Source organism: Vibrio sp. VGrn 2, from assembly GCF_009361695.1.
In the GTDB taxonomy this organism is placed as follows: Bacteria; Pseudomonadota; Gammaproteobacteria; order Enterobacterales; family Vibrionaceae; genus Vibrio; species Vibrio diabolicus.
This window is the reverse complement of sequence record NZ_RBWD01000023.1, coordinates 1-49,778: the sequence shown is the minus strand read 5'-3', so window position 1 is coordinate 49,778 and position 49,778 is coordinate 1. Positions and strand designations below refer to the sequence as shown.

Here is a 49,778-nt window from a genome sequence, read left to right as displayed (position 1 = left end):
ATGCGACACTAGCTCAGTTGGTAGAGCGCAACCTTGCCAAGGTTGAGGTCACGAGTTCGAACCTCGTGTGTCGCTCCAGTTTCATAGTTCTCACGGTACTTAACGGTGACACAATACGGACGCGGGGTGGAGCAGCTTGGTAGCTCGTCGGGCTCATAACCCGAAGGTCGTCGGTTCAAATCCGGCCCCCGCAACCAAATTCCATTAATAGCGACTGCTGTTAATATGCGACACTAGCTCAGTTGGTAGAGCGCAACCTTGCCAAGGTTGAGGTCACGAGTTCGAACCTCGTGTGTCGCTCCAATATATAGCCCTCATCGTGCTTAACGGTGACGAAATGCGACACTAGCTCAGTTGGTAGAGCGCAACCTTGCCAAGGTTGAGGTCACGAGTTCGAACCTCGTGTGTCGCTCCAGTTTCTTTTTTATAAATGAAAGCAAAGCCTTCATCATCAACAAAGATGAAGCACTCGGACGCGGGGTGGAGCAGCTTGGTAGCTCGTCGGGCTCATAACCCGAAGGTCGTCGGTTCAAATCCGGCCCCCGCAACCAAATACAAGACGATAGATTGAATGCTTATTTATTAGCACAATCCTAAATCGTCGACGGATGCGCCGCTTGATTCAATTCCTGCTTCTCGCAACCAATCACATCGCTCTTTTCATAATGCTGCGAAGCATGAATCCCCAAAAACTAAATTTTATCCGCATCATATGATCTCGGACGATTTCGTTTGTGTTTAAAACACGATATGAATCGGCTGGCGTACAAGCATGATGAGGTTCTGCATGTTTTATCTACTTTAATTAACAGAGTTATCCACATATGTCGTTCTGTGGATAAGTTAGTTGATAAAGTGTTTTTAGCTTGACTTTTTGCGATGGAGAAGAAAGATCTTTTCGCTGAAGGAAAGTCGAAATAATAGCGAAATATTGATTAAGTCTTTGTTAATTAAGAGAAAAATAAGTTTTTTGTCGGATCGGATACGTTAAAATACGATCATTAACTGGTATTTTTTTGATCCTAGTCATTTCTCCAAGCTGTGTTTAACTTTTTTCTGCTAGCTTGTTTTTCTTGAATCTCAAATTTTTTTCCACATTACAAAATTGAGAACAAGGTCATGAATTGAACATGTAAAAGTGCTTTCAATCTCTTGCATATAGACTACGCACTATGCGTCTCTTGGTAGCCCCTTCTCGACGATTCTTATTAAGCGCTGCTTTTTCGTCTCTGTAGATGCTTTATTCTCAATGGGGAGTTGATTCAGTTGCTCGGCCAAAGCCCATTTGATGTGTTCATCAAGTAATTTATTTTCACCTTGTCGACTTTCTAACGCATCAATGACTCGTTGACTGTATTCTGCATTACCAAGTGCGACAGCAATATTACGCAGCCACTGTATATGACCAATGCGACGAATAGCGGAGCCTTCCATATTTTTTAGAAAAGTCGCTTCATCCCAGTTAAACATGTCAACGAGATCCGGGTTTTTGAAACTATCGCGACGATGGAAATCACTCTGCTCCGTTATGTCGGCGTAGCGATTCCATGGGCAAACCAATTGGCAGTCATCACAGCCATAAATGCGGTTACCCATTGGCTTGCGAAACTCTTCAGGGATCACGCCATCGAACTCGATGGTGAGGTAAGAGATGCAGCGTCTAGCATCGACAACTTTGTCTTCAACGATGGCTTGTGTTGGGCATGAGGTAATGCATGCTTTGCATTTACCGCACTGATCAACGCTTGGCTCGTCAACGGGAAGTGGCAAGTCGATAAGTAACTCGCCTAAAAAGAACCACGAGCCACAGTCCTGATCTAAAATCAGGGAATGTTTCCCTGTCCAGCCTAAGCCTGCTTTTTGGGCGAGTGGTCGCTCCAATATTGGTGCGGAGTCGACGAAAGGTCGGTAACCATACTGACCAACTTCTTGTTCAATAAGTTTGCCAAGTTTATTCAGTTGTTTTCTGACGAGCTTGTGATAATCACGCCCTAATGCATAGCGACTAATATAGGCATGATTTTTATTTGCTAGGTTCGAAGCGAATTGTGCTTCTGGTGGTAGGTAGTCCATCCGAACGCTGATCACACGAACGGTTCCCGGGAGTAGCTCATTGGGTCTAGCTCGCATCATACCGTGACGAGCCATCCAGTCCATTGAGCCGTGATAGCCTGCATCGAGCCATTTTTTCAGTGCGGCTTCATGCTCACTCAGATCAACGTCGCAGATCCCAACTTTTTGGAAGCCGAGCTCTTTTCCCCAAATTTTGATTTGTTGTGCGAGTTGTTCGTAGTTCATGCTAACCACCGGAATAAAAGGGGGGCGGATCTTAACGGATCTCTGGCTTTGGTGCTACCCAGTTAGGGACGTTTTTGATGCTGTGAATACTGCTTATTGAAGTCATTTGCATATATTCTAAATCTAGGTCGATACTAAGGTGATTAAGATACCGTTCCTTGGATACTTTTTTCGCACATATGACATTTGAAAGCTTGTCTCTCAAAACCAACACGGTTTACTATTCCTGTTCTTTTGATTTTTATATAGTCAACGATCATTAGTTAGAGAAGCATCAATGAGCACGAAACAATTCAATTTAAAAGATGAGCACGAAACGGTTGCACTCGGTACCGCTCTGGCTCACCTTTGTTCGCAACAAACCACAATTTATCTGCATGGTGATTTGGGTGCAGGTAAAACAACCTTTAGTCGTGGTTTTGTCCGTGCTCTTGGCCATCAAGGTAACGTGAAAAGCCCAACTTATACTCTAGTCGAACCGTATCAGTTGGATCAGTGGCAAGTGTACCATTTCGATCTTTATCGTCTTGCGGATCCTGAAGAGCTTGAGTTCATGGGGATTCGAGATTACTTCACAGATGATGCAATTTGCTTGGTTGAATGGCCTGAAAAAGGGCATGGTTTGTTGCCACAACCGGATCTTGATGTGAACATTCGCTACCAAGGTGAGCAGCGTGTAGCCGAACTAACAGCTAATAATGATTATGGTGTGCAGTTACTCAGTCGATTGGAGCTATGTTGAGTTTTTCAAATTTTAGAGTAGTGGCGACGTTTGTCGCCACTTTTCTCCTTCTCATCCCCAATTTAGCATTTGCTAACGTCGTTAAGAGTTTTCGAGTTTGGCCTTCTCCTGATGAAACGCGTGTTGTCATCGATTTAGGCTCGGAAGCTGACTATTCCTATTTCTCTTTATCCGGACCGGATCGTCTTGTCGTGGATTTAAAAAGCACGACCATGCAGGCCAAACTGCCTGTTACTGTTACGGACAGCCCGGTTTTAAAGCTAGTTCGAAAAAGCTCTCCGCCAGAGAAGGGCACCTATCGTTTGGTGTTTGAACTGAAAAAGAGCGTTCAAGCGGAATTGTTTAAATTAAGCCCAACACCTGGCGGGCAATATGGTCACCGTTTGGTGATTGACCTGCCGCACGGTAAGAAAGCATCGACTTCAGCCTCTAAACCGGGCAAGCCAGCGGCGACCAGTAAAGACATGAGCTCAGTACAACGAGCTCAAGAAGTCTTGATCGTTATCGACCCTGGTCACGGTGGTGAAGATCCTGGCTCTATTGGCCCTTCACGCCGTAAGTATGAAAAAGATGCAGTATTAAGTATTTCACGAAAAATCGCCGCTCAGCTTGATGCTACGCCTGGGATTAAAACGCGTATGACACGTACCGGAGATTACTTTGTGAATCTAAACCGTCGTGTGGCTATTGCCCGTGAAAATGATGCGCACTTACTGATTTCCATTCACGCTGATGCGTTTACCTCACCGAAGCCTCGCGGAGGTTCGGTTTTCGTACTGAATACCCGTCGTGCAAATACTGAAATTGCTCGCTGGGTTGAGAACCATGAGAAACAATCTGAAATATTAGGTGGTTCGGGTAATGCGTTCTTCACTAAAACCAAAGATCGTAACGTGAACCAAACTTTGTTGGACTTGCAGTTTAGTCATTCACAAAAAGAAGGGTATAAGCTAGCAACAGAAATTCTTGGTGAGATGGGGCGTGTTGCGCACCTGCATAACACTAAACCGATTAATACTAGCCTTGCTGTTTTACGCTCTCCTCAGATTCCGTCTGTATTAGTGGAAACGGGCTTTATTTCTAACCCAACAGAAGAGCGGTTGCTGTTTCAACGAGCGCACCAAGATAAGTTAGCTCAGGCGATCACCAAGGCGGTCGTTAAGTACTTAAAAGATAATCCACCAGAGGGTACGGTATTCTCGCCTTCAGCGAAGCCAATGGTGCATACCGTAAAACGTGGCGAGTCGTTATCGGTGATTGCGAATAAATATGGGCTTAGCTCTAAAGCGCTGATGTCGGCAAACAACTTGAAGTCGACTGGGTTGGCAATTGGTCAGAAGCTCAAAATCCCTTCTGCTGGCACGATTAAAGTGCCAAGTAAACCGATTACTGTTGAGACAGAAACCATTATTCACAAGGTTAAGTCAGGTGAGTTCTTAGGTAAGATCGCGAGTCACTATAAAGTGAAGGTTTCAGATATCCGCCGTGAGAACAACCTGAAGTCAGATACCTTGTGGGTAGGACAAAAGTTGAAGATAACAGTCGCTGTCAAAGATAAGCCGATCCGTAAGCACAAAGTTTCTCGAGGTGAATACCTTGGTAAAATAGCGTCCAAATACGGCGTCAGCGTTTCGAGCATACGTAAAGCGAACAACTTACGCTCTGATCAGCTGGCGGTTGGGCAAGTTCTTATCATTCCAAACAAGTAGGTGAGCTTTTAACTCATTATGACGATTAAAATTTTGCCAGCTAGACTTGCAAACCAAATCGCAGCAGGGGAAGTGGTCGAAAGACCAGCCTCTGTGATTAAAGAACTGGTTGAAAATAGTCTTGATTCTGGCGCAACTCGAATCGATATCGATATCGAGAAAGGAGGCGCAAAGCTGATTCGTGTTCGTGATAACGGCAAAGGTATCGCGAAAGATGAACTCGGCTTAGCGCTCAGTCGTCATGCTACATCTAAGATACATACCTTGGATGATCTCGAAGCCATCATGAGTCTAGGTTTTCGTGGTGAAGCGTTAGCCAGTATTAGCTCAGTCTCGCGTTTGACGCTCACATCGCGTCCTGCGGCGCAAGAAGAAGCCTGGAGTGCCTACTCCGAAGGGCGTGATATGCAGGTGAAGCTTAAGCCAGCAGCGCACCCGATTGGCACGTCTGTTGAGGTGTTGGACTTATTTTTTAATACTCCAGCGCGTCGCAAGTTTCTTCGTACGGAGAAAACAGAATTTGCTCATATTGATGAGTTATTGAAACGCATTGCGTTAAGTCGCTTTGATGTTACCATCAATGTGCGTCATAACGGCAAGATCATCCGTCAATATCGCGCGGCGAAAAATCAGCTTCAAACCGAAAAACGTATTGCAGCTGTCTGCGGTAACGCGTTTGTTCGACACATGCTCAGAATAGAGCTTGAGCATCAAGGGTTAAAGCTACATGGGTGGATTACCACACCAGAGGGAGCCAGGCAGCAAAGCGATTTACAATATTGCTATGTGAATGGCCGAATGATGCGTGACAAATTAATCAATCACGCGATTCGTCAAAGCTATGAAATGAGCTTAAAGCCAGATCAGTTTGCTGCGTATGTGCTCTTTATTGAGCTAGATCCGCACCAAGTAGATGTGAATGTTCACCCTGCTAAGCATGAAGTGCGCTTTCACCAAGCTCGCTTAGTGCATGATTTCATCTATCAAGCTTTGGCGGATGCACTTGCGCAAAGCGCCGTGATTGATAAACCACAGGTTAATGAATCCGCATTTCATCGTGTGGAACCGACTGAGTCCGAAGAGGTTGAGCATTCGCCTGAGCCTGAAAAATTGCAAAGGCCGACACCTTCACCAGTTCCAGAGCGTGTTTATCAAGCGATAGAGAGTACACCGGCTTATCCTGGACGCAGTGATTATGAAGTTAAACCTCGCGATCGCAGTCCTAGGGATACTTCCGTGCGAGAAGCTCGCGTTGCGGACTCGTTCAAGCGTACTGATTGGGTGGAATCCAAACCAGCACCAAAGCCGAATCACAATAAAGAGCGCCATGTTGAGCCAGCACCAAGCAAGCAAGAAGTGCGCGCTTATCACGAGTTGTTGAAAACGCCAGAGTTTGAGTCTCAACCCGTAACGCCGATAGAGCCCCAAAAGGCAACTTCGAATGCATCACTTCCATCGATTAATGCATTAGGCAAAGCGCTAGTGATGGTCGATGAGCAATTTGTTTTGATGAGCAGTGACAGTGGGGCGGCGTTAGTCTCGTTACCTAGAGCGGAATTTTATCGTGTAAAAGGGCAGCTCACTCCAAGCGATGGCGCGCTTAAAGCACAACCTCTACTCGTTCCTCTATCTATTAAGTTAGAGGCCGAGTTAGTGAAGCTGGCTCAAGATTATCAACAAGATTTGGCGTTACTTGGCATTCAATTGAAAGCGAGAAATGAGCAAGCCTTAATGGTGATGGGCGTTCCCGCGCCGCTACGTCAACAAAACTTACAAAATCTAGTACCAGATCTGTTATCTTACGCGCAATCTTGTGTGAAGGAAGGTATAGCAACGGCTCAGATGCTGTCTGAGTTGATAGATTGGCTCGCATTGCAGGTCACGACAGTGAAGAGTCATTATACTTTTTCTGAAGCAATTCAAATTATTGCGGAACTTGAACAGCTAAGAGATGGTCAATTGCCATTAGAGGATACAAAATTCGTATCCGCTGTTGATTTCTCTGCCACGATAGCCAAATTAAAACCATGACAGATAAACTACCTTTGGCGCTATTTTTAATGGGGCCAACAGCATCAGGCAAAACTGAGTTGGCGATTCGTCTTCGTCAAAAGTTCCCGGTTGAGATCATCAGTGTTGATTCTGCTTTGATCTATAAAGGGATGGATATCGGTACGGCGAAACCGGATGAAAAAGAGTTAAGTTTAGCGCCTCATCGCTTGATTGATATTTTGGATCCGAGCGAATCTTACTCTGTAGCCGACTTTCGTCGTGATGCATTGAAAGCGATGGATGATATTGTTGCAGAAGGAAAAATTCCACTCTTAGTGGGTGGGACAATGCTGTACTATAAGGCGCTACTTGAAGGTTTATCCCCACTTCCTGCTGCAAATCCTGAAATTCGTCAGCAAATTGAACAAGAAGCATTGACTAAAGGTTGGTCAGTGTTGCACGATGAACTCAAAGAGGTTGATCCTGTGTCAGCTGCGAGAATCCATCCCAATGATCCCCAACGTTTATCTCGGGCATTGGAAGTTTTTCGTATTTCAGGTAAAACTTTGACTGAATTGACTCAAACGAAAGGTGAAAGCCTGCCATACCGAGTCAAGCAGTTTGCAATAGCTCCCAAGGATAGGGCAGAACTTCACCGTCGAATTGAACTTCGTTTCGAAAAGATGATGGAAGCGGGCTTTGAAGAAGAAATGAAAGCGCTACATTCGCGAAAAGATCTTCACCCCGATCTTCCTTCCATACGATGCGTCGGTTACCGACAGATGTGGGAGTATTTAGATGGGGAGTGTACACGTGACGAAGCAGTATTTCGTGGCGTATGCGCGACTCGTCAATTGGCCAAGCGTCAAATCACCTGGTTACGCAGCTGGGATGACTTAACTTGGTTGGATAGCGAGAACATTGAACAGGCATTAGAAACGATGTCGGAAGCAATAGCATCTGATTGACATAGCTGTGTATAATGTGATCGTTTTTGCGTGAACGCACTCTCAAAGGATCTGTTGTTGGCGGTTTTTATACTATGCTGCTAATTACTTAGAGTGCATTTTTGATTCGTTTAGCTCAGATGCAAAAGCAGTATCTTTTGCATTGCACCACTAGCTAAATAATTACAACTACAAATTAAATAAGGAAAATAAAATGGCTAAGGGGCAATCTCTACAAGACCCATTTCTAAACGCGCTACGTCGTGAGCGTATCCCGGTATCTATCTACCTTGTGAATGGTATTAAACTACAAGGTCAGATCGAATCGTTCGATCAATTTGTGATCCTGCTGAAGAATACTGTTAACCAAATGGTGTACAAGCACGCGATCTCAACAGTTGTGCCGGCTCGTCCAGTGAGCCATCACAGCGGTGAACGTCCACAAGGTGAGCGTCCACAAGAGAAATCAGAAGATTAATTCTTCATCGAGTATTTTTAAAATAAGGAGTTGATTGCTTGTTTGACCGTTATGAATCCGGTGAGCGAGCCGTACTTGTTCATATCAACTTCACGCAAGAAGGTGAATGGGAAGATCTGGCTGAGTTCGAAATGCTGGTTTCTTCTGCTGGGGTAGAGGCTCTACAAGTGGTAACTGGTAGTCGTCAATCCCCACACCCGAAATACTATGTCGGAGAGGGTAAGGCCCAAGAGATTGCTACTGCGGTACAGTCGACAGGTGCCGAAATTGTGATTTTTAATCACGCCCTCTCTCCTGCCCAAGAACGTAACCTCGAAGCACTGTGCCAATGTCGAGTTCTCGACCGCACTGGTCTTATTCTCGATATCTTTGCTCAACGAGCTCGAACACACGAAGGTAAGCTACAGGTAGAGCTGGCTCAACTTCGTCATATCTCTACTCGTTTGATTCGTGGTTGGACGCACCTTGAAAGGCAGAAAGGGGGGATTGGTTTACGTGGCCCGGGTGAAACCCAGCTGGAAACCGACCGTCGCTTATTGCGTGACAGAATCAAAGCCATCCTGCGACGCTTAGACAAAGTAGCGAAGCAGCGTGAACAAGGGCGCCGCGCCCGAAATCGAGCTGAAATCCCAACGGTTTCACTCGTGGGTTACACCAACGCGGGTAAGTCGACACTCTTCAACCGTATTACAGAAGCTGGCGTGTATGCCGCTGATCAACTATTTGCTACTTTGGACCCGACTTTACGTAAGATAGAGTTAGCAGATGTTGGGCCTGCCATTTTGGCTGACACGGTTGGTTTTATTCGACATTTGCCTCACGACTTGGTTGCGGCCTTCAAGGCAACCTTGCAGGAAACGCAAGAAGCTGACATTTTGTTACATGTTGTTGATGCCAGTGATGAGCGTTTTCGTGAGAATATTCAAGCTGTTCATGAAGTACTAGAAGAGATCGACGCACATGAAGTGCCGACTCTGGTTGTCATGAACAAAATCGACAATCTAGATTCGCAGAAACCACGTATAGAACGAGACGAGGAAGGCGTACCTCGCGCAGTTTGGGTTTCAGCAATGGATGGGTTGGGCATTGATGTCCTGTTTGAGGCACTGACGGAACGTCTGGCGTCACAAATGGTCGAGCATCAGTTGCGAATTCCTCCACAGTATCAAGGACGATTCCGTAGTACCTTCTTCCAAATGAAGTGTATTCAACGTGAGGAATATGACCAGGATGGTAACTTGTTGATCGATATTCGAATGCAGCAAGTAGATTGGTCTAGACTTGAAAAAAGAGAAGGGGCAGTTTTGACTGGCTTTATAGTCACTTAAAGGACTGCTACAGTATAACGTCATATCAAATGATGGAGCTTTCTAATGGCGTGGAATGAGCCTGGAAATAACAACGGCAACAATGGCCGCGATAATGACCCTTGGGGTAATAATAATCGTGGTGGCCAGCGTCCTGGTGGCCGAGATCAAGGTCCGCCAGATTTAGATGAAGTGTTCAATAAACTGAGTCAAAAACTGGGTGGCAAGTTTGGTAAAAAAGGCGGCGGTGGTTCTCCAATCGGCGGCGGTGGTGGTAGTGCAATTGGCTTTGGCGTGATTGCTCTTATTGCTGTTGCAGTTTGGTTCTTCGCTGGTTTTTACACCATCGGTGAAGCAGAGCGTGGTGTTGTGCTGCGTTTAGGTAAATACGATCGTATCGTAGACCCAGGCCTTAACTGGCGCCCTCGTTTTATTGATGAATACGAAGCGGTAAACGTACAAGCGATTCGTTCACTACGTGCATCTGGTCTAATGCTGACTAAAGATGAAAACGTCGTAACAGTCGCGATGGATGTTCAGTACCGAGTGACTGACCCGTACAAATACTTGTACCGTGTAACCAATGCGGACGATAGCTTGCGTCAAGCAACGGATTCTGCACTACGTGCAGTAATTGGTGATTCATTGATGGATAGCATTCTAACCAGTGGTCGTCAGCAAATTCGTCAAACTACGCAAGAAACACTGAACCAAATCATTGATAGCTATGATATGGGTCTGGTACTTGTTGACGTAAACTTCCAGTCTGCGCGTCCACCAGAGCAAGTGAAAGATGCGTTTGATGATGCAATCGCAGCTCGTGAGGATGAAGAGCGTTTCATCCGTGAAGCAGAAGCATACAAGAACGAAATCTTGCCGAAGGCAACGGGTCGTGCTGAACGTTTGAAGAAAGAAGCACAAGGTTACAATGAGCGTGTCACTAACGAGGCTCTTGGTCAGGTAGCACAGTTCGAAAAACTACTACCAGAATACCAAGCGGCACCAGGTGTAACGCGTGACCGTCTGTACATTGACGCAATGGAAGAGGTGTACTCAAGCACTTCGAAAGTGTTGATTGACTCGGAATCAAGCGGCAATCTTCTGTACCTTCCAATCGATAAGTTGGCGGGCCAAGAAGGTCAGGCAGACACAAAACGTAAATCGAAGTCATCTTCAACCTACGATCAAATTCAACTGGAGTCTGAGCGTACACAAGAAGACACTTCGAACACGCAGTCTCGTTCAACAGGTTCACGTCAAGGGAGATACTAAGAATGCGTAAGTTAATGATCCCTGTATTGGTAATCGCACTGGCATTAATGTTGATGTCTTTGTTTGTGATTCCTGAAGGTGAGCGCGGTATCGTGGTTCGATTTGGTCGTGTTCTTAAAGACAACAACGACATCACTCGAATTTACGAGCCTGGTTTGCATTTCAAGATGCCTCTGTTTGACCGTGTGAAACAACTTGATGCACGTATCCAAACGATGGATGGCCGTGCAGACCGTTTCGTAACGTCTGAGAAAAAAGACGTTATTATTGATACCTACGTGAAGTGGCGTATTGAAGACTTTGGTCGTTACTACCTAGCGACAGGCGGTGGTAATTCGCTAACGGCGGAGGCACTACTTGAGCGTAAAGTAACGGATGTGCTTCGTTCTGAAATCGGTGCTCGTGAAATCAAACAGATTGTATCTGGTCCACGTAACGATGATGTACTACCAGAAGATGCAAGTGCAGATGTTGTCGCAACTGAAGCTGCACGTGAAGCGCTTGAGATTGATGGTGAACGTGACCTAATTATGTCTGAAGTATTGAAAGACACGCGTGAAAGCGCGATGAAAGACTTAGGTGTTCGTGTTGTTGATTTCCGCATGAAGAAAATCAACCTGCCTGATGAAATCAGTGAGTCTATCTACCGTCGTATGCGTGCAGAGCGTGAGTCTGTAGCTCGTAAGCACCGTTCTCAAGGTCGTGAGAAAGCGGAAGTTATTCGTGCTCAAGCTGAGCTAGAAGTGGCAACCATTCTAGCTGAAGCTGATAAGACTGCTCGTGTAACACGAGGTGAAGCGGATGCTGAAGCTGCGAAGATTTATGCTGAAGCATACAACAAAGACCCTGAATTCTTTAGCTTCCTACGTTCGCTACGTGCGTATGAGAAGTCCTTCAGCTCTAAGAGCGATATCCTGGTACTTGATCCGAAGAGTGAGTTCTTCCAATACATGAACCAGTCGAAGGGCGGCATGGAGAAATAATCTCAGCGTCAAATGAAACAAAAGGCTCCTTAGGGAGCCTTTTTTGTATCTGATGCTAAGTGCTAGCTCATCATTATGGCGATTACGGCTCCAGCAACTACTAGGCAGCCACCGATGCGTCGTAGCTGATTGTTGGGCTGTTCACTTAATTGAGCCATCATATTCCGCCAACCGTTTGGAGCAATGAGTGGTCCAATGCCTTCCACGATCAAGACGAGCCCAATCGCCAACCATATGGATTCAGACATACCGCTTTCCAGTCGAATAAAGAAAACTAAATACTATCAGTGATATGCTGATTTCAAAATGAGCAAAGCAGCAAGATGACATTCTGGTAGCAACTCTGTGAACAAAAAATGACTGCAAGAAGCGTGATTCGGTGCTAGAATCCATTTTTAACTAGCAATCAGACTTGGAAAGATGGGAAATAACGTAGTCGTTCTAGGCACCCAATGGGGTGACGAAGGTAAAGGTAAAATCGTAGACCTTTTAACTGAAGATGCAAAATACGTGGTACGCTACCAAGGCGGTCACAACGCAGGTCATACTCTCGTAATTGACGGTGAAAAAACCGTTCTTCACTTAATTCCATCAGGTATCCTTCGCGATAACGTAAAATGTGTTATCGGTAACGGTGTTGTACTATCACCTGAAGCTCTACTTAAAGAAATGAAACCTCTTGAAGAGCGCGGTATTCCAGTACGCGAGCGTCTTTTCATTTCTGAAGCATGTCCGCTAATTCTTCCTTACCACGTTGCAATGGACCAAGCTCGCGAAATCGCTCGCGGTAAAAAAGCTATCGGTACAACAGGTCGTGGTATCGGTCCAGCATACGAAGATAAAGTTGCTCGTCGCGGTCTACGCGTTGGCGACCTATTCGATATGGAATCGTTCGCTGAGAAGCTAAAAGAAGTCATGGAGTTCCATAACTTCCAACTCGTTAACTTCTACAAAGCTGAACCAGTAAGCTACGAAGCTGTGCTTGAAGAAGCAAAAGGCTACGCAGAGCTACTTACTTCAATGGTTATCGACGTAACTGACGAACTAGACGCAGCACGTAAGCGCGGCGATAAGATCATGTTCGAAGGTGCACAAGGTACGCTACTTGATATCGACCACGGTACTTACCCATACGTAACGTCTTCTAACACGACTGCTGGTGGTGTTGCTGCAGGTTCAGGTTTTGGTCCTCGTCACATCGGTTACATCTTGGGTATCGCGAAAGCGTACTGTACTCGCGTTGGTGCAGGTCCATTCCCGACTGAACTATACGACGGTCTAGATAAGCAAGATCCAATTGGTAAGCATTTAGGTGAAGTTGGCCACGAGTTCGGTGCGACAACTGGTCGTCTACGTCGTACTGGTTGGTTCGATGCTGTTGCTATGCGTCGTGCAATCCAAATCAACTCTGTATCTGGTTTCTGTCTAACTAAATTAGACGTACTAGATGGTCTAGAAGAGCTAAAAATCTGTACTGGTTACAAGATGGAAGATGGCTCTGTGCTAGAAGTTTCTCCGATGGCTGCTGAAGCATTCGAAAAAGCAACGCCAATCTACGAAACAATGCCAGGTTGGTCTGAGAACACATTCGGTGCTAAAGCGCTAGAAGATCTACCACAAGCGGCTCTTAACTACATCAAACGTATTGAAGAGCTAACAGGTGTGCCTGTAGATATCATTTCAACAGGTCCTGACCGTAACGAAACTATCATTAAGGTTCATCCATTCGAAGCTTAATTGATAGTCGTTAAAGATTGCAAAAGCCGACCTTCTGGTCGGCTTTTTTGTATCTGAACAAAAAACGGCAGTGATTCTCATATGGCAAATTTTTGCCGCTGAGTCTAAGTCAGAGGCAAAAATTGTCTAAAGCTTAACTGGCTTTTGCCGATAAGGTTATCAAGCAGAGGAGATCCTTCATCGATCTTTGGTTTCTTAGATACCTTAAAGAGTACGTTTATGAAGTTACGAACAGTGGCTGCTTCACTGTTATTGACCTTGGTAGCTACCACAGCGAAAGCCAATGTTGCTGATGTGGGGGCGCCAGTTCCTATCTACACCGAAGCAGAGCTGATAAAGCTTATTGAGCAAAATAAGCACTTACAACGTGTGCGCGCTGATAACTGCCAGCTGGTGGAGGATATCGTTGCTCGTGCGACTCGAATTAACTTGCCCGCTTATGAATTTCTGTACGGCGACATGTTGGCGTGGGGTGTGTGTGTCGAGCAAGATGTCGAACTGGGCCTTTACTACATCGAAAATGCAGCACATCAGGGATTACCTGCCGCGCTAGAGCAGATTGGCCGATACTATTCGCGTGGCACTTTAGTGCAGCAAGATAAAGAACGAGCAATTCCTTACTTGCGAGAAGCCGCCTCAATGGGAAACCTAAATGCGCGTATTCATTTAGCCGAATTGCTCCTGCGTGATTACGGCAGCCCACTTGATTACGAAGATGCGTATCGTTGGTTATATAACTCTGTCACAGCAGATAAGCGGCAGCATAAGCGTATCACTGTATTGAGAAATGGCCTTGAGCAGCGCATGCCACAAAACGTTATTGCTCGAGCCAAACGGCGAGACACCTTTTGGTAACCTCCTATCAAGGCAAACAACTTCATACAACAAAGCCCACATAATGTGGGCTTTGTTGTTTTCCCGAAGAGTAATCTTGAGCGATTAAACGACTTTGTGTGGACCGAAGCATTCGTAATGGAATTGCTCTTGTGGTACGCCAAGTTCTAATAGTTGTTTCGCTACGTGCTGCATGAACCCGACAGGGCCACAGAAGTACACCTGCACGTTATCTTGCTTTAATGCGGCTTCAATTTCATACAGATTGACAAAACCCGTGAAGTGGAAGTCTTCACCTAGTTTGTCTTCTGCCGTTGGGTGGTTATACCAAACGAGCGCGTTCATGTTTTCTTTCGCCGCGACTAGTTGGTTCACGTGTTGCTTGAAAGCATGCTGTTGACCATTTTCTGTTGCATGAACCCAAGTTACAGGTGCTTGATGTGCTGAGAGACTTTCTAGCATGGACAGCGTTGGCGTCAGTCCTACACCTGCAGAAATTAGAACAACGGGTGTTTGTGGTTCGGCATCCATAAAGAAATCACCGGCAGGGGCGGCAAGCTGCACTTTTTCGCCAATGTTCAGGCTATCGTGCAGGAAGTTCGATACTTTTCCGCCTTCTTCGCGTTTTACCGAGATACGGTAAGTGTTCTCTTGAACCGCAGAGGATAGGCTGTATTGGCGAATTTCTTGGTTTTCTAACTGGTCACTGTTGATATAGATGCCAAGATATTGTCCCGGTTTATACGGTGCCACTTTTTGGCCATCGGTTGGCTTGAACACAAAGCTGCAAATGTGTTCGCTCTCTATTTGTTTATCAACTAACTCAAATTCGCGTAGACCGCGCCAGCCGCCTTCCAAAGCTTCATTTTGTTGGTAAATTTGTTCTTCGCGCTGAATAAATACATTCGCAAGTACGCCGTAAGCCTCAGCCCAAGCATCCAACACTTCCTGACCTGGATTAAAAAGCTCATCGATTGTCGCAAGTAAATGTTTACCAACGATTTGGTACTGATCTTCTGTGATCAAAAAGCTCGTGTGTTTATGCGCAATTTTTTCTACTGCGCCAAGTAGGGCTGGCAAATTTTCAATATTGGCAGCATAGGCGCAGATGGCGTTGAATAGCGCTTCACGCTGATCGCCGTTGCGCTGGTTACTCATATTAAAAATATCTTTCAACTCTGGGTTATGAGTAAACATACGTTCGTAAAAGTGCGCGGTCAGTTTTGGTCCCGTTTCGGCGATAAGTGGTGCGGTCGCTTTGACGATCTCGATGGTTTGATTGCTGAGCATAAGGGCTTCCTACTTTAAGTTGTATTTATAATGCATGTTTAAAGTTGTATCTCAAATGTATCTTTCGATCAAGAAAAGATTTACACTTTTATCGATAGCTCAAGTTTGGCGTTTTAGTGTCACCAGCGAGTTATTGAGTCGCACTTTGGGAGAGAATATGCAGTTAACGAGTTTTACTGATTATGCGTTGAGAACCTTAATTTTCTTGGCTTCGTTGCCGGAAGATGAGTTAACTAATATCACTGAAGTGACGGATTTATTTGGTGTGTCACGTAACCATATGGTCAAAGTTATCAACCGTTTAGGGCAACTAGGTTATGTCCACACCGTGCGTGGAAAAAACGGTGGTATTCGGCTGATGAAACCTGCTTCTGAAATCACAGTAGGTGGTGTCGTGCGAGATTTAGAGCCGTTAGATTTGGTCAATTGCGGCGTAGATTTTTGCCATATTACCCCTGCCTGTCGCCTCAAAGATAAATTGGCAAAAGCAAAAAGTGCCTTCTTGGCGGAGCTGGATGATTGCACGATCGAATCCTTGCTGAGCGACAATTCTGAGTTGTTGATCTTACTGGCTCGTCCTTAACTCATTTGCACGTCTAGAGTCGATCTCGATCATTCTTTTTTCAAAGCAATTCTGTAGCTTATCGAGAGACTCAGATATACTAGCCATATACCTTCCTTGCTAGATAGGCGTGCCTATGTCAGACAATATTCCAAACGATCCTTTTGCAGATCGTGAATCCAAAAATTACGAAAATCCAATTCCAAGCCGAGAGTTTATCATCGAGTTTCTAGAGCAAGCGGGCGTTCCAATGAATCGCAATGACTTGTTTGAGGCACTAAAGCTTGAGGGCGAAGAGCAATACGAAGGGTTGCGTCGTCGGCTACGTGCGATGGAGCGAGATGGTCAACTGGTGTTTACCCGCCGTCAGTGCTACGCATTGCCTGAAAAACTTGAAATGGTGAAAGGTTACGTGATTGGTCATCGTGATGGCCACGGTTGGGTGCGTCCAGAAGGCAGCGTCGGCAAGGATGATGATATTCTGTTACCGCACCATCAAATGAAGAACATCATCCACGGTGACTTTGTTTTAGTGCAACCTACAGACAACAGCAAGCGCGGTCGTCGTGAAGGGCGCTTGGTTCGAGTGTTAGAGGAGCGTAATGATCAAATCGTCGGTCGTTTCTTCCTCGAATATGGTTATTCCTATGTTGTCCCTGATGACTCGCGTATCAGCCAAGATATTCTGATCCCAAATGAGCACAAAGCGGGTGCACGCATGGGTAACGTGGTCGTGATTGAAATTACTGATCGTGGCTCACGCTCACGTGGCATGATGGGTAAAGTGGTTGAAGTCCTTGGTGAAAATATGGCACCAGGTATGGAAACGCAAATTGCGATTCGTACACACCAAATTCCTCACGAGTGGCCAGAGGCCGTCGATAAACAAATCGAAAACTTAGGCGAAGAAGTACCAGAAGAAGCCAAAGTTGGTCGTGTGGATTTACGTGAGTTACCACTTGTGACCATTGACGGCGAAGACGCACGAGACTTTGATGATGCTGTTTACTGTGAGAAGAACAAAGAAGGTGGTTGGCGTTTATGGGTAGCGATTGCTGACGTCAGTTACTACGTTCGTCCTGACTCTGCGCTGGATAAAGAAGCCATCAACCGTGGTAACTCGGTGTACTTCCCATCGCAAGTAGTGCCAATGCTACCGGAAGTGCTATCAAATGGTTTGTGTTCACTTAACCCACAAGTTGATCGCTTGTGTATGGTGTGCGAAATGACCATCTCAGAGACGGGTAAACTATCGGGCTACAAGCACTACGAGGCGGTGATGAACTCGCACGCTCGTCTCACATATAGCAAAGTGAGCGCGATTCTAGAAGGGGATGAAGAACTACGTGAGCGCTACCAGCCGCTTGTTTCTCATCTAGAAGAGCTGCATAAGATGTACAAAGTGCTGAAAGAAGCACGAGATCAACGCGGTGCAATCGAATTTGAAACCGTTGAAACCAAATTTATCTTCAATGCGGAACGTAAAATCGAAAGCATTGAGCCAGTGATTCGTAATGACGCGCACAAGATCATCGAAGAATGTATGATTTTAGCCAACATTGCTTCGGCATCGCTGGTAGAAAAAGCGAAAGAGCCTGCGCTCTATCGTATCCACGAATCTCCAGGTGAATTACGCCTGCAAGGTTTCCGTGACTTCTTAAGTGAACTTGGTCTTGAGCTAAAAGGTGGTCTAGAGCCTTCACCAACGGACTATGCTGATCTCGCACGTCAAATCTCTGGGCGTCAAGATCAAGAGTTGATTCAAACCATGCTGCTGCGCTCAATGAAGCAAGCGGTATACAACGCAGATAACGCGGGGCACTTTGGATTGGCACTGAAACGCTATGCGCACTTTACGTCGCCAATTCGTCGTTACCCTGACCTGTTACTTCACCGTGCAATCAAGTATCTGATTGCGAAAGAAGAAGGTCGTAATCAAGATCGCTGGACACCAACGGGTGGCTACCATTACTCGTTCGATGATATGGACTTTTACGGTGAACAATGTTCGATGACAGAGCGCCGTGCGGACGATGCAACACGTGATGTTGCGGATTGGTTGAAGTGTGAATACATGCAAGATCACGTCGGTGACGAACTAGACGGCGTGATTGCTAATGTCACTAGCTTTGGCTTCTTTGTACGTTTAACGGATTTGCACATCGATGGTTTGGTGCATATTTCTACCCTTGCGAACGACTACTATCAATTTGACCCGATTGGTCAACGACTTATTGGTGAAAGTTTCGGTAACATCTATCGCTTAGGTGATGCAGTAAAAGTAAAAGTACTGGCTGTTAACCTCGATGATAAGCAAATTGACTTTGAATTGGTCGAAACAAGTCGTAAGCTACGCGGTGAAGGTAAGACTGCGAAGAAACGCGCAGCGGAAGCAAAACGCAAAGCGAAAGATAAAAAACGCGCTGCGACTCGCTCTTCATCGAAAGAAGGTGGCGCGCCTCGCGCAGTTCCTGCGATAGAGCCAACTAAGCGTCCAGAAGAAACGGGCGCAGTGAGTAAGCGCAATGGCCCCAAACGTGATGACGCCGAAGGCAAAAAGAAGCCTAAAGTGAAAAAAGCACGTAAAAAAAAGCCACACAGTAAGCCGAAGAAAACCAAGCGCCCTAAAAAAGAAGCGTAGTAGGCTGAAGCGCCAGCTCAGTTCAAACTCGGCTGGCGCAGGCAATACGACCCGAACAACAGGTTAAACAATGAGTAACGAATTTATCTACGGCATTCACGCAGTGAAAGCGGTATTGGAGCGCGAACCAGAGCGTTTTATCGAGGCATACGTTTTAAAAGGTCGTCAAGATGATCGCCTAATGCCAATCCTAAATGATCTTCAGGTTTGTGGTGTCTCTATTCAACAAATGACGCGTAAAACTCTGGATGATAAAGCGCGTGGTGCAAATCACCAAGGTATCATTGCTCGCGTAAAACCAGCAAAACAACTGAACGAGAACGACATTGATGACATCTTAGCGCAGCATGAATCACCGCTACTGTTAGTGCTGGATGGTGTGACGGACCCGCACAACCTTGGTGCGTGTTTGCGTAACGCAGATGCGGCAGGCGCTGCGGCGATCATCGTACCGAAAGATCGTTCTGCACCAATGAATGCAACGGTAAGTAAAGTAGCATGTGGCGCTGCAGAGGTTGTACCTTTGATTCGTGTAACCAACCTTGCACGTACAATGCGTACGCTACAGGAAAAAGGGATTTGGTTTGTGGGTACGGCTGGTGAAGCTACGCACGACATTTATCAAGCTAAGCTTACTGGTCCTCTTGCTATCGTGATGGGTGCTGAAGGTGATGGTATGCGTCGTCTTACTCGCGAAACCTGCGATGATTTAATTAAGATCCCTATGGCAGGCAGTGTATCAAGCTTGAACGTATCAGTGGCTTCTGGTATCTGTTTGTTTGAAGCGGTTCGTCAGCGTTTGGCTGCCCAAAAATAAGGCGAGCACACTAAGCGTCGCTGAGTGTGACACTGAGTGACATCAAGATTAAGCACACAGGATGGGGAACCATCCTGTGTTATTTTAGCTAGGGAATTTATGACCCAACAAGACATTAAATTGATTGCTTTTGATCTGGATGGAACACTGCTTGATAGCGTGCCAGATCTTGCCGTAGCGGCCGATCAAGCAGTTCAGGCGTTAGGCTATCCTTCTGTATCAGAAGAGCAGGTGCGTGATTACGTTGGTAATGGTGCAGATATATTGATTGGACGTGCATTAAGCCAAAGCATGACCATCAGCAGTGATTTGAGTGATGAGCTGCGTGCTAAAGCGCGTGAGCTGTTTGATGAATACTACAAGCAAAGCGGCCATAAGCTAAGTCACCTTTACCCAACAGTAAAAGAGACGCTTGAAGAGCTACACCAAGCTGGTTTTACGATGGCGATTGTGACGAACAAGCCCTCGAAATTCGTACCAGAAATTCTAGAGCAGCATGACATCGCCAAGTACTTCGTAGACGTATTAGGTGGTGACGCGTTTCCAGAGAAAAAACCAAACCCGGTGGCGCTGAACTGGCTAATGGAAAAGCACCAGGTAAAACCAGCAGAGATGCTGATGGTTGGGGATTCGAAAAACGATATCTTGGCGGCGAAAAATGCGGGTTGTGCTTCATTTGGTTTAACTTACGGTTATAACCACGGCGAGCCCATTTCAGCTTCGAACCCTGACGTAGTGGCGAACCGCCTCGCGGAATTACTGGAAGTCGTCGCTGTTTCTGCATAACGGCAACAAAAGATCTTCCAAAATACTTGTTAATGAGTACACTGAGTAAACCGTGCGCTAAAAGCCGCACGGTTTTTCATTTTAATTAGATTAAGAAGTCAAAGGAATCATTCTAATGAGCAAACCCATTGTATTGAGTGGTGTTCAACCGTCAGGTGAACTAAGTATCGGTAACTACTTGGGTGCTCTACGTCAATGGCAGCAGATGCAAGACGATTATGATTGCCAATACTGTGTAGTAGACCTTCATGCGATTACGGTTCGTCAGGATCCTAAAGCACTGCATGAAGCGACATTAGATGCACTGGCAATTTGTCTGGCAGTTGGTGTTGATCCGAAGAAGAGCACGCTATTTGTTCAGTCACACGTACCAGAGCATGCTCAACTTGGTTGGCTTCTTAACTGTTACACGCAAATGGGTGAGCTGAGCCGTATGACTCAGTTTAAAGACAAATCGGCACGTTACGCGAATGACGTAAACGTGGGGCTGTTTGATTACCCTGTGTTGATGGCAGCAGATATTTTGCTTTACGGCGCACACCAAGTGCCAGTTGGTAGCGACCAGAAACAGCATCTTGAGTTAGCACGTGATATCGCAACGCGTTTTAACAACATCTACTCACCAGAGAGTCCGATTTTTACCGTTCCTGAGCCGTACATTCCAACAGTCAATGCACGTGTGATGAGTCTTCAAGACGCGACGAAGAAAATGTCGAAGTCAGATGATAACCGTAAGAACGTGATTACTCTGCTTGAAGAGCCAAAGTCGATCATCAAGAAGATCAACAAGGCGCAAACAGACACCGAAACCCCACCAAGCATTCGCCATGATATCGAGAACAAAGCGGGTATCGCGAACCTAATGGGACTTTACTCTGCGGCGACAGGAATGAGCTTTGAAGAGATCGAAGCCAAGTACAAAGGCGTAGAAATGTATGGTCCATTTAAGAAAGATGTTGGCGAGGCCGTTGTAGCAATGCTGGAGCCAATTCAAGCAGAATACCATCGTATTCGCGCTGATCGTGCTTACATGGATGAGGTAATGCAGCAAGGTGCAGAAAAAGCATCGGCTCGCGCTGCTGAAACGCTGAAGAAAGCATACAAAGCGGTAGGCTTTGTCGCTCGCCCGTAGTCGCTAAGAATAGATTACAAAAAGCTCCACGTTGGTGGAGCTTTTTTTATGCTTTTTACTGGAATGGCGTGTCTTTCATGCAACGTTCCATATCGTAATATTCAACACGTCCTCGAGCTCCTAAAAAGGCGGACCTCACCACCATGCCTCTATCAATGAAGTAACTGAGCTGCACGCATGATATATCGTAGCTAAGTTCTTTAATTCTCGCTGGGATCCAGTAGGTTCCTGGTGTTCTTAGACGCTGGGTAAAAGTAATAACACCCTCGTCACTGACCTCTAACTCTTCAATTCCATCCAGCTCATTTTGGGCTGATTCGATGATGTTTTGATTCGCGGTAGGTTGAAGCGGCTCACTGGCGGTCAATTGACATCCCGTTATCAAGCCAAGTAAGAAGAGAGCTAGCGCACTGCGTTGAATTTTTTTCATTTATCGTTCCTGGGTTTACAGCTAATGAGATCTTAATGTCTCGCGCAGGTGTTATATATTTTGTGTATGAATTTGGCTAGTGAATAAGGAGAAGTTATTGAGCAAATGATGAAAATTTTGAAGTATGAGGGTCATGCGTAAGAAAAAGCCGAGCGAATAATAGGTGACTTAAGTTTAGACATGGCTATAAAAGTGAAAATCAAAGCTTTCTAAATTAGTGATTAATTATATTTTCATTTATAACAAAGTGAGCTTGGTTAATAAGCCACTTCACGAGCGATGTATTTTCTACTCCTTAACATGAAGTGAAAAAACAAACTGAGTAATTAATCTAAATTTTGATTTGTTTATCAATAGCGTTCTGTATTTATTACAAAAAATGTTTGAATGGGATGTTCTGGCATATTTTCTTACATTCACATGTGATTCATTTCACGGCTTTAATTGCTCATTCTTATTTATTTCATAAATAAACCTGATAGTAGACGCAAATGGTAGGCTCTGATCAGAGCTAAGTTTGCATTTACATAAATATCAGGTATGACAATGGACACGTTAATCAAACCCTCAATACTCGCACTAACCATCGCCAGTGCACTTAGCGCAAACGCGAACGCAGAGATTATTATTTCCCAGTATGTGGAAGGCGGCGCTTATAATAAAGCGGTCGAGATCGCCAATACAGGTGATACTGCGGTGACACTCACAGGCTATGAATTAGCAAAATCTTCGAATGGTGGCGGCTCGTGGGGCAGCACTCTTGATCTTAGTGACGTAACGTTACAAGCGAAGCAAGTGTATGTGCTTGCTCATGGCGATGCGAGCGAAGCAATAAAGGCGGTTGCGGATTACACTGATAAAAATGTAGCGAACTTTAACGGCGACGATCCGTTGGCACTTCTTAAAGATGGGGAAGTGCACGATATATTAGGTGTGATGGGGGACGTGGATTTCGCTAAAGACACCACGTTAGTTCGTAACAGTGATGCGCTTACACCTTCAACTACCTACCAATCCACTCAGTGGACAGCCTTACCTAAAGATAATATTGATGGTTTAGGAGAATTAAATACAACTGAGCCACCTGCGCCATTTGCTTGTGAAGTAGATGGACAAGAACCAGCCTTTACCACCATCCAAGAGATTCAAGGTGAAGGTGCTTCTTCTCCATTTATTGATGGCTACCCTTACATCACGACCGAAGATCACTTCGTAACTGGTGTGGTCAGTGCTGTAACAACAGGCTTAACTAAAGGCTTCTACCTGCAAGCACTTGAGAATGATGGCAACGACAAGACATCTGAAGGTTTGTTTATTCACACCGATGTTGCCGATACAGAGCTGAAAGCTGGTGATGTTGTTTGTGTGAAAGGGAAAGTACAAGAGTACTACAGCAACACTCAGCTTTCTTCTGATGCTAACAGTTATGTAAAAACAGGCACATCAAACGCCTCTTTGGTTACTCCGTTAACGATTAAGGAAGGGGAAACACTACGTGATGCACTAGAGCGTCATGAAGGTATGCAAGTTGAGCTCAGCTCGGCTAGCGAACTTTTCGTTACTCGTAACTTTTCTTACGATTATGACTCTCGACGCAACAACATGATGTTGTCTCGTGAAGCACCGTTGTTTAAGCCGACTCAATTGCATGCAGCAGAGAGTGACGCTGCGGTTACCCTTGCCAAAGAGAATGCGGCCAACCGTATTTACTTGGAATCGGATAGCAAAGCGCCAAATGGTCAAATCCCATATTTCCCAACGTTTGCACAAGATCTTGACCAAAATGGCTCTTCAGAGCAGCACATTCGCCTAGGCTCTCGTGTCGAAGGCCTGCAAGGTGTCGTGACTTACAGCTACAACGAGTACCGCCTAATTGCGACCAATGAAGTTGATAGCAGCAACTTTGTCACGTCAGGTGATGACTTTGACGTTGCGCGTAAAGCGGCGCCAGCCATTGCCGATTCTGATTTACGCGTGGCGAGCTTTAACGTTCTTAACTACTTCACTTCGGTTGCTGACAGCGGTCACGACAACCCAACCGGGCAAAATCGTGGCGCGACAAACCTTGATGAGTTCTTGATCCAGCAAGCGAAAATCGTTTCAGCGATGAATAAGATGGACGCGGACATCATTGGCTTGATGGAAGTGGAAAACAACGGCTTTGGTGATGGCAGTGCTATCCAAAACTTGGTTGATGCTTTAAACGCTGAGATTGATGACGTGGAAGATCATTACACGTATGTCGAAATCGAAGAGCAAGACAAATACCAAGAGGAATACTTTGGCAGTGATGCGATCATGGTGGCGATCTTATATCGTGCTAACGCAGTAACGCCAAAAGACGCTGCAAAAGTGATCATCACGCCAGAGCAGCACATTGCAGAAAACACAATTACTCGTAAAGAGGGCACAGAAAGTAACCCTGCTTACGACAAATATCAACGCCATAGCTTATTACAGACCTTTACAGTGAAAGAGACTGGCGAAGATCTTTCAGTGGTCGTGAACCACTTTAAATCGAAAGGTTCTGAATGTATTGAAGAGTGGATTGCTGGTGTAGAAGACTCAGAACCCGCGGATCTGCAAGGCAACTGCAACAACTTCCGTGTTTCTGCTGCGAGAGTCGTTGGTGAAGCGCTGAAAGATATTGATGGCGATGTGCTCGTTATGGGCGATTTGAACGCTTACGGCAAAGAAGATCCGTTACTGACCCTCACTGATTACTCACAAGAGAAATACGGCCGTGATATCTACACTGCCGCTTACACAACTATTGGTGGCGGTGAGCTTCAAGTAGAGAAAACCAAGATTGAAAAAGGCTACGGTCTGCACAATTTAAACACCTTGCTGCATGGCGCTGATACGTTCTCGTACACCTATTCAGGTGAGTTGGGGAACTTGGACCATGCATTGGCAAGCAGCAGTTTAGCGCAAAAAGTGGTGGCGATTGAAGATTGGCACATCAACTCCCTAGAAAGTAACTTGTTTGAATACAGCAGCAAATACACGGGTGACATGCCGAAGTACAAAGATGCGTTCTCAGCGTCTGATCATGATCCAGTGATTATTGCTATTGATTTGCCAGATGATGATATCGATTTACCGAAAGCGGGTGAAAACTTAGCTATTGATGTACGTCTACCACCAACTGCGGTTGCGGGCGATATTGTGACAGTGAACTTAACAGCATCCACACAAGCGGCCGCGACAAGCAGTGATGCAAAAGTTTACTCGGCTAGCCAAACCTTGACTCAAACTGACATTGACGCACGCAGCGTGAATATTGAGTTTGAACAAGCGCCAGAACAAGGTAATTACCAGTTAGAAGAGAAAGTGACAGACTCGACAGGCAACGTCGTTAAGTTTAGCTCTGTTCGTGATGTCTCAATGACGCAAACTGAAACGGGTGCAGAAGGTTCGAAGGACTCAGATGGTGGTTCGTTTGGTTTTGGCGCGCTACTCGCGATGCTTGGACTTGGCTTACTACGTCGCCGCAACTAAGCCTTTATCTCCTAAAATACAGCTGTAAAGACCAAAGGCCAGCCGATGCTGGCCTTTTTATTGCACAAAGACTTGCCTTTCTAGTTTGGTGTTGCAAAATACCGCCCTTAATTGTCGCAAACCAGACAATCATCTCTTAAGTCTTGCCTAAACGGATTGGAGCAGCTGACACTCTATGTTGTTGATCATCGATAACTACGATTCTTTCACTTACAACCTCTACCAATACTTTTGCGAGCTTGGCGCTAGTGTAAAAGTCGTGCGTAACGATGAAATCGACATTCAAGGGATTGAAGCGTTGAACCCAACTCACTTGGTGATCTCACCTGGACCGTGTACGCCAAACGAGGCAGGTATCTCTCTACAAGCTATCGAATACTTCGCTGGTAAGCTTCCAATATTGGGTGTTTGCCTTGGTCATCAAGCGATAGCGCAAGTGTTTGGTGGGGAAGTCGTGCGCGCCCGACAAGTGATGCATGGGAAAACGTCACCTATTCGTCACAATGGTCGCAGTGTGTTTAAAAACCTGAATAACCCACTCACCGTAACCCGTTATCACTCTCTCGTGGTGAAAAACGGTACGTTACCCGATGTGTTTGAACTGACCGCATGGACTGAGCTGCCGGATGGAAGTATGGACGAAATCATGGGTTACCAACATAAAACTCTGCCAATTGACGCAGTGCAGTTTCACCCAGAATCGATCAAAACAGAGCAAGGTCACGAGTTGCTCGCGAACTTTTTAGCACGTAAAGCGATCTGATCGCGATCACTTTTCTTAACAAATCATTCATCTTTTTGCCGAGGTGAGTGGATTGCAAAACTATGCGGTTCATTCTGGCCTCTTTGTCTATTCATGTCTTTTTAAACCTTCTATCCCCTGTATTACATAACATTTATAAAAAATCGCTTCTCTATTTTACTTTCTTGATGCATAAATAGTCATAAGCAGTGATTAATGGAAGTTGCTTTCGAGAACGAAAAGAATAAATCACTATTGAAATGGTTAATTAAATGTAAATACAATGCCGCAATAGCTTAAATGCAAAACATTATTTGCTGGCAAAGAGAGCCGGTTAAATTCGCTTATCTGCTACGCATGCGGTATCAAGAAGGAATGTGCAATGACAACGGAAATTAAAGTAGAGCGCGGTTTATTCGATGAGGTAATGGTACCTTGCTATAACCCGATGGAAATGATCCCTGTTAAAGGTGAAGGTTCACGTGTTTGGGATCAGGAAGGTAATGAATATATCGACTTTGCTGGTGGTATTGCAGTGAGCTGTCTTGGCCATTGTCATCCAGTAATGGTAAACGCATTAACAGAGCAAGCTAACAAGCTTTGGCACTTAAGTAACGTGATGACGAACGAACCAGCACTTCGTCTGGCGAAAAAGCTAACAGAAGTGAGCTTTGCTGAGCGCGTATTCTTTGCTAACTCTGGCGCAGAAGCGAACGAAGCGGCACTTAAGCTGGCACGTCGTTACGCTGCTGACGTACATGGTGCTGAGAAATCAGAAATCATCGCATTCAAACAAGGTTTCCACGGTCGTACGTTCTTCACCGTAACGGTTGGTGGTCAAGCGGCTTACTCTGACGGTTTTGGTCCTAAGCCTGGTGACGTTACCCACTTACCTTACAATGATATCGAAGCACTACAGGCACACATGTCTGATCGCACATGTGCGGTGATGATGGAGCCGCTACAAGGTGAAGGCGGTATCGTGCCACCAACGCCTGAGTTTGCTCAAGCAGTACGTGAGCTGTGTGACAAACACAACGCGCTACTGATCTTCGATGAAGTGCAAACCGGTAATGGTCGTACAGGTAACTTCTACGCTTACCAAGGTTTAGGTATTACACCTGATATTCTAAGCACCGCGAAATCACTCGGTGGTGGTTTCCCAATCGGTGCAATGCTGACTACTGCAAAATTAGCAGAGCACATGAAAGTCGGTACGCACGGTTCAACATACGGCGGTAACCCACTCGCGTGTGCTGTAGCAGAAGCAGTTGTGAACGAAGTTACTAAGCCTGAAGTGTTGGCTGGTGTGCTAGAACGCGAAGCGATGTTCCGCGAAGGTCTAGAGAAGATCAATGCTAAGTACAACATCTTCTCAGAAGTGCGCGGTCAAGGCCTATTGCTTGGCGCTGCACTGAATGAAGAATGGCAAGGCCGCGCACGTGATGTTCTCGTCGCTGCAGGCAAACAAGGTCTCATGGTATTGGTTGCGGGTGCCAATGTCGTACGTTTCACACCATCACTCGTTATCACACAACAAGAAATTGAAGAAGGCTTGGCGAAACTGGATAAAGCGATTGCGACTTTAGTTTAAGCGCGATATCAGTTTCAACGTCAACGCAGACACCCCCGTCAAGGATCTCTGATGGGGGAATTGTTCCTACAATATAGTTAGGATCTTCTTGCATCTGGAGGGAGTATTGATGCTAGTAGTTCGCCCTATCGCGATGTCGGATTATGACGCGCTGCACACTTGTGCGGTGGAGTCTGGTCACGGATTTACATCTCTACCGGTTAACGAAGAACTGTTAACCAATCGAATCAAACACTCAGAGTACAGCTTTGGTAAGCCAGATGTGGCAGAACCAGGTGATGAAGGCTACCTGATGGTCGGCTTTGACTCTGAAACGGGTGAGGTTGCGGGTACCACCGGAATCGAAGCATCTATCGGCTGGGATGTCCCATTTTACTCGTATCACATTAGTAAAGTGGTGCACTCGTCACCAAAGCTTGGCGTCAATAATGTCGTCAAACTGCTTACTTTTGGTAATAACTACACGGGTAACAGCGAAATTTGTACCTTGTTCTTGCGTGAGAAATTCCGCCAAGGTCTGAATGGTCGTCTAATGTCGAAGTGTCGTTTCCTCATGATGGCTGAGCACCCAGAGCGTTTCTCTGAAACGATCTTTGCGGAGATGCGTGGTGTTTCAGACGACGCAGGCAACTCGCCGTTCTGGCAATGGTTACAAGAGCATTTCTTCTCCATCGATTTCACGCTTGCAGATTACCTGACAGGTATCGGCAAGAAAGGCTTTATTGCTGACTTAATGCCGAAGCTGCCTATCTACATCAACCTGTTGAGTCCAGAAGCGCAAGCGGTCATTGGTCAAGTGCATGACAATACTCGCCCAGCATTAAAGCTGCTTGAGCGTGAAGGCTTCACTAACCGTGGCTACGTGGATATTTTCGATGCGGGTCCAACCGTTGAATGTGACTTACGCAATATTGAATCGGTACGTCACTCGTTCCGTGCGCAAGTGAAAATTGCACAACATAGCAGTACGCAAGACTTCTTGATGTGCAACTCATCGTTCGAAAACTTCCGCGCAGCAGTCACCAAAGCGGCGTATGACGCTGAAACACAAAGCGTCATGATCGCACCAGACGTTGCGGATGCACTTTTGGTTGAGGAAGGGGATTTTGTTCGCCTTCTTCCGCAGTAACAGACGACAGAATTTAAGGATAGAAACAATGACACATTGGATTGCAGGTGAATGGGTACAAGGTCAGGGTGAAGCATTTACGTCTCTGTCACCTTACAACCAAGAAGTGATCTGGCAAGGCAACGGTGCAACGGCAGAGCAGGTGAATCAAGCGGTATCTGCAGCGCGTGAAGCGTTTATTGACTGGAAAAAACGCCCATTTGCAGAGCGTGAAGCGATCGTGTTGGCTTTTGCTGAGAAAGTAAAAGAGAACAGCGAAAAAATCGCCGAAGTCATTGCCAAAGAAACTGGTAAGCCAATTTGGGAAACGCGCACTGAAGCAGCGGCAATGGCAGGTAAAATTGCAATCTCTATTCGTGCTTACCATGACCGCACTGGTGAAGCGAGCCGTGAAGCGGCGGGCAACCAAATTGTGTTACGTCATCGCCCACTGGGCGTGATGGCGGTATTTGGGCCATATAACTTCCCTGGTCACCTACCAAATGGTCACATTGTGCCTGCGTTACTAGCGGGTAACACCGTTGTGTTCAAGCCATCCGAGCAAACGCCTTGGACTGGCGAGCTAGCTATGAAACTTTGGGAAGAAGCAGGTCTGCCGAAAGGCGTGATCAACCTTGTCCAAGGTGCGAAAGAAACCGGTATTGCGCTTGCTGATGCGAAAGGCATTGATGGCGTACTGTTCACGGGCAGCGCGAACACAGGGCATGTATTGCACCGTCAATTTGCGGGTCAACCAGGCAAAATGTTAGCACTAGAAATGGGTGGTAATAACCCGATGGTGATCTCTGATAAATACGGTGATTTGGATGCCACGGTGTACACCATCATCCAGTCAGTGTTTATCAGTGCCGGGCAGCGTTGTACGTGTGCTCGTCGTTTGTATGTGCCATTGGGTGAGAAAGGCGATGCGCTTATCACCAAGCTCGTCGAAGCGACGAAGAATATTCGCGTAGACCAACCATTTGCAGAGCCTGCGCCATTTATGGGGCCGCAAATCTCCGTTGCCGCAGCCAAGTTCATTCTCGATGCACAAGCGAACCTTCAATCACTTGGTGGTGAAAGCTTGATTGAAGCTAAAGCAGGAGAGGCGGCGTTTGTTTCTCCGGGCATTATTGATGTAACGAACATTGCTGAGCTACCAGATGAAGAGTACTTCGGTCCACTTCTGCAAGTGGTGCGTTACGAAGGGCTAGAAAAAGCCGTAGAACTGGCGAACGACACGCGCTTTGGTCTCTCTGCTGGTTTAGTTTCAACTGACGACCAAGAATGGGAATACTTCGTTGACCATATTCGTGCAGGGATCGTGAACCGTAACCGCCAGCTCACTGGTGCAAGTGGTGATGCGCCATTTGGTGGTCCTGGTGCGTCAGGTAACCTACGTCCAAGCGCTTATTACGCAGCAGACTACTGTGCGTACCCGATGGCATCAATGGAAGGTCAAGAGACTATCTTGCCTGCAACATTAAGCCCAGGTGTGGCGCTATAAGTTTTAATAACAGAGTCGCAACCATGTATTGCGGCTCACCTTGCCGGCGAATCATTTAGGTATGGGTTGTAGTGATCGTTGGCAGAACACGGAAAGTGAGCAAAGACTCGGAAAAGCGTGTTGACTGACTGGCATTTACCGTCACAGGTTGATGGCTGCTCGTTCATTATTTTGGACAACTTTTCGTTGTGAACGAGCAGTCAACTTCCGCTTACCTTTTAACTCTACATCTCGTAACAAGGAGTCGTTATGACGCCCGATGTGTTATTTGAATCGCTATGGCAAGATTACATTCAACGTCTTTGCCCTTCTGCTGCGAAAGTACATCAGCTGCTTCAAGAAGATGAGCCTCTGATTAATGATCATATAGCTTTACGTACCTTCAATATTGCGCCTCTTGGTATCGAAACCTTAGCTAAACCATTTGTAGCCATTGGCTACCAGGCATGTGGTGACTACGTTTTCAAAAGTAAAAAGCTGGTTGCTAAACACTATGAGCACCCTGATCCGAAGCAACCTAAAGTCTTTATTAGTGAGCTAAAAGTTGAGGAGTGTTCACCTGAGCTGCAAGAGATTGTGAAAAAGCTGGTGGCACAAGTCGATGCAGGCAAGCTGAACGATAGCGCATTCTTACATGGTGGACGCTTGTGGGATTTAAGCTTTGCTGACTACCAAACGTTGGCTAAAGAAAGTGAATATGCATCTTGGTTGGCTGCGCATGGTTACGGCGCAAACCACTTCACGGTGAGCGTTAACCAGCTCAATGAATACGAAGAAGTGAAGCAAGTAAACGATCACTTACGTACGGCCGGATTTACCATTAATGAAAACGGCGGGGAAGTGAAGGGCACTCCTGAGGTGCTGCTAGAACAATCATCGACCATGGCGGATAAAGTGGCGGTTCGCTTTAGCGAAGGCACTGAAATTATCCCTGGTGGCTTTTACGAGTTTGCTAAGCGCTACCCGATGGAAAATGGTGAGCTGTACCCAGGTTTTGTGGCGGCTTCAGCGGACAAAATCTTTGAAAGTACGAATGGCTAACTTTTAGGGTGAACCTTTCGACTAACCAACTTGCTCATTAGTCTTTTGTTGCTCTGAGCTCAATGTGGTTACAAGACAAATAAAAAGCCACCAATGTCGCCATTGGTGGCTTTTATAATTTTGTTCGCGTCACTCTGGTTTGAGATTAACGAGTACCGTAAACCACGATAGTTTTACCGTGCGCAGAGATTAAGTTCTGCTCTTCTAACATTTTCAAGATACGACCTACTGTCTCACGAGAACAGCCAACGATTTGACCGATTTCTTGACGAGTAATCTTGATTTGCATGCCGTCTGGGTGAGTCATTGCGTCTGGTTGTTTTGCAAGGTTCAGAAGCGTCTGAGCGATACGACCAGTTACGTCTAGGAACGCTAGGTCACCCACTTTTTGGCTAGTTACTTGAAGACGACGAGCCATCTGCGCAGAAAGGCGCATTAGGATGTCTGGGTTTACTTGGATAAGCTGACGGAATTTCTTGAAAGAAATTTCAGCAACTTCACAAGGAGATTTAGCACGAACCCAAGCTGTGCGCTCTTGGTCTTCCTCGAATAGACCAAGTTCACCAATAAAGTCTCCTTGGTTTAGGTAAGAAAGGATCATCTCCTTACCTTCTTCGTCTTTGATAAGAACCGCAACAGAACCTTTAACGATGTAGTACAAAGTTTCTGCCTTTTCGCCCGCGTGAATTAGCGTGCTCTTTGAAGGGTACTTATGAATATGACAGTGTGAAAGAAACCACTCTAATGTTGGGTCGGTTTGAGGTTTACCTAGAACCATAATATCTCACTTCCTCTGCAGGGTACGCTTGCGCTATCCATATTTTAGCTAAGCCTGAATTAGGCCTACTAGAATAAGAGCACTTTTTATATGCTGCAAGCTCTCTTGTGTTTCGGTAAGAAATAGTATCCTTTTTCGAAAACGATTTCTTGATTTTAATCGTGCCATGATTGAGATTTTGTAAGCAAAACTGTGCACATGATCACGGTATGAAAAGTAAACATCTTCGCAGGCAGGTTTTTAGCCAATTTTCCCTGTTTCGATGAGCTGTTGTAGGATAGGCCGAACTATGAGCTCCATTGCAAAGCTCATCTTACCGCCTGGCACGACAATCGTGTTGTGGCGTGACATGAATGAGCCATCAATCATAGCTAGGAGATATGGGAAGTCGACTTTCTTTATCCCACGCAAGCGAATTACGACAAAGCTCTCATCTAGGCTTGGGATACCTTTCGCGTTAAGTGGGTTAGAGGTATCGACCGTTGGGACGCGCTGAAAGTTAATATGAGTGCGAGAAAATTGCGGAGTGATGTAGTTAAGATAATCGTCCATCGAGCGCACGATAGAATCCATTACTGCTTCTCGTGAATGACCGCGGTCACGAGTATCACGCACAAACTTTTGGATCCACTCTAAGTTTACGATTGGTACCATACCAATCAAGAAATCCACATGCTGCGCAACATTAACATCGCCATCCACAACACCGCCGTGCAAGCCTTCATAGAAGAGAACGTCACTGTTCTCCGGTAAGTCCTGCCACGGTGTGAAGGTTCCAGGCATTTGATTATAAGGTACGGCCTCGTCAAAGGTGTGTAGGTAGCGACGTACGCTGCCTGCGCCATCGTGACCATATTTACGGAAAAACTCTTCCAATCCTGGAAAGTCATTAGCTTGAGGGCCAAAGTAGCTAATGTGTCGACCTTGCTCGCGCGCTTTACGGATTTCTATATCCATTTCAGGGCGAGTAAAGCGATGGAAGCTGTCGCCTTCAACCCATGCGGGTTTAACGTTCATCATATTGAACATCTTACGGAAGGCTTCAGATGTAGTGGTCGTGCCGGCACCGGATGAACCAGTAACCGCAATAATTGGGTGTTTAGCTGACATGACAAACCTTGTCGAAAATTACTTACCTGTAATGTGCAGTAGGCTGCTACTGCACGGTCGATAACCCACTATAGCACGTAACAATGCCTTGTCATTGAGTGGGGTACGGTAAAATGTGAAGGGTCTAAAATTTTGTTTTTACCTGAATATCGACGGTTTCGTGCAGTTCAGAGAACACGATAACCGCTTCGCCTTTTTCTAATTGAGTTTTTACTTGATCCACTTTGTCTTGCAAAGAAATCTCGACGGTTCCGTAATCCGTGCCTTCACGTAAGACGAATTCACGAATTAAGTTTTCCAATGTTTCTGGCGCAATGTCTTGCCATGGAATGATCATAAATACCTCGAACTTTTATGATGAGCGGCTAGTTTACTGCTTTCGCTGCTTGGATACAGCAGAAAGGTAATCTGCGGCAATACTTTCGTAATACGCTGGCAGCGCTTCTTCCAACCAAAATTTCGGCTTGAGCGCTGAACCTGTAAGGAAACCAACATGCCCACCGTGCTCAAAGAGACGGTAATCAATATTATCTGGCAGAACAAATTTCGGGATCACATCGTCGGTCATGAATGGATCGTCTTTGGCGTGAATGATCAGTGTCGGTAGCGTGATCTGTTGTAATTTACTTAAGCCAGAACATTGATCGTAATAATCTTGTGCGTCTTTAAAACCGTGCAGTGGTGCCGTGATCAAATCATCGAATTCATACAATCGTGTGACACGTTTTATTGAGTTGTAGGACAAAGCGAGCTCGCCATGCAACAAGTGATGTTTTTGCAACGCGTTGCGTTTGAGCGAAGAGAGCAGGTAACGGCGATACACTTTCGAAAAGCCTTGTTCAATACGGTTCGCACACGCTGCTAAGTCTAAAGGTGCTGAGATAATGGTCGCCGCATTCAAAATGGGGTGGTCTTTGTATTGGGCTAAATAATTCGCCAACATGTTACCGCCAAGAGAAATGCCAACCGCAACTTTGGGGTTATCAGGAAAGCGTTGCTCAAGGTGCTCTAAGAAGTGGCGGGCGTCAGTCACTTCACCAGAATGATAGGCGCGAGCTTTCTTGTTTGGCTTACCGCTACAACCGCGGAAATGCATCATCACCGACAGCCATCCGGATTGAGCAAATGCATTCATTAGGCCATTGGCGTAAGGGCTATAGAAGCAGCCTTCTAGTCCATGAAATAAAACAAAAATCGGCTTTTTTTGCGCAGGTTCTTGGGTTGGGTCCTCGCTCCATGCGAGATCGAGAAAGTCTCCATCGGATGTATCGAGGGTTTGCCAAATCGGCGTAAACAACGCTTTTTTGCGAATAAAACGCGGTAAAAGCGTTTGAAGATGCGGGTTTTTGATCCCGGCGGCTGCGAAAAATTGTGTCATACCTAACTGCTCTTATGCGGTTCTTCGGTGTCAGTTGAAGAACTTATTAATATAATCCTTTATAAAGATTATAGGTATTCTACAGATTTATGGGCGTTTTGGTGGGTGAATGTTTGGCACCGGAATAGCAAAGGCCTGTTGCAAATGCTCACCACCAAGTTGACGACAGTATCTCAGCGTGAGTGGGGCGCCATCATTTTTGACCAGCGTGAGCGAGTTAATGCAGTTCACCAAATCCGCTTGTTGCTGCTTTTCTAGTTGCAGCTCAAACTGCAAGGTTTCACGATATAAAGCGTCATTGACTTGAGACTTAAGATGGCGACGTAAGTCGCGAAAAGAGTGCAGTAAGGTTTCGCTTCGGCCCAGACAGCTTTGCACCAGAGGCCAGTCTTTTTCTTGGAAAATGAGTTGCTGCTCATCGAGCCATCTGAGCAGCAGGAGTAGGTTCACGTTGCCGTGATAATTGTTCTGTAATGATAAACACGCTTCTTTCACTTCTCGCACACCATAAAATTGCAGACTGAACTGCCAAAGGTGTTCTAGGGTGAGTGTGTATTCAGCGTGTTGATTACTCATTGATTAAACTCTAGCTCCATCTGCTCCAGTTCTTCCTGAGCAGACATCCATTCCATTTCAATTTCTTCGAGCTCTGCCTTACTAGAAGCTTGAAGAGCCAGCACTTGGTTAAGTTTAGCTTTATTTTCGGCTTCATACAGTGAGTTATCTGCCAATTGTTCTTCAGCTTCGGCCAGTGCAGCACCTAACTTATCCATTTTATTTTCTAATTGTGTCAGCGTTTTGCGAATTGGCGCCGTCTGCTTACGAAATTCTGCATCGCGACGTTTCTGCTCTTTTTTCGCTGCCGCGCTGTTGGCGCTATCTTTGGCTGGCTGTGCGGCTTGTGCTTCTTTGCGTTCCGCTCTTTGTTGCTCGGTTAACCACTTGTAGTAGTCGTTTAAGTCACCATCGAACGGCGCAACTTGACGATCGTGCACCAAGTACAAGTCATCGGTTGTAGCACGCAATAGGTAACGGTCGTGCGAAACAATCACCATTGCACCTTCGAACGTTTGCAGGGCCATCGTCAATGCCTGACGCATGTCCAAATCCAAGTGGTTGGTTGGTTCATCAAGTAGCAACAGGTTTGGCTTTTGCCACACAATTAAGGCCAGCACTAAACGGGCTTTTTCACCACCCGAAAACGGCGCGACTTTCTCCAGTGCTTTGTCGCCTTGGAAGCCAAAGCTGCCCAGGTAATCACGTAGCTGTTGTTCGGTTTGATCCGGCGCGATCTGCATCATGTGTTGCAGCGGCGTTTCCTCTGGGTGCAGCGTTTCTAATTGATGCTGAGCAAAGTAACCTATTTTTACGCCTTGTGAGTAGGTCAGATCGCCACCTTGCGCGTTAAGCTCACCAGAGAGTAATTTGATTAAGGTCGATTTACCCGCGCCATTACGGCCGAGCAGACCAATGCGACTGCCAGGAACCAAGTTCAAGCGGATCTTCTCTAAGATCAGGTTGTCACCGTAGCCTGCCGATACTTCATCCATCATCATGATTGGGTTTGGCAGCGCCGCGGGCTCACGGAATTGGAAGCTAAATGGGTTATCGAATTGAGCGGGTAACACTTTCTCCATGCGCTCCAAAGCTTTAATACGGCTTTGAGCCTGGCGTGCTTTAGAAGCTTTATAACGGAAACGGTCGATGTAGCTTTGCATGTGCGACATCTGTTTCTGTTGCTTCTCGAACATCGCTTGCTGCAGCACCATTTTTTGCGCTCGTTGGTTTTCGAACGACGAATAGTTACCCGTGTATTCGTTCAATTGTTGGTTTTCGATGTGAATAATACGGCCAACAATGGGGTCAAGGAAGTCACGGTCGTGCGAGATCAGGATCAGTGTGCCTGGGTAGTTTTGTAGCCAACGTTCAAGCCACATCACCGCGTCTAAGTCCAAGTGGTTGGTTGGCTCATCGAGTAGCAATAAGTCAGAACGGCACAATAGCGCTTGAGCTAAGTTAAGGCGCATACGCCAACCACCTGAGAATTGAGTCAAACTCCAACTCATTTGCTCTTGGCTGAAACCTAAACCGTCGAGCAATTCTGCCGCGCGAGCGCGAATGCTATAACCGCCGATGGTTTCAATTTTACCGTGGATCTCGGCAACCAAGGTGCCGTTGTCTTGTGATTCCGCTTCAGCCAACTGCTTTTCGAGCGCTCGGTACTCGCGATCACCATCAATGACGTATTCCAGTGCAGTGCGCTCTAGCGCAGGCGTTTCCTGTGCGACCCAGGCCAACTCCCAATGTTGAGGTTGGCTAAATGAGCCTGCATCAATCGACAGTTCATCTTTCAGCAATGCAAATAGCGTTGATTTACCGCAGCCGTTTTTGCCCACAAGGCCGACTTTATCGCCAGGATGGATAGTCGCTGAAGCTTGATCTAAAAGAGGTTTACCGCCACGCAGTAACTGAATATCAGAGAAGGTAATCATAAAGTTTTCATTCACTTTGCGCAGTGCGCGTTGCTTGGTTACATAGCGAAGTGGTTTCAATCGTTTTTAAAGCCACTTGGGTATATATCTAGCGGTGAATAGTAGGGGTATTGGCCGGAAAAGTCGATTGATTCGCTTTAATTGCATTATGCTGTACAAAAAAGTATAACAATTTGATAACGGATAAAAATAACCACAAGGACGACCATTTGGCTGTTGCACCGTCTATTCTCCCAAGAGTTCTGGTCATTTATGCTCATCCAGAGCCACATAACTCGATTGCTAATCAAGTGATGATTAAAAAAGCTCAGTCGCTTGAACACGTCACTGTGCACGATCTTTACGGTGTTTACCCTGACTTCTTTATTGATGTGAATTACGAACATGAGTTGTTGCTCACGCATGATGTGATCGTGTTTCATCACCCGCTTTATATGTATTCATGCCCAGCCCTGTTAAAAGAGTGGTTGGACCGAGTGCTGGGCAAAGGTTTTGCTTTTGGCGGAGGTTCGGCGCTAGAGGGAAAATACTGGCGCAGTGTGATTACAACGGGGGGGAAAGAAGAGGCCTTTAGCGCGAAGGGGTACAACAAATATCCATTAGAGCAAATCTTACAACCGTTTGAACTGACGGCTGCCCTGTGTCAAATGCACTGGATTGAACCTTTGGTGTTGTATTGGTCGCGTAATGTCTCGGATATTGAGCGGTATGAGCACGCCGAATTGTATCGTCGGTGGTTGAACAACCCACTTGAAAACTGGGAAGCAACAGACCAAGGAGGTCAGTATGGCGATAACCAGTGAGTTTCTTCAAAGTAGCGTGGTCTTTCTCTCGGCTGCGGTTATCGCGGTGCCGATTGCTCAGCGTCTCGGACTTGGCTCGGTTTTAGGTTATTTACTTGCCGGTGTGTTGATTGGCCCTTGGGGTCTTGGCTTAATCAGTGATGTTGATGCTATTTTGCACTTTGCTGAACTTGGGGTCGTGTTGTTACTGTTCTTGATCGGCCTTGAACTAAATCCTAAAAAACTGTGGCAAATGCGAGGACCGATTCTAGGCTTAGGCGGCGCGCAGGTGGTGGTTACGACCGCCGTGCTGGGCAGTGTCGTCAGTATGTTCGGCGTAAGCATGCAAGTGAGTTTGGTGATTGGGATGGGGTTGGCGCTGTCCTCGACGGCAATTGCTCTTAAAGTGATTGAAGAGCAAGGGCTCAATGGCACCGAAACGGGTCAGTCTGGTTTTGCAGTATTGCTCTTTCAAGATATTGCCGTGATCCCAATGTTGGCAATGTTGCCCTTGCTTGCTGGCGGGCAGAGTGGCGGTAGTTGGTTGGATGTCTTCACGGTATTAGGCAGTGTGGTGGCCCTGTTGATTGGTGGCCATTTCTTATTGCGTCCACTATTTCGTTTTGTTGTGATGAGCGGCGTTCGTGAGCTCTTTACCGTCGCCGCATTGTTGGTTGTGCTTGGGATTTCTGTCGTGATGCAAAAGCTTGGGCTTTCTATGGCTCTAGGAACTTTCTTAGCCGGCGTTCTGCTGGCTGAGAGTGAATATCGACATGAATTGGAAATCGCTATCGAGCCGTTTAAAGGTTTGTTGTTGGGGTTGTTCTTCATCGCGGTTGGCATGGCGGTAAATTTGGGGTTATTGGCATTACACCCTTTAGAGATTCTGGGCGCGGTGGTGGCTTTGGTGGTGGTTAAGGGCTTGGTTTTGTATGCATTGGCGAGAGCTGCCCGTGTCGGAGCAAAAGCGAGAAGCCGTATGGCCGCGATTTTAAGCCAAGGTGGTGAGTTTGCCTTTGTCATATTTACCGCAGCGAGCCAAGAGGGCATTTTATCCAAAGAGCAAGTGGCGTTTTTGTTGGTGGTGGTCAGTTTATCCATGGTGACGACACCACTTTTGCTGATGGGACAAAAAAAATGGTTTGCTCATACCCTGAATCAAGAAGAAGAGGGCATGACCACGAAAGTAGTGGATCGTCGGCCACGTGTGATCATTGCAGGCTTTGGACGTTTCGGTCAGATCGTCGGACGTTTAATGTATGCCAATAAAATCAAAGTGACGGTATTAGAAAGTGATGCCAGCCAAATCCACCTACTGCGCAAGTATGGTTACAAAGTGTTTTATGGCGATGCTACCCAAATTGATCTTTTGCGGGCTGCTGGCGCAGATAAAGCAGAAGCATTGATCATTTGTACCGATTCACCTGATGAGGTGATGGCCATCGTTGATATCTGCCGCGTGCACTTTCCGAAACTTAAGTTGCTAGCCCGAGCAAGAAGCCGTGTCGAGGCGTATCAGTTAATGAGCCACGGTGTCGAGAATTACTCTCGTGAAACATTTTTAGGGGCATTGGATCTCGGTCGCCAAGCGCTCGTAGAACTTGGTATGCACCCTTATCAAGCAAAGCGGGCAGAAGCACATTTTCGTAAGTTAGATAATGCTATGCTTAAGGACTTATTGCCTCAGCACAATGAAGATAAGAAATTGGCTCAGAGAGCGAAAGAGGCACGCAAAGAGCTAGAAGAAATTTTTGGTCGTGAGATGGAGAGCGACCATCAGTCACCTAATCATTGGAAGTAGTACTTGAGCCAAGACTCAAGCTAAGGAAATAGCGTGAAAATCAAGAAACGTTTTATTGCCGGCGCTAGCTGCCCAAATTGCAGCCAGCAAGATACCCTGCGCTGGTGGATTGAAAATAATATCGAGTTAGTTGAGTGTGTCGAGTGTGAGTTTACTGAGCAGCGTAAACCGCAATCTGTAGAGAAAAATAAACACTCAGATCAGGAAATGATCGGAATTTTTAAGCCGGAATAATTGAACTTCGATAATTGATCCCCATAATACACCCAGATATCTCAGTACTTAACCCCATTCAGGTTAAGTCAATTAATCTCCCTGGAGTTAGTATGAAAATTGAAAAGAACGTTGTTGCAAGCCTTGCATACAAAGTAATGTTGGAAGACGGTGTGGTTGTTGATCAATCAACTGCAGAAGCGCCTCTAGATTACCTTCACGGTCACAACAACCTAATCACTGGTCTTGAAAAAGAGCTTGAAGGTAAAGTGGCTGGCGACAAGTTCTCAGTAACGGTAGCTCCTGAAGAAGCTTACGGCGAGCACAACGATGCGCTAGTACAACGCGTTCCTGCGGATGTATTCCAAGGCGTTGACCAAATCGAAGTGGGCATGCGCTTCCTAGCTGACACTGACCAAGGTCCAATCCCTGTAGAAGTAACAGAAGTTGACGGCAACGAAGTGGTTGTTGACGGTAACCATATGCTAGCTGGTCAAACACTAACTTTCGAAGTAGAAGTTATGTCTACACGTGAAGCAACAGCAGAAGAGATCGAACACGGTCATATCCATCAAGCTGGTGGTTGTGGTCATGACCATGATCACGACGATGAAGGCTGCTGTGGCGGCGGTAGCTGTGGTTCTCATTAATCACAAGCTCCTTCACTAGATAATCTTATCTAGTAAAGCTTTGAAAAGCGCAAGTTGAGGTTTCAACTTGCGCTTTTTGTTTATCTAAGGTGTAGTGCATAGAAGAAAAGAACAACTCATGGAAAAAGCGATGACAAAACCTTTCTCGATTGCGATTCATGGTGGCGCAGGCACCATTTTACGTGAACAGATGAGCAATGAATTTCAGCAATCCATCTTGGCTGATTTGGAAGCGTCGGTAAAAGCCGGCCATCAAATTCTTGAGGAAGGCGGCGACGCTTTGGATGCAGTTGTTTCTGCAGTAAAAGTGTTGGAAGACTCGCCTAACTTTAATGCTGGTAAAGGCTCGGTGCTGACCAACAACGAAATGGTAGAAATGGATGCCTCTGTCATGGATGGTCGAAACCAAGCCGCAGGCGCGGTCGCTGGTGTTCGTCATATCAAGAATCCAATTGAGCTCGCTCGTGACGTAATGCGAAACAGCAATCACGTGTTGTTGGTGGGTGAGGGCGCAGAGAAGTTTGCTTTTGAACAAGGCCATGAGTATACCGAACAGGATTACTTCTTTACTGATCGCCGTTATGAGCAGTTGCTGTCTATGCGTGAGAAAGGGCTGTTTGCTTTGTCGGAATCTCGCTACCCAGATGATCGTAAACATGGCACCGTCGGAGCCGTAGCGTTGGACCAACAAGGTAACTTAGCAGCTGCAACCAGCACGGGTGGCGTAACGAATAAGCAATACAATCGAGTTGGGGATTCGGCTTTGATAGGCTGTGGCACGGTGGCCGAAAATGGCGTTGTCGCAGTTTCAACTACGGGTGTCGGTGAGTTTTTTATCCGTAAACGTGTCGCAGAAGACGTCGCCGCGCGGATGCGTTACTTACAAGAAGATATTCATACTGCTTGTGAGCATATTATTCAGGGGGAACTGAAAGAGATGGGCGGCGAAGGCGGTTTAATCGCAATTGACGCGCAAGGTGAGCTGCACTTTGCGATGAACAGCTCTGGTATGTACCGAGCTAGCATCAATACTCAAGGCGAGTTGAGCGTCAAAATCTACGCTGACGAATAGCTTCCTCTTGAGCCACCTTCTTAAGTAATCAATACAACAAAGCCCAGAATATGTTCTGGGCTTTGTGCTATTTGAGCCTGCATTTTAATAATGCGGTGGTGGGGTTTCTTCTGACGGATCGGCTAAATTCGACGAGTCCATATTTTTTACTTTACCTACCACATATTTCATCTGATCGAGCATCTTGGTAATTTGCAGTTGCTGCTGCGATAAGGCACCGTTCAGATCTTCAATAGTCTGTTCTTGGAACGCAAGCTGACATTCTAAGTCATTAATGCGTGCTTCCAATTGCTGAATGATTTTTTCTGTCATGATCCGTTCTCTAACTGCCAAGCTTGGGCAATACCTGCTGAAGTAGCAGTAATTACGCGTTGTTTTGAATCAAAGGCTGCATCATACACGACCGCACGGGGAGGGCGAGTGTCTTTTTTGGGCTCCACTTCAAATCCACTCATTCGTTGTCCGGTTTGAGTATCCCATATTGAAACGCGGCCAGAAGGCGTTCCTGTCACTAACTGAGTTCCGTCATCAGAAAATCGCGCAGTAGAGAAGATCAATTGGCGCGACCAACTGCTCAACTGTGTGACTTCTTGTCCAGTTTTTAAATCCCAAATTACCGCTTGGTTTCCGCCATCGGATGTCATTGCTAACTTGCCATCTCGTTGCAGGGCAACACGAACAACCCGTTGTTCATGTTCGAAGGTCCGCAGCACTTGTCCGGTTTCGGTGTCCCACAAATACGCTTTGTAGTCATTACCACCAGTCAGTGCGAAGCGGCCATTAGGAGAAATGGCGACGGAATTGACTTTTTCACGATGCGCAAGGAACTCCAAGCGACGTCCGGTGACTAAGTTGACGTAAATTGCTTTACCGTTGGATAACCCGAGCAGAACTTGTTCACCGTTACTGGTGATATCAACGTCGCGAATGAGCGCATCAGAAATAGACCAAAGGCCTTCGGATTGCGTCCAGCCTAAGTCCCAAACTGCGAAGTTCATTTGGCTCGCTGTGACTGCATAGCGACCATTGTCTGAGATACGAATATGGGATACCACGTTGGCATCGGCATCGAGCTCACCCAGGTTGGCTAGTTGTTCATTTTGCTCTAGGTCCCACAACATCAAATGGTGTTGCTGAGAATAGAGCAGAGCAAATCGTCCATCTCTGCTAAGTGCGAAGCTCGTCGCACCCTGAGGCTCTATCGGCCAACGCTGCACTTCACGCTCGGCGAAAAAGCAACCATTTAACGTGGTGATGACAATTAAATATAGGAATAAATGAGAAATTCTTTGCATCACATCTAATAATCCGGTTTGTGTCTTAAGACATATAGCTAGTATATTGGTATAACGATTGTCTTCACTAGTCTCATAGAAGATTTGTGCACAACAACCAATGGCAAAGCCATTATTGGGAGAATTTAATGAAATCAGTTTTAAAAGTGTCGCTACTTGCTGCAACAGTTATGCTAGCGGTAGGTTGTCAGAAAGAAGAAACTAAAACAGAAGCCGCACCTCAAGCAGAACAAGTTCAAGCAGAAACCGGTAAAGCGGTTCACTTTAAAACCGACGACGATAAAGCGGCATACGCAATCGGTGTTTCATTTGCTAATTACCTAAGCACAAGCATCGACAAGCCAAGCGAAATCGGCATTAATCTTAACAAAGACTTGGTACTAAAAGGTATCGAAGACGTCTTCAAAGGCAATGCTGAATTGAATGAAGAAGAAACACGTGCAGCACTAGAATCTCTAGATAAGCGTGTTGCTGAAAAGATGCAAGCACAAGCGGCTGAGAAAGCCGCTGAAGCAAAAAAAGCTGGCGATGATTTCCGTGCTGAGTTCGAGAAGCAAGAAGGCGTAGTGAAGACAGATACAGGTCTTCTATACCAAGTTATTACTCCAGCTGAAGGCGAGAAGCCAAAAGACACTGATACGGTTCAAGTACATTACAAAGGTACGCTAATCGATGGTACGCAATTTGATAGCTCTTACGATCGTGGTGAACCTGCAACATTCCCACTTAACCGTGTAATCCCAGGTTGGACAGAAGGTGTTCAGCTAATGCCTGTGGGTTCTAAATTCAAATTCGTTATCCCGCCAGAGCTAGCATACGGTGACCAGGACACACCAAGCATTCCTGCTAACTCAACGCTAGTATTTGAAGTTGAGCTGCTAAAAGTCGAGAACGACAACGCAGAGCAATAACAATAAGCAGCGATAAGTTATTGAAAAAGGTCCGTTTAACGGGCCTTTTTTGTTCTAGGTCACTAGTTGGTGAGTTTGCTAGGTTGATTTTCAAATTTTCTGATAAACTTACACCAATTTGTTGATTTTTCGCTCGAAGGCTTATGACAACTACAGAAACAATAAACGCGGAGATGCTGCTCGAAATGGAATCCGTTAACGTGATGCCGTTTACCGAGCACGACAAAATCATTTTAAGATCTTATGAGGCGGTCGTTGATGGTATCGCCAGCCTGATAGGTCCCTTTTGTGAAATCGTTCTTCACTCGCTAGAAGACTTAAATACCTCTGCAATTAAAATCGCTAACGGTGAAAACACGGGTCGCCAAGTCGGCTCACCGATCACTGACTTAGCGCTTAAAATGCTAAAAGACATCGAAGGCTCGGAGCGCAACTTCTCACGTTCGTACTTTACCCGTGCAAAAGGTGGCGTGTTGATGAAGTCGATCACTGTCGCCATTCGTAATGGTGAAAATCGCGTTATTGGTTTGTTGTGTATCAACGTCAACTTGGACGCGCCCTTCTCGCAAGTCCTTCAATCTTTCATGCCAACGCAAGAAGCAAAAGAAGCGGCTTCCTCGGTTAACTTTGCTAGTGACGTAGAAGAGCTGGTGGACCAAACTGTTGAACGCACCATCGAAGAGATCAATGCGGATAAATCCGTATCGAACAACACCAAGAATCGCCAAATCGTGATGGAATTGTACGACAAAGGCATCTTCGATATTAAAGATGCCATCAACCGCGTTGCAGATCGTCTTAACATTTCAAAACACACCGTCTACTTATACATTCGTCAACGTAAAACCGAGGACGATGAAAAGTGAGTAAACTGACTTACACGTTGGTGGTGAACGGTCCTGTTTACGGTAGCCAGTCAGCGCGCAGTGCTTATCAGTTCGCCAAGGCGGTGATTGAGCAAGGCCATCAGTTAGTGAGCGTTTTCTTTTATCAAGAGGGCGTGACCAATGGTACTGCTTTGAGTGTGCCTGCCAACGACGAATTTGATCTCAATAAGGCATGGCAATCTTTGGCAAAAGAGCATGGTGTTCGTCTAGAAACTTGTGTTGCTGCAGCTTTGCGTCGCGGGATCGTAAGTGAAGAAGAAGCGAATCAACATGGTTTGGTCCAGAGCAATCTAGCGGAAGGTTTTGAGCAAGCCGGCTTAGGTAGCTTAGCCGAAGCGATGTTAACCCAAGACAGAGTGGTACAGTTTTGAGTCAGCTAACTTATCTATTTCGTAGCGCACCGCATGGCAGTGCGGCTGGTCGTGAAGGTGTGGATGCACTGTTAGCTGCATCGGCTTACTGTGAAGATATCAGCGTCATTTTCATGGGAGATGGGGTTTACCAGCTTCTACTAGGACAAGAGCCGAGTAAGATCTTGAGCAAAGATTATGCGCCGATGCTGAAGCTTTTCGATTTATACGATATCGAACAAGTCTTTGTGTGCTCAGAGTCATTAGCTCAGCGAGGTTTGGCTCAAGCGGACTTAGTCATTGAAGCTCAAGCGTTAAGCTCAGAGCAGCTCAAAGATAAGTTGCAACACGCTGGCAAGCTACTGTCTTTTTGAGGAAGTTATGTTACACATCATAAAAACGGTCTCTGCTCTAGAAGACGCCATGCCCTTATGTAATGTACAGGATGACATCTTACTTATAGAAGATGCCGTGTACGCTGCTAACTCGCAGCATAAAGCGTTTTCCCACCTAAAAAACCGCAGTGTATTTGTGCTAGAGAGCGATATTCACGCTCGCGGTATTGCGAATCGTATCAGTCCATCACTGACGATCGTGAATTACTCAGGCTTCGTTGAGCTCACAGTTAAACAGGATAAATCGCTTACTTGGGATTGAACGTGATTTACTGTCGCTAAAGCTTTACGGATGAATTGTCCTAATTGAACAAAAAAGATCCGTATATTTCTTGACACACCTCTCACTGCTGCATAGAATTTTGCGTCCCTAACTGCAATGGTAGTTGGGGATAGATTTTTCACAAAGCTTACTTTCAAGTAAATCAGGAGCTAGTTAATGGCAACTATTAACCAGTTGGTACGTAAGCCTCGTGCAAAGCAAGTTGTTAAAAGCAACGTGCCTGCACTAGAAGCGTGCCCACAAAAACGTGGTGTATGTACTCGTGTTTACACTACTACACCTAAAAAACCTAACTCAGCACTTCGTAAAGTTTGTCGTGTACGTCTGACAAACGGCTTCGAAGTTACATCGTACATCGGCGGTGAAGGTCACAACCTTCAAGAGCACAGTGTTGTACTAATCCGTGGCGGTCGTGTAAAAGACCTTCCGGGTGTACGTTACCACACTGTTCGCGGTGCACTTGACTGTGCTGGCGTTAACGACCGTAAACAAGGTCGTTCTAAGTACGGTGTGAAGCGTCCTAAGTCTTAATGGATTCCGTTAAGTAAGGCCAAACACTAAATTATTTTTAATTTTTTGAAAAAACTGAAAAGTTTTGGATAAAACCTGAAGAAGACAACGGAGATAAATCCATGCCACGTCGTCGCGTCATTGGTCAGCGTAAGATCCTTCCAGATCCAAAATTCAAATCTGAATTGCTGGCAAAATTCGTTAACATCCTAATGGTTGACGGTAAAAAATCTACTGCAGAGAAAATTGTTTACACTGCACTAGATGCTATGGCTGAAAAGTCTGGTAAAGACCACTTAGCTATTTTTGAAGAAGCTCTTGAAAACGTACGCCCTGCGGTAGAGGTTAAATCTCGCCGTGTTGGTGGTTCAACTTACCAAGTTCCTGTAGAAGTTCGTCCGGTTCGCCGTAACGCACTTGCTATGCGTTGGTTGGTTGAAGCTGCGCGCAAGCGTGGTGAAAAATCTATGGCTCAACGCCTAGCTGCTGAAATGCTAGACGCGTCTGAGAACAAAGGTACTGCTGTTAAGAAACGTGAAGACGTTCACCGTATGGCAGATGCGAACAAAGCATTCGCTCATTACCGCTGGTAATACCTTCTGTGCTGCGAGGTTCTCTCGCAGCACTTTTCTATACTCTAAGGTACACCTTAGTAAGAGGATACAATCGTGGCTCGTAAAACTCCTATTGAGCGCTACCGTAATATCGGTATCTGTGCTCACGTAGATGCAGGAAAAACAACCACAACTGAGCGTATTCTGTTCTACACTGGCCTTTCTCACAAAATCGGCGAAGTTCACGATGGTGCAGCAACCATGGACTGGATGGAGCAGGAGCAGGAACGTGGTATTACTATCACTTCAGCTGCGACTACTACTTTCTGGCGTGGTATGGAAGCACAATTCCCAGAGCATCGCGTAAACATCATTGATACCCCTGGACACGTTGACTTTACTATCGAAGTAGAGCGTTCTCTTCGTGTACTTGATGGTGCTGTGGTTGTGTTCTGTGGCTCATCTGGTGTTGAACCTCAGTCTGAAACTGTATGGCGTCAAGCGGACAAGTACCACGTTCCACGTATGGTATTTGTGAACAAGATGGACCGTGCAGGTGCAGACTTCCTACGCGTTGTGGACCAAATTAAAAATCGTCTTGGTGCGAACCCTGTTCCTATCCAGCTAAACGTTGGTGCAGAAGAGAATTTCAAAGGTGTCATCGACCTTATCAAGATGAAAATGATCAACTGGAATGAAGCCGATCAAGGTACTTCGTTTACTTACGAAGACATTCCTGCTGACATGATCGAACTTGCTGAAGAGTGGCGCAACCATATGGTTGAATCGGCTGCTGAAGCTAGTGAAGAGCTGATGGACAAGTACCTTGAAGAAGGTGAGCTGACTGAAGCTGAGATCAAACAAGCGCTACGTATTCGTACACTAAATAACGAAATCGTGCTTGCCACTTGTGGTAGTGCGTTTAAGAACAAAGGTGTTCAAGCGGTACTAGATGCAGTGATTGACTTCTTGCCATCGCCAATCGATGTTCCTGCGATTAAAGGTATCGATGAAAAAGAGAATGAAGTTGAGCGTCACGCTGACGACAACGAACCATTCTCTGCGCTAGCATTTAAGATCGCGACTGACCCATTCGTGGGTACGCTAACGTTCATGCGTGTTTACTCTGGTGTTGTAAACTCCGGTGACGCTGTTTACAACTCTGTAAAAGAGAAGAAAGAGCGTTTCGGTCGTATCGTTCAGATGCATGCGAATAAGCGTGAAGAAGTGAAAGAAGTTCGCGCTGGTGATATCGCTGCTGCTATCGGTCTGAAAGACGTAACAACAGGTGACACACTGTGTGATCAGAACCACAAAGTGATTCTAGAGCGCATGGAATTCCCTGAACCAGTTATTCAGATTGCTGTAGAACCTCGTTCTAAGGCAGACCAAGAGAAAATGGCTATCGCGCTAGGTAAACTGGCTGCGGAAGATCCATCATTCCGCGTGGAAACGGACGACGAATCAGGTCAGACTCTGATCTCAGGTATGGGTGAACTTCACCTAGACATTATCGTTGATCGTATGAAGCGTGAATTCAGCGTTGATTGTAACGTTGGTAAACCTCAGGTTGCTTACCGTGAAACCATTCGTGGTAAAGCGGAAGTTGAAGGTAAGTTTGTTCGTCAATCAGGTGGTCGTGGTCAATACGGTCATGTGTGGGTCAAACTTGAGCCTTCTGAACCTGGCGAAGGTTTCGTATTCGTAGACGAAATCGTGGGTGGTGTGATTCCTAAGGAATACATCAGTTCGGTATCGAAAGGTATTGAGGAACAAATGAATAGTGGTGTTCTAGCGGGTTACCCTGTACTAGATATTAAAGCTACACTATTTGATGGTTCTTACCACGATGTAGACTCAAGCGAGATGGCGTTTAAGATCGCTGGCTCGATGGCATTCAAGAAAGGTGCACTAGAAGCACAACCTGTGATTCTAGAACCAATGATGAATGTCGAAGTAACCACTCCGGAAGACTGGATGGGTGACGTTGTTGGTGACCTAAACCGTCGTCGCGGTATCATTGAAGGCATGGACGAAGGTGTGGCTGGTCTTAAGATCATCCGTGCTCAAGTACCACTATCTGAAATGTTCGGTTACGCAACTGATCTACGTTCTGCAACTCAAGGCCGTGCGTCTTACTCTATGGAGTTTCACGAGTACGCTGAAGTGCCGAAAAACTTCGCAGATAAAATTATTGCAGAGCGTGGTTACTAATTGACGATTGAACTACAAAAAGTTTACGACTTTTTGCGAGATCAGGGCGTCCAAATATTGCGCTAACGGGCGTTGGCGCATAAAATAACAATTTCTGGCGCGTCGTCGATCAATAATGATCACGACGAATCATAACTAGGAAGGAACACGATCGTGTCTAAAGAAAAATTTGAACGTACGAAACCGCACGTTAACGTTGGTACTATCGGCCACGTTGACCACGGTAAAACAACTCTAACTGCAGCTATCTGTACTACTCTTGCTAAAGTTTACGGCGGTGTAGCTAAAGACTTCGCATCTATCGATAACGCTCCAGAAGAGCGTGAGCGCGGTATCACAATCGCAACTTCTCACGTTGAGTACGACACTCCAACTCGTCACTACGCACACGTTGACTGTCCAGGACACGCGGACTACGTTAAAAACATGATCACTGGTGCTGCACAGATGGACGGTGGTATCCTAGTTGTTGCTGCGACAGATGGCCCAATGCCACAAACTCGTGAGCACATCCTACTAGGCCGTCAGGTTGGTATCCCATACATCATCGTATTCATGAACAAATGTGACATGGTTGACGATGAAGAGCTACTAGAACTAGTAGAAATGGAAGTTCGTGAACTTCTATCTGAATACGATTTCCCAGGTGATGA

General features: G+C 46.0%; 47 protein-coding genes and 5 tRNA genes. 40 read left to right on the top strand and 12 right to left on the bottom strand.

Annotated elements, in window-relative coordinates; genetic code table 11:
- Window positions 1-2 precede the first annotated feature (2 nt).
- The 5 genes from D8S93_RS22935 to D8S93_RS22915 all read left to right on the top strand — a co-directional run bounded on the left by D8S93_RS22935 (window position 3) and on the right by D8S93_RS22915 (window position 551).
- Window positions 3-78 (top strand) — tRNA-Gly (locus D8S93_RS22935).
- A 42-nt stretch (window positions 79-120) separates the two neighbouring features.
- A tRNA-Met gene (locus tag D8S93_RS22930) sits at window positions 121-197 on the top strand.
- Window positions 198-227: 30 nt separating this feature from the next.
- A tRNA-Gly gene (locus D8S93_RS22925) sits at window positions 228-303 on the top strand.
- A 36-nt stretch (window positions 304-339) separates the two neighbouring features.
- Window positions 340-415, top strand: a tRNA-Gly gene (locus D8S93_RS22920).
- Window positions 416-474: 59 nt separating this feature from the next.
- Window positions 475-551 (top strand) — tRNA-Met (locus D8S93_RS22915).
- A 619-nt stretch (window positions 552-1,170) separates the two neighbouring features.
- Here D8S93_RS22915 and queG read toward each other — a convergent pair.
- Entirely contained in the window at window positions 1,171-2,298 is a 1,128-nt protein-coding gene (queG, locus tag D8S93_RS22910; RefSeq protein ID WP_104969880.1) for a tRNA epoxyqueuosine(34) reductase QueG, read from the bottom strand.
- Window positions 2,299-2,575: 277 nt separating this feature from the next.
- Between queG and tsaE the strand changes: the two genes are divergently transcribed.
- From tsaE to hflC, 8 genes are all read left to right on the top strand, one after another.
- Entirely contained in the window at window positions 2,576-3,040 is a 465-nt protein-coding gene (tsaE, locus tag D8S93_RS22900; RefSeq protein WP_005395381.1) for a tRNA (adenosine(37)-N6)-threonylcarbamoyltransferase complex ATPase subunit type 1 TsaE, read from the top strand.
- Window positions 3,034-4,749: a LysM peptidoglycan-binding domain-containing protein gene (locus D8S93_RS22895; RefSeq protein ID WP_152815703.1), complete on the top strand. Its 1,716-nt coding sequence runs from the start codon at window positions 3,034-3,036 to the stop codon at window positions 4,747-4,749. Before tsaE ends, D8S93_RS22895 begins: the two co-directional genes overlap by 7 nt.
- An 18-nt stretch (window positions 4,750-4,767) precedes the next feature.
- On the top strand, window positions 4,768-6,780 hold the full coding sequence (mutL, locus tag D8S93_RS22890) for a DNA mismatch repair endonuclease MutL (RefSeq protein WP_152815699.1): 2,013 nt from the start codon (window positions 4,768-4,770) through the stop codon (window positions 6,778-6,780).
- Window positions 6,777-7,709 carry a tRNA (adenosine(37)-N6)-dimethylallyltransferase MiaA gene (miaA, locus tag D8S93_RS22885; RefSeq protein WP_005395375.1) on the top strand — a complete coding sequence of 311 codons (933 nt, stop codon included), beginning with the start codon at window positions 6,777-6,779 and terminating at the stop codon, window positions 7,707-7,709. Before mutL ends, miaA begins: the two co-directional genes overlap by 4 nt.
- Window positions 7,710-7,902: 193 nt before the next feature.
- Window positions 7,903-8,166, top strand: a complete 264-nt coding sequence (gene hfq, locus D8S93_RS22880) for an RNA chaperone Hfq (RefSeq protein WP_005381379.1) — start codon at window positions 7,903-7,905, stop codon at window positions 8,164-8,166.
- 38 nt (window positions 8,167-8,204) lie between these two features.
- Window positions 8,205-9,494, top strand: a complete 1,290-nt coding sequence (gene hflX, locus D8S93_RS22875; protein ID WP_005381380.1) for a ribosome rescue GTPase HflX — start codon at window positions 8,205-8,207, stop codon at window positions 9,492-9,494.
- A 45-nt stretch (window positions 9,495-9,539) separates the two neighbouring features.
- Window positions 9,540-10,745 carry an FtsH protease activity modulator HflK gene (hflK, locus tag D8S93_RS22870; protein WP_005395374.1) on the top strand — a complete coding sequence of 402 codons (1,206 nt, stop codon included), beginning with the start codon at window positions 9,540-9,542 and terminating at the stop codon, window positions 10,743-10,745.
- Window positions 10,746-10,747: 2 nt separating this feature from the next.
- Window positions 10,748-11,728, top strand: coding sequence for a protease modulator HflC (gene hflC / locus D8S93_RS22865; protein WP_005395373.1), 981 nt, complete (start codon window positions 10,748-10,750; stop codon window positions 11,726-11,728).
- A gap of 62 nt (window positions 11,729-11,790) precedes the next feature.
- Here the strand turns inward: hflC and D8S93_RS22860 are convergent, their stop codons facing one another.
- Window positions 11,791-11,976 carry a DUF2065 domain-containing protein gene (locus tag D8S93_RS22860; protein ID WP_152815696.1) on the bottom strand — a complete coding sequence of 62 codons (186 nt, stop codon included), beginning with the start codon at window positions 11,974-11,976 and terminating at the stop codon, window positions 11,791-11,793.
- 172 nt (window positions 11,977-12,148) lie between these two features.
- On the opposite strand from D8S93_RS22860, the gene D8S93_RS22855 reads away from it, so the two are divergent.
- Together D8S93_RS22855 and motX are read left to right on the top strand one after the other, a co-directional pair.
- Entirely contained in the window at window positions 12,149-13,465 is a 1,317-nt protein-coding gene (locus D8S93_RS22855; RefSeq protein ID WP_005395372.1) for an adenylosuccinate synthase, read from the top strand.
- A gap of 219 nt (window positions 13,466-13,684) precedes the next feature.
- Entirely contained in the window at window positions 13,685-14,320 is a 636-nt protein-coding gene (motX, locus tag D8S93_RS22845) for a flagellar protein MotX (protein WP_005387944.1), read from the top strand.
- 84 nt (window positions 14,321-14,404) lie between these two features.
- On the opposite strand, the gene hmpA is transcribed toward motX, so the two are convergent.
- The gene (gene hmpA / locus D8S93_RS22840) at window positions 14,405-15,589 is read right to left on the bottom strand and encodes an NO-inducible flavohemoprotein (RefSeq protein ID WP_005395371.1); all 1,185 of its coding nucleotides are present in this window, start codon (window positions 15,587-15,589) and stop codon (window positions 14,405-14,407) included.
- A 157-nt stretch (window positions 15,590-15,746) separates the two neighbouring features.
- Between hmpA and nsrR the strand changes: the two genes are divergently transcribed.
- The 5 genes from nsrR (at window position 15,747) to trpS (ending at window position 21,527) form a co-directional block, all read left to right on the top strand.
- Window positions 15,747-16,172 (top strand): nitric oxide-sensing transcriptional repressor NsrR, encoded by a 426-nt coding sequence (gene nsrR / locus D8S93_RS22835; protein WP_005387939.1) that lies wholly within the window; start codon window positions 15,747-15,749, stop codon window positions 16,170-16,172.
- A gap of 115 nt (window positions 16,173-16,287) precedes the next feature.
- Window positions 16,288-18,792: a ribonuclease R gene (gene rnr, locus D8S93_RS22830; protein ID WP_152815689.1), complete on the top strand. Its 2,505-nt coding sequence runs from the start codon at window positions 16,288-16,290 to the stop codon at window positions 18,790-18,792.
- 70 nt (window positions 18,793-18,862) lie between these two features.
- A complete protein-coding gene (gene rlmB, locus D8S93_RS22825; protein ID WP_005395369.1) occupies window positions 18,863-19,609 on the top strand; it encodes a 23S rRNA (guanosine(2251)-2'-O)-methyltransferase RlmB in 747 nt (248 codons plus the stop codon).
- A gap of 99 nt (window positions 19,610-19,708) precedes the next feature.
- Window positions 19,709-20,395 carry a phosphoglycolate phosphatase gene (locus D8S93_RS22820; RefSeq protein WP_005395368.1) on the top strand — a complete coding sequence of 229 codons (687 nt, stop codon included), beginning with the start codon at window positions 19,709-19,711 and terminating at the stop codon, window positions 20,393-20,395.
- A gap of 115 nt (window positions 20,396-20,510) precedes the next feature.
- Complete coding sequence (trpS, locus tag D8S93_RS22815; RefSeq protein ID WP_053807770.1) at window positions 20,511-21,527, top strand: tryptophan--tRNA ligase; 1,017 nt, start codon at window positions 20,511-20,513, stop codon at window positions 21,525-21,527.
- A gap of 55 nt (window positions 21,528-21,582) precedes the next feature.
- Here the strand turns inward: trpS and D8S93_RS22810 are convergent, their stop codons facing one another.
- Complete coding sequence (locus tag D8S93_RS22810) at window positions 21,583-21,957, bottom strand: hypothetical protein (RefSeq protein ID WP_152815685.1); 375 nt, start codon at window positions 21,955-21,957, stop codon at window positions 21,583-21,585.
- A 546-nt stretch (window positions 21,958-22,503) separates the two neighbouring features.
- Here D8S93_RS22810 and D8S93_RS22805 point away from each other — a divergent pair.
- The 6 genes from D8S93_RS22805 to D8S93_RS22780 all read left to right on the top strand — a co-directional run bounded on the left by D8S93_RS22805 (window position 22,504) and on the right by D8S93_RS22780 (window position 31,450).
- Entirely contained in the window at window positions 22,504-25,458 is a 2,955-nt protein-coding gene (locus D8S93_RS22805; protein WP_152815682.1) for an ExeM/NucH family extracellular endonuclease, read from the top strand.
- A 175-nt stretch (window positions 25,459-25,633) separates the two neighbouring features.
- Window positions 25,634-26,221, top strand: coding sequence for an aminodeoxychorismate/anthranilate synthase component II (locus D8S93_RS22800; RefSeq protein ID WP_005397690.1), 588 nt, complete (start codon window positions 25,634-25,636; stop codon window positions 26,219-26,221).
- A 361-nt stretch (window positions 26,222-26,582) separates the two neighbouring features.
- On the top strand, window positions 26,583-27,794 hold the full coding sequence (locus tag D8S93_RS22795; RefSeq protein ID WP_005397689.1) for an aspartate aminotransferase family protein: 1,212 nt from the start codon (window positions 26,583-26,585) through the stop codon (window positions 27,792-27,794).
- A 109-nt stretch (window positions 27,795-27,903) separates the two neighbouring features.
- Complete coding sequence (gene astA, locus D8S93_RS22790) at window positions 27,904-28,923, top strand: arginine N-succinyltransferase (RefSeq protein WP_005397686.1); 1,020 nt, start codon at window positions 27,904-27,906, stop codon at window positions 28,921-28,923.
- Between the two features lie 28 nt (window positions 28,924-28,951).
- Window positions 28,952-30,409, top strand: a complete 1,458-nt coding sequence (gene astD, locus D8S93_RS22785) for a succinylglutamate-semialdehyde dehydrogenase (protein WP_152815679.1) — start codon at window positions 28,952-28,954, stop codon at window positions 30,407-30,409.
- A gap of 249 nt (window positions 30,410-30,658) precedes the next feature.
- Window positions 30,659-31,450, top strand: coding sequence for a DUF1338 domain-containing protein (locus tag D8S93_RS22780; RefSeq protein WP_152815676.1), 792 nt, complete (start codon window positions 30,659-30,661; stop codon window positions 31,448-31,450).
- Window positions 31,451-31,595: 145 nt separating this feature from the next.
- On the opposite strand, the gene crp is transcribed toward D8S93_RS22780, so the two are convergent.
- From crp to D8S93_RS22750, 6 genes are all read right to left on the bottom strand, one after another.
- Window positions 31,596-32,228, bottom strand: coding sequence for a cAMP-activated global transcriptional regulator CRP (gene crp, locus D8S93_RS22775; protein ID WP_005381432.1), 633 nt, complete (start codon window positions 32,226-32,228; stop codon window positions 31,596-31,598).
- A gap of 240 nt (window positions 32,229-32,468) precedes the next feature.
- On the bottom strand, window positions 32,469-33,338 hold the full coding sequence (locus D8S93_RS22770) for a phosphoribulokinase (RefSeq protein ID WP_005397679.1): 870 nt from the start codon (window positions 33,336-33,338) through the stop codon (window positions 32,469-32,471).
- A gap of 124 nt (window positions 33,339-33,462) precedes the next feature.
- Window positions 33,463-33,675 carry a YheU family protein gene (locus tag D8S93_RS22765; RefSeq protein WP_048626696.1) on the bottom strand — a complete coding sequence of 71 codons (213 nt, stop codon included), beginning with the start codon at window positions 33,673-33,675 and terminating at the stop codon, window positions 33,463-33,465.
- Between the two features lie 33 nt (window positions 33,676-33,708).
- On the bottom strand, window positions 33,709-34,716 hold the full coding sequence (locus tag D8S93_RS22760) for a hydrolase (protein WP_046874535.1): 1,008 nt from the start codon (window positions 34,714-34,716) through the stop codon (window positions 33,709-33,711).
- Between the two features lie 87 nt (window positions 34,717-34,803).
- Entirely contained in the window at window positions 34,804-35,292 is a 489-nt protein-coding gene (locus D8S93_RS22755) for a TIGR02444 family protein (RefSeq protein WP_005397673.1), read from the bottom strand.
- Window positions 35,289-37,208: an ABC transporter ATP-binding protein gene (locus D8S93_RS22750; RefSeq protein ID WP_053807775.1), complete on the bottom strand. Its 1,920-nt coding sequence runs from the start codon at window positions 37,206-37,208 to the stop codon at window positions 35,289-35,291. Before D8S93_RS22750 ends, D8S93_RS22755 begins: the two co-directional genes overlap by 4 nt.
- A gap of 209 nt (window positions 37,209-37,417) precedes the next feature.
- On the opposite strand from D8S93_RS22750, the gene kefG reads away from it, so the two are divergent.
- The 5 genes from kefG (at window position 37,418) to D8S93_RS22725 (ending at window position 41,726) form a co-directional block, all read left to right on the top strand.
- Window positions 37,418-38,011 (top strand): glutathione-regulated potassium-efflux system ancillary protein KefG, encoded by a 594-nt coding sequence (kefG, locus tag D8S93_RS22745; RefSeq protein WP_005397668.1) that lies wholly within the window; start codon window positions 37,418-37,420, stop codon window positions 38,009-38,011.
- The gene (gene kefB / locus D8S93_RS22740) at window positions 37,995-39,791 is read left to right on the top strand and encodes a glutathione-regulated potassium-efflux system protein KefB (protein WP_152815673.1); all 1,797 of its coding nucleotides are present in this window, start codon (window positions 37,995-37,997) and stop codon (window positions 39,789-39,791) included. The genes kefG and kefB overlap by 17 nt, the downstream gene beginning before the upstream one ends.
- 33 nt (window positions 39,792-39,824) lie before the next feature.
- Complete coding sequence (locus D8S93_RS22735) at window positions 39,825-40,025, top strand: YheV family putative zinc ribbon protein (protein WP_005381449.1); 201 nt, start codon at window positions 39,825-39,827, stop codon at window positions 40,023-40,025.
- A 92-nt stretch (window positions 40,026-40,117) separates the two neighbouring features.
- Window positions 40,118-40,654 carry a peptidylprolyl isomerase gene (gene slyD, locus D8S93_RS22730; RefSeq protein WP_047010415.1) on the top strand — a complete coding sequence of 179 codons (537 nt, stop codon included), beginning with the start codon at window positions 40,118-40,120 and terminating at the stop codon, window positions 40,652-40,654.
- A 130-nt stretch (window positions 40,655-40,784) separates the two neighbouring features.
- A complete protein-coding gene (locus D8S93_RS22725; RefSeq protein WP_152815670.1) occupies window positions 40,785-41,726 on the top strand; it encodes an isoaspartyl peptidase/L-asparaginase family protein in 942 nt (313 codons plus the stop codon).
- An 84-nt stretch (window positions 41,727-41,810) separates the two neighbouring features.
- Here the strand turns inward: D8S93_RS22725 and D8S93_RS22720 are convergent, their stop codons facing one another.
- Window positions 41,811-42,038, bottom strand: coding sequence for a SlyX family protein (locus D8S93_RS22720; RefSeq protein ID WP_005381455.1), 228 nt, complete (start codon window positions 42,036-42,038; stop codon window positions 41,811-41,813).
- Window positions 42,035-43,021, bottom strand: coding sequence for a WD40 repeat domain-containing protein (locus D8S93_RS22715; protein ID WP_085344619.1), 987 nt, complete (start codon window positions 43,019-43,021; stop codon window positions 42,035-42,037). Before D8S93_RS22715 ends, D8S93_RS22720 begins: the two co-directional genes overlap by 4 nt.
- A 128-nt stretch (window positions 43,022-43,149) precedes the next feature.
- Here D8S93_RS22715 and fkpA point away from each other — a divergent pair, with 128 nt between their 5' ends.
- From fkpA to D8S93_RS22670, 9 genes are all read left to right on the top strand, one after another.
- On the top strand, window positions 43,150-43,932 hold the full coding sequence (fkpA, locus tag D8S93_RS22710; RefSeq protein WP_005397659.1) for an FKBP-type peptidyl-prolyl cis-trans isomerase: 783 nt from the start codon (window positions 43,150-43,152) through the stop codon (window positions 43,930-43,932).
- Window positions 43,933-44,075: 143 nt separating this feature from the next.
- Window positions 44,076-44,798, top strand: a complete 723-nt coding sequence (locus D8S93_RS22705; protein WP_031780643.1) for a transcriptional regulator — start codon at window positions 44,076-44,078, stop codon at window positions 44,796-44,798.
- Window positions 44,795-45,190, top strand: coding sequence for a sulfurtransferase complex subunit TusD (tusD, locus tag D8S93_RS22700; protein WP_046874531.1), 396 nt, complete (start codon window positions 44,795-44,797; stop codon window positions 45,188-45,190). The genes D8S93_RS22705 and tusD overlap by 4 nt, the downstream gene beginning before the upstream one ends.
- Window positions 45,187-45,543, top strand: a complete 357-nt coding sequence (gene tusC / locus D8S93_RS22695; RefSeq protein WP_005397648.1) for a sulfurtransferase complex subunit TusC — start codon at window positions 45,187-45,189, stop codon at window positions 45,541-45,543. Before tusD ends, tusC begins: the two co-directional genes overlap by 4 nt.
- Window positions 45,544-45,550: 7 nt before the next feature.
- The gene (tusB, locus tag D8S93_RS22690) at window positions 45,551-45,826 is read left to right on the top strand and encodes a sulfurtransferase complex subunit TusB (protein ID WP_047010412.1); all 276 of its coding nucleotides are present in this window, start codon (window positions 45,551-45,553) and stop codon (window positions 45,824-45,826) included.
- Window positions 45,827-46,003: 177 nt separating this feature from the next.
- Entirely contained in the window at window positions 46,004-46,378 is a 375-nt protein-coding gene (gene rpsL / locus D8S93_RS22685; protein WP_004399892.1) for a 30S ribosomal protein S12, read from the top strand.
- A 101-nt stretch (window positions 46,379-46,479) separates the two neighbouring features.
- Window positions 46,480-46,950: a 30S ribosomal protein S7 gene (gene rpsG / locus D8S93_RS22680; RefSeq protein WP_005382796.1), complete on the top strand. Its 471-nt coding sequence runs from the start codon at window positions 46,480-46,482 to the stop codon at window positions 46,948-46,950.
- 75 nt (window positions 46,951-47,025) lie between these two features.
- Window positions 47,026-49,125, top strand: a complete 2,100-nt coding sequence (fusA, locus tag D8S93_RS22675) for an elongation factor G (RefSeq protein ID WP_319803071.1) — start codon at window positions 47,026-47,028, stop codon at window positions 49,123-49,125.
- A 153-nt stretch (window positions 49,126-49,278) separates the two neighbouring features.
- On the top strand, window positions 49,279-49,778 hold a 500-nt coding region (locus tag D8S93_RS22670; protein WP_319803070.1), incomplete at its 3' end, for a GTP-binding protein.

Excerpts from the sequence above, each read along its gene's own strand:
- astD (WP_152815679.1), top strand. The coding sequence starts at position 28,952 with ATGACACATTGGATTGCAGGTGAATGGGTACAAGGTCAGGGTGAAGCA.
- mutL (WP_152815699.1), top strand. The coding sequence starts at position 4,768 with ATGACGATTAAAATTTTGCCAGCTAGACTTGCAAACCAAATCGCAGCA.
- D8S93_RS22860 (WP_152815696.1), bottom strand. The coding sequence starts at position 11,976 with ATGTCTGAATCCATATGGTTGGCGATTGGGCTCGTCTTGATCGTGGAA.
- D8S93_RS22770 (WP_005397679.1), bottom strand. The coding sequence starts at position 33,338 with ATGTCAGCTAAACACCCAATTATTGCGGTTACTGGTTCATCCGGTGCC.
- D8S93_RS22715 (WP_085344619.1), bottom strand. The coding sequence starts at position 43,021 with ATGCAAAGAATTTCTCATTTATTCCTATATTTAATTGTCATCACCACG.
- hfq (WP_005381379.1), top strand. The coding sequence starts at position 7,903 with ATGGCTAAGGGGCAATCTCTACAAGACCCATTTCTAAACGCGCTACGT.
- D8S93_RS22895 (WP_152815703.1), top strand. The coding sequence starts at position 3,034 with ATGTTGAGTTTTTCAAATTTTAGAGTAGTGGCGACGTTTGTCGCCACT.
- D8S93_RS22855 (WP_005395372.1), top strand. The coding sequence starts at position 12,149 with ATGGGAAATAACGTAGTCGTTCTAGGCACCCAATGGGGTGACGAAGGT.
- rpsG (WP_005382796.1), top strand. The coding sequence starts at position 46,480 with ATGCCACGTCGTCGCGTCATTGGTCAGCGTAAGATCCTTCCAGATCCA.
- D8S93_RS22720 (WP_005381455.1), bottom strand. The coding sequence starts at position 42,038 with ATGACAGAAAAAATCATTCAGCAATTGGAAGCACGCATTAATGACTTA.
- crp (WP_005381432.1), bottom strand. The coding sequence starts at position 32,228 with ATGGTTCTAGGTAAACCTCAAACCGACCCAACATTAGAGTGGTTTCTT.
- fkpA (WP_005397659.1), top strand. The coding sequence starts at position 43,150 with ATGAAATCAGTTTTAAAAGTGTCGCTACTTGCTGCAACAGTTATGCTA.
- hflC (WP_005395373.1), top strand. The coding sequence starts at position 10,748 with ATGCGTAAGTTAATGATCCCTGTATTGGTAATCGCACTGGCATTAATG.
- D8S93_RS22760 (WP_046874535.1), bottom strand. The coding sequence starts at position 34,716 with ATGACACAATTTTTCGCAGCCGCCGGGATCAAAAACCCGCATCTTCAA.
- D8S93_RS22750 (WP_053807775.1), bottom strand. The coding sequence starts at position 37,208 with ATGATTACCTTCTCTGATATTCAGTTACTGCGTGGCGGTAAACCTCTT.
- rpsL (WP_004399892.1), top strand. The coding sequence starts at position 46,004 with ATGGCAACTATTAACCAGTTGGTACGTAAGCCTCGTGCAAAGCAAGTT.
- hflK (WP_005395374.1), top strand. The coding sequence starts at position 9,540 with ATGGCGTGGAATGAGCCTGGAAATAACAACGGCAACAATGGCCGCGAT.
- D8S93_RS22755 (WP_005397673.1), bottom strand. The coding sequence starts at position 35,292 with ATGAGTAATCAACACGCTGAATACACACTCACCCTAGAACACCTTTGG.
- nsrR (WP_005387939.1), top strand. The coding sequence starts at position 15,747 with ATGCAGTTAACGAGTTTTACTGATTATGCGTTGAGAACCTTAATTTTC.
- slyD (WP_047010415.1), top strand. The coding sequence starts at position 40,118 with ATGAAAATTGAAAAGAACGTTGTTGCAAGCCTTGCATACAAAGTAATG.
- tsaE (WP_005395381.1), top strand. The coding sequence starts at position 2,576 with ATGAGCACGAAACAATTCAATTTAAAAGATGAGCACGAAACGGTTGCA.
- D8S93_RS22780 (WP_152815676.1), top strand. The coding sequence starts at position 30,659 with ATGACGCCCGATGTGTTATTTGAATCGCTATGGCAAGATTACATTCAA.
- D8S93_RS22705 (WP_031780643.1), top strand. The coding sequence starts at position 44,076 with ATGACAACTACAGAAACAATAAACGCGGAGATGCTGCTCGAAATGGAA.
- D8S93_RS22810 (WP_152815685.1), bottom strand. The coding sequence starts at position 21,957 with ATGAAAAAAATTCAACGCAGTGCGCTAGCTCTCTTCTTACTTGGCTTG.
- D8S93_RS22805 (WP_152815682.1), top strand. The coding sequence starts at position 22,504 with ATGGACACGTTAATCAAACCCTCAATACTCGCACTAACCATCGCCAGT.
- D8S93_RS22765 (WP_048626696.1), bottom strand. The coding sequence starts at position 33,675 with ATGATCATTCCATGGCAAGACATTGCGCCAGAAACATTGGAAAACTTA.
- tusB (WP_047010412.1), top strand. The coding sequence starts at position 45,551 with ATGTTACACATCATAAAAACGGTCTCTGCTCTAGAAGACGCCATGCCC.
- miaA (WP_005395375.1), top strand. The coding sequence starts at position 6,777 with ATGACAGATAAACTACCTTTGGCGCTATTTTTAATGGGGCCAACAGCA.
- D8S93_RS22725 (WP_152815670.1), top strand. The coding sequence starts at position 40,785 with ATGACAAAACCTTTCTCGATTGCGATTCATGGTGGCGCAGGCACCATT.
- astA (WP_005397686.1), top strand. The coding sequence starts at position 27,904 with ATGCTAGTAGTTCGCCCTATCGCGATGTCGGATTATGACGCGCTGCAC.
- D8S93_RS22800 (WP_005397690.1), top strand. The coding sequence starts at position 25,634 with ATGTTGTTGATCATCGATAACTACGATTCTTTCACTTACAACCTCTAC.
- queG (WP_104969880.1), bottom strand. The coding sequence starts at position 2,298 with ATGAACTACGAACAACTCGCACAACAAATCAAAATTTGGGGAAAAGAG.
- motX (WP_005387944.1), top strand. The coding sequence starts at position 13,685 with ATGAAGTTACGAACAGTGGCTGCTTCACTGTTATTGACCTTGGTAGCT.
- rnr (WP_152815689.1), top strand. The coding sequence starts at position 16,288 with ATGTCAGACAATATTCCAAACGATCCTTTTGCAGATCGTGAATCCAAA.
- trpS (WP_053807770.1), top strand. The coding sequence starts at position 20,511 with ATGAGCAAACCCATTGTATTGAGTGGTGTTCAACCGTCAGGTGAACTA.
- hmpA (WP_005395371.1), bottom strand. The coding sequence starts at position 15,589 with ATGCTCAGCAATCAAACCATCGAGATCGTCAAAGCGACCGCACCACTT.
- kefB (WP_152815673.1), top strand. The coding sequence starts at position 37,995 with ATGGCGATAACCAGTGAGTTTCTTCAAAGTAGCGTGGTCTTTCTCTCG.
- D8S93_RS22795 (WP_005397689.1), top strand. The coding sequence starts at position 26,583 with ATGACAACGGAAATTAAAGTAGAGCGCGGTTTATTCGATGAGGTAATG.
- D8S93_RS22820 (WP_005395368.1), top strand. The coding sequence starts at position 19,709 with ATGACCCAACAAGACATTAAATTGATTGCTTTTGATCTGGATGGAACA.
- rlmB (WP_005395369.1), top strand. The coding sequence starts at position 18,863 with ATGAGTAACGAATTTATCTACGGCATTCACGCAGTGAAAGCGGTATTG.